A 55,073-nucleotide genomic window follows, 5' to 3' on the forward strand; every position below is an offset into this window, starting at 1 on the left:
TACCCGTTGTACGAGGTGATCGAGGAACTCGGCGTGCCGGCCCTGTTCCACACCGGACAGACCGGCATCGGCGCCGGGTTGCCGGGCGGGGGCGGCATCCGGCTGACCCTGCGGTCGATCCTGCTGTCCGGGCTCGACGGACGCGTCCACTACAACAAGGCCGCCGTCGCGGTGGAGAGTGGCGGCCCGGGCGACGGTGATGGGCGACGCCGTGCACGTCATGCCGCCGTTCGGGGCCCAGGGCGGCAACACCGCGCTCCGCGACGCCGCACTGCTCGCCCGCAGGCTGATCGAGGCGCGGGCGAACGGCACGCCGGTGGAGGAGGCGATCGCCGGCTACCAGGACGAGATGGCGCCCTACGCCTTCCGCGCCGTCGACACCGCCGCCGGGCTGATGCGCCGCCTCACCGGCGGCGCGGCCGCACCGCACTGGGTGCTGACCCGCGTGCTACCTCGGCTGCACCGCGTCACCGTGCCGGAGGGATGATGGCGGCATGTCCCACGAGCCGGCCCGTGCCTCCGCGATCGCCGACCTCATGCGCGCCGGGCGTGAGACCTCGCGGCTGTCCACGGTGTTCCGGTACGCCATCGCGGAGCGCCTGGGCCTCGCCGTGAGCGACCTGGAGTGCCTGGACTTCCCGGCCGACGCCGGGTCCGCCACCGCCGGGCAGGTCGCCGAGCGGACCAACCTCACCACCGGGGCCGTGACCAGCATGCTCCGCCGGCTCCAGCAGGCCGGCTACGTCACCGCCGAACGCGATCCGGCCGACCGGCGGCGGGTGATCGTCACCCTGCGGCCCGAGCGGATCGCCGAGCTGGAGCGACCGTACGAGCGGTTCGCCGAGCGGGCCGAGCGGCTCATCGAGGGGTACACCGTCGAAGAGCTCCTGCTGCTGGTCCGGCACTACGGCCGCATACAGGCGATGTATCTGGCCGAGCTCGACCACCTCCGCGGCGACACCGCGCCGCCGGCTGTGCGGGAGCCGGCGTGAGGTGGGCGGCCCGGGCCGGCGTACGCGACGGCCGTTCGACATGCTTGCTGCTGAACCGCACCCCCGGCTGAACGAGGAGACTGGCGTGTCCGACCGCACGACCCCCGCTGACGTCGTCCCGTTCCGGCAAGCGGTCCGAACCTGGTTCGGCATCTCGTTGCAGACCTTCGGCGGGCCGGCCGGGCAGATCGCCGTCATGCAGCGGCATCTCGTCGACGAACGACGGTGGATCGGGCAGCAGCGGTTCCTGCACGCCCTGAACTACTGCATGCTGCTGCCCGGTCCGGAGGCCCAGCAGCTCGCCATCTACGTCGGCTGGCTGCTCAACGGCCTGCGCGGGGGCCTGGTCGCGGGCACGTTGTTCGTGCTGCCGGGCTTCGTGGCGCTGCTGGCGCTGTCCGCGGTCTACGTCGGGTTCGGCGACACCACAGTGGTCACCGCGCTGTTCGCGGGTCTCGCCCCGGCCGTGGTGGCCGTGGTGGCGCAGGCGGTGTGGCGGGTCGGCCGCCGGGCGCTGACCAGCCCGGCGCTGGTCGGGTTCGCCGTTGCCGCGTTCGCGGCGCTGGCCGTGTTCGGTGTGCCGTTCCCGCTCGTGGTGGCGGCCGCGGCGGTCGCCGGGTGGGCGTCGCACCGGTGGCGGCCCGCGCTCATCACCGCCGGGAGCGGGCACGGCGCCGCCAAGGAGGGTCCGCCGCCGCTGATCGCCGACGATGCTCTGCACCACGACCAGCCGTCCGCACGCCGCGCCGTGGTGATCCTGGCGGCCGGGCTGGTGCTGTGGTTCGCGCCGCTCGCGGTGGTGGCCGCGACGACCGGGGCCGGCAGCGTCTACACCCAGCAGGGGCTTTTCTTCTCCGGTACGGCGGTGGTGACGTTCGGTGGCGCGTACGCGGTACTGGCCTATGTGGCGCAGCGGGCGGTGGAGGACTTCGCCTGGTTGTCGGCCGGTGACATGGTGCGTGGCTTGGCGCTGGCGGAGTCCACGCCCGGGCCGCTGATCATGGTGGTGCAGTTCGTAGCGTTCCTCGGCGCCTACCACCACCCCGGCGTCCTGGACCCCTGGGTGGCCGGGGTGGTGGCGTCGGTGCTGACGTGCTGGGTGACTTTCGTGCCGTGCTTCCTGTTCATCCTGCTCGGCGCCCCGTACGTGGAACGGCTGCGGGGAAATCAGGCGTTGTCGGCGGCGCTGACGGGCATCACCGCCGCGGTGGTCGGGGTGATCGCCAACCTGGGTGTCTATTTCGCCGTGCACACCCTGTTCTCCGGCGGCAGTGTGCGGCCGGTGGCCTGTGTGATCGCGGTGGTCGCGGCGGTTCTGATCTTCGGGTTGAAGTGGTCGGTGCTGCGGGTGCTCGGGGTCAGCGCCGTCCTGGGGCTGATCGCGGGGCTGGCCGGGCTGCCCGTCACGTGACGGAATCCGCCACGGATTGTGCGCCGGCGATAGCATGGCGCGATGGAGCCCAGGCTTCGAAGCGATGAGCCCCACCCCCGGCCGCCCGCGGAAGCACGAACGCCGCCCACTCCGTCAGTCGATCCCGGCAACGCCGCGCTGGCCCGGATCGCCGAGGACCGCTCGGCCGGCAGCCCGCTGTCCGGCCCGGGGCGGGCCGTGCTCGAGCGGCGGTTCGGCGCCGACTTCTCGGCCGTCCGGCTGCACACCGACAACAAGGCCGCCGAGCTGGCCGGCTCGGTGCAGGCGCAGGCGTTCACCACCGGCACCGACATCTACTTCGGCGCGGGCCACTACCAGCCGGGCAGCTCCTCCGGGCAGGAGCTGATCGCTCACGAACTGACGCACGTCGTCCAGCAGAGCAGCGGCACGGTGGGCCCACCGGGTGTCAGCCATCCGGACGACCCGGCCGAGGTCGAGGCGCGGTCCATGGCCCGCCAGGTGATGACCGGCGAAGCCGCGCCCGCGACCCGGGCGGCGCCGGGAACGGCTCTGGTGCGGCAGCTGCAACCGGCCGGCAATCGGGCGATCTCCCGGTTGATCCAGCGCGAGCCGCTGGCCAGCGTCGACACGGCCACGCTGGACGGGCAATATCGGCAGTCGCTGGCGACCGCGCTGCAGACCGGCAACTTCCAGAGCGCCGCCGAGAAGCTCAACGGCTTCAACGAGGCCGACATCCGGGCCCGGCTCGGCGAGCTCACCCGCGAGCAGGTGTCCTACCTCCACCTCGGCGCGGTGAACAACCCCCGGGTCGGCCCGCAGAGCAACGTGGCCCGGCTCACCGACGACGGGTCGGCCCCGGCGCCGGGTGCGGGCGCCGGCAAGGCGATCCCGGACATGACGACCACCGAGAAGCTGGTGGCGGCGTTCGACCGGGCCGACATCGGCGCCGCGGTGAAAGCGAAGCTGCTCAGCATGATCACGCCGCAGGCGCTGGTCATGGCCATCGTCGGCTTCGCCGCGGTCTTCATCGCCTCGCAGTTCACGCCGGTCGGGTGGGCCGCCGACATCGCTCTCGGCCTGACCGCGATCTTCATCGGGACCAGCCTCTTCTCGGCCGCCCAGCACTTGATCAACTTCGCCGACGCGCGGAACGCGACCACGCCGGAGCAGCTCGACTTCGCCGGTCAGGAGTTCGCCCGCGCGGTCGCCGAGATCGGCGTCGACGCTCTGATCCTGCTGATCACCCACACCAAGGGCGGCGGCGGTGGTTCCGGCGGCGGTCCGCCGTACCAGGGACCGCCGCCGCAGGCCATGGTGCTCGGTACGGCCAACGGCCGGCTTGTCGTCGTGGTCGCCGAGACTGTCCCGGTCCAGGTGGCCGCGGGTCTCGCCGCCCCGGCCGGTCCGATGATCATGGCGATGTCCGGCCGGCCCCGCGGGGACAAGCCGGAGCGCGACTTCGAACCGCCGGTTCGTGACCACGGCGGCAAGGCCGGGGGTGAGCTGCCCAAGAACGGCTACGAGCGCAACCTGGCCGTCAGCAGCTGGACGCGCGAGGAGCTGCTGTTCGCCGCCGACGAGCTCGAGCTGAGCGTCCAGGCGCGCCAGGCCGAGCAGGTCCGGCTGGGCGAGACGACGATCGGCGCCGAGGGGCAGCAGGTCGGCAAGGCTCACCGGATCCGGATCGAGGAGGAGCTCGAACTGCTCCGCGCGATCCGGAAGAAACTGGGTGGATCATGACCATGGCGGTCGAGCTGGTCGAGCGGATACTCCACGGCGACGATGACGGACGGGCCGCCAACCACCTGGTCACCGAGCTGCGCGGCGGCGTCTCGGTGCAGGTGCTGCGGCCGCTGCTGTTCAGCCAGGACGACGCGGTGGTCGCGATCGGCACGTGGGTGGCCTCCGAGCTGGGTGATCTGGCCGCGCCGCTGGGCGCGGAACTCGAGGACCTGCTCCGGCACCCCAACCGGGAGGTACGGTTCTTCGCCGTCGAAGCCGTGGCCCGCTTCTCGCCGGCGGCGATCCCGGTGCTCGTCGACGACCCGGATCCAGCGGTGCGCTGGAAGGCCATGACCGCGCTGGCCGCGATGCCGCAGGAGCCGTCGTCCATGGACCCGGCCGCGATCATCGCCGCCCTGGCGAGCCCGGCCGCCCACACCCGGCGCCTCGCCGCCGTCGCCGCCGTCCGCCTCGCGCCCCATGACCCCGGCCCGCTGCGGGCCGCGGCCGAGGCGACCGACCCCGAGATCCGGGAGTTCGCCGGGGGGGCCGCTACTCGTCCCGGCTAGTGCCTCGCCTTGGAACGCGGGCCGGGCGATCCGCGTGCGATGATCGGCCCCGTGGGACTTGAACGCGCCGACGTCGTGGCCCTGTACGAGCGGTACCTCACCCTCTGCAACGAGCACCGCTTCGACCAGCTGGGCGCGTTCGTCGACGAGCGGGTCAGCGGGTCCGGTTCCGTGGACGGACTGGCCGCCTACATCGAGCGGGTGAAGGCGGTAGGCGTCGGCTTCCCTGACTATCACTGGGAGTTACAGGGACTGATCGTCGAGGCGAACACGATCGCCGCCCGACTGATCGGTCGAGGGACGCACACCGGGGTGTTCCACGGCATCGCACCCACCGGCCGGGAGATGAGGATGGCGAAGGCCTGGTCGGGGGTGCAGCGGCGGTCGCCCATCACCACCAAGTATCTGGGGTGGGGTGCGCGATCGCTGTAGGACTCCTGATCTGGGGTCCGGGATCCGCGCCGCTTTCTTGACGCTGGTCTCGCTGACACCCATCGAAGGCGCCGTGCCGCAGGCGCCCAGTCTATCCGTCCTCGCCCTGGTTCACGACGGCGGACGTCGCGCATACATGTCCCGGGCCGGGGTAGTCGGCCGCATCGGAGCGAACGACATGCATGGGGAAGGCGACGACGATATGACCGCGTACCGCAGGATCTCCGTCGCTGTCCTGGCCGTTCTGCTCAGCTCGGTAACCGGGTGCGTGCCGCTACCCGAATCGGCCGGACCGAACACCTCGACCGCGGCCACCGCCTCGCCGAATGACGTGGTGACCCGATCGGTCACGGACGTCGAACGGTTCTGGACGGCCCGATATCCGGAGGTGAGCCGCGGCGCCGCGTTCAAGCCCGTCCAGGGTGGCCTGCACCCGTACACCGAGACCGACCTGCCGCCCGCGTGTGGCGATGAGCAGGGCGTGTACCAGCCGAACGCTTTCTACTGCCCCGCCGGTGACTTCATCGCCTGGGACGCACAGACGCTGATCCCCCAGTTGCAGCAGCAGTTCGGTCCACTGCTGGTGGGGGTGGTCCTCGCCCACGAGTACGGCCACGCCGTGCAGACCCGGCTCGGCGTGAGCGACCAGCCGACCGTCGTGCTCGAGCAGCAGGCCGACTGCTTCGCCGGGGCCTGGATGGCCGACGTGCTGGCCGGACGTTCACAGGCGTTCACCGGCGTCACGCCGGCCCAGCTCGACAACACGGTGGCCGGGTTGCTGCTGCTGCGGGACCAGCCGGGCACGCCGGCGCAGGCCGCGCAGGCGCACGGCAACGCCTTCGATCGCATCCGGGCCCTGCAGGACGGGGTGGAGAAGGGCGTCGCGACCTGCGCTGCCTACCGCGCCAGCAACGTTCCGGTGACCGAGGTGCCGTTCACCAGCCGGGAAGACGCCGCCACCGGTGGTGACCTGCCGTACGCGGAGGCGGTCACCTCGCTGGCCGACGACGCGCAGGGATACTGGTCGCGCGCCTATCCCGAGCTTGCCGGGAAGCCGTGGCCGACCCTGCCGGTCCAGCCGTTCACCGGTACGCCACCCTCGTGCACCGCACCCGACCCGGCCGCCGGGGGCGCCGCGTTCTACTGCAAGGCGGGCGACTTCGTGACCTTCGACAACGGGCGGCTCGGGCCACAGCTCCATCAGAACATCGGTGACAACGCCGTCGGCATGCTGCTCGGCGACCTGTTCGCCCGGGCCGCGCAGGACCGCCGCGGCCGGAGCACCTCCGACCGTACGGGTCAGCTCGCGGTCGACTGCCTGGCCGGCTCGTGGACCAACGACCAGCTGAACCGTCAGCCGGGCCAGGGTCTGACCCTGTCGCCGGGCGACCTGGACGAGGCCGTGGCGGCGTTGCTGGCGTTCGGTCGGGCGGCGGAGGAGTCCGGCCCCAGCGCCTTCGAGCGCATCGCTTCGTACCGCAACGGGGTTCTGCAGGGCTTGGGCGCCTGTACCTGAACCCACCGTTCAGCTACCCGACCGCGGCCGACGAAGTACGGTTTCGGAGGCGGCGAGCCGGGCATCCGTGCGGTCTGCGACCGGCGCCCAGCGTCGGCGAGTCCCGTCAAGAAGCGGCGTGGCCCCCGGACCGGAACCCACCTTGCCGCGTGCGGCGGTGTGTCGGAAGGACAGTTTCATGACCGACCCGCAAGCCATCAAGCCCACCGACGCGTTCGCCGAGCTCGGGCGGATCGACTTCACCGAAACCGACGTCGCGACGGCCTTGACCAAGGTGGCCGACCTGGCCCGGCGCAGCATCCCGGGCGCCGACGACGTGTCGGTCACTCTCCTCGGCGCCGGGGGCGCGCACACCGCCGCGTTCACCGGGCAACGGGCCTTGACGGTCGACGAGTGGCAGTACCAGCAGGGCCACGGTCCGTGCCTGGCCGCGGCCGCCGCGAACATCACCGTGAGCGTGCCGGACATGGCCGGCGAGAGCCGGTGGCCGGACTGGGCGGACCGCGCCCTCGACGCCGGGGTGCACAGCTCGGTGTCGATCGGACTGCCACTGCACGAAAACGTGAGCGGGGCCCTCAACGTGTACGCCCGCAAGCCGCACGCCTTCGACGAGGACGCGGTCACCCTGGCCGAGACCTTCGGTGGGTACGCCGCGGTCGCCATGGCCAACGCTCATCTGTACGACGGGCCTGCCGCCCGTCGCGAACTCGGCGACGTCGCCGCGGGCCGGGCCGACAGCGCCGGCACCCGGCTCGAAGAGCGACGAGGAGGAGACCGAGGATGACGCGAGACGACAGCGAACGGCAGGTACGCACGACCGCGGTCGTGCGTACCGGATGGGGTGCCGTTCTGGTCCTGATGCCCGAGCGGCTGTTACGCGCGGGCGCCGGCGGTCGGTCAGTTCGGCCCGGTCCGCCCGCCGACCGACGTGCCGTCCGGCGATGGCCGTAGCCGCCGGCCCGCCGCCGACGTCGCGTCGGGGTCACCCGGGGCGCCGTCGGCCTCCGCCCGCTCGGTGTTCGTACCGTCCCCGAACTCGGCCTCGGCGCCCGCGTCCGAGCCGGTCAGATCATCGACCTGACCGTCCTGCGAGAACGTCGCCATCGCCTGGTTCAGCTCGGACAACGGCAGTTTCTCCTCGTCGCGCCACACACCTTCGTCACTGTTCGTCATGCCCGTCGGCTACCCACGATCGGCCGCGTCAAGCCGCCGGGTTGGGAAAACGCCGACGCGGACGGGTGCCCGCGTCGGCGTCCATAAGGGATGTCCCGTCACCGGCGGGCGACGGCCCGGCGGGTGGTGAGCAGGCCGAGGGCGATCATGCCGAGCCCGAGGAACAGGTGCAGCCAGTCGTCGGCCGGGTTCAGCGGGACGAAGTTGGCCGAGCTGTCCTGCCCGACGACCAGGCCGTAGAGCCAGAGAACCAGGTAGATGGCTCCGCCGCCGATCAGGTAGGCCCGGGCGCCGGAGACCGTGCGGGCCAGGGCCAGGCCGGCCAGGCCGAACAGCAGGTGGACGATGTTGTGCAGCACGGACACCTGGAACACTCCGAGGAGCTTGGCGTCGGAGTGGTGCCCGGCGAAGGACATGCTGCTGTAGTCGCTGGTGATGCCCGGGATGAAGCCCAGGACCCCGACCAGGAGGAAGACGATCGCGACGACCAGTGCCGCGGTCTGCACCGGCCGGCGGGCCGAGGTGACATTGCTTGTGTGGGCGCTGCTGGCCATTTTTCCACTCGCTTTCCTAGGGGATACTTGCGGCTTCCCAGGTCGGGACCGGACTAACGCATCAAAGGGCAAGTTTCTGGGCGACGTCAGCCGCCGTGCGGCGCGGACCTCCGGGTCATCCGGTCACGGACCAGGGGAACGGTCCACACCGCTATGACGGCGCCGGCCAGCAGGCCGGTCGGCAGGTCGGCACGACCTTGGAACAGCAGCGCGAGCAGGTAGGCCGCGACTACGACGCTACGGGTGAGCAGGGCAGTGGGCACGGCTCGGTCCTTTCTTGCCGGCGGCGCCTCCCGGTCGGACAGGCCATGGCAACGGAGTGCCCGCCGGGGCGTCCCGCGGGGGCCAGGCGGTGGCCCGGCCGGGTCAATGTCGGGGGCGGGCCAGGGTCACCTCGACGGCCAGGCCGTGCGGGGTCAGGCTCCGGGCGCGGATGGTGCCGCCGTGGACGGCCACGAGGTGGCGTACGACCCAGAGCCCGAGGCCTTTCTCCCCGGCCGGCGGGGTGCGCCGGTGCAGTGACCGGGTGAGGTCCGGGGTCAGGGCGCCGCCGTCGGTGACGGTCAGCCGCAGACCGCGCCGATGAGCGCGGGCCGTCAGCTCGATCGACCCGCCGGCCGGGCCGTGCCGGTCGGCGTTGGTGAGCAGGTTGATCAGGATCTGACCGGCGTGCCGCGGGTGCACCAGGCGTTCACCGGTGGCCCGGCCCAGCCGGACGACGAGCCGCCCGGCGGGCACCGCCGCCGACACCACGGGCAGGATCCGGTGCAGCGGGACGGGTGGGTCCGCGGGCCCGGTCATGCCGTACGCCGCCGCGGCGGCCTGCCGCAAAACGGCCTCCGCGTGGGCTACGTGCTCACCGGCCAGGCGTGCCAGCTCACCGCGGGCCGAATCGGACGGCTGCGTCTCCAGCGCGCGTACCAATGAGGTGAGGGTGGAGACCGGCGGGCGCAGTTCATGACAGACACTGCGCAGCAACACCAGGCCGGGATCGGCCGGCTGCGGCCGGCGCCCGCTCCGCCATCGGCGGCTCAGACCGGGCATGTTCGGTCCTTCACCGGGCAAGCGGCGTCCATGCCGAACGCCATCGCAGTTGCCCTCGTCGATGACCACCCGTTGTTCGTCCGCGGGCTCGAGCTGTTGCTGCCCGACGTGAGTGGTGGGCTGGCCACTGTGGTCGCCTCGACCGGGGACGCCTCGGCGGCGGCGAGCCTGGTCCGGCGTACCGTCCCCGATCTGGTCCTGGTGGACCTGCACATGCCGGCGCCGGGCGGGGTCAGGGCGGTGGCCGCCATCCGGTCCACCACACCGTGGGTGCGGATCGTGGCGATGTCCGGTGACGACGATCCGCGGCCGGCCATCGAGGCGCTGCGGGCCGGGGCGGAGGGGTTCCTGCCGAAGAGCAGCGAGGCCGAGGACATGGTGCGGCCGTTGCTGGCGGTGCTGGGCGGGTGGGCGGTCCTGCCGTCGAGTCTGCTCGCCGTGCTGCTGGGATCGGGCCGGGACGCCCGCCCGGCGCCCGTGGACCTCGACGAGGCCGAGCGGAACCTGCTGCAGCTCATCGCGGCCGGGGCCACCACCACGGAGATCGCCTTGAAGCTGCACGTCTCCGAGCGCACGGTCAAGCGGCTGACCGCGACGCTGCTGCGCAAGATGCGGGTGTCGAGCCGGACGGAAGCTGCGGCGCTGGCCGGCAGCGCGGGAATCCTGTGAAGAGCCATGACGGTCCTCCGATACCTGCGGGGTACCGGCGCGACTGCCCGTCCTCCGAACGGTGAAACGTCCTAACCGGCAACCGTGTGGACGACCAGCGCGACGTTGAGCGAGATGATCAGCGCGGCCACGGCGGTGGCGGTTGCCGTCACGGTCCGGCTGTTGGTGTGCTCGCCCATGACGTTGCGGCGCCGGGTCAGCAGGATCAGGGGGATGAGGGCGAACGGCACGCCGAAGGAGAGCACCACCTGTGACCACACCAGGGCCTGGGTGGGGTCGGCGCCGAGCACCAGCACGACCATGGCCGGGGCCATGGTCAGGATCCGGCGCACCGGCAGCGGGATGCTGCGCCTGATGAAGCCCTGCATGACGACCTGCCCGGCATAGGTGCCGACACTCGACGACGCCAGGCCCGAGGCGAGCAGGGCCACGGCGAACGCCAGCGCCGCGTACCGGTCGATGGCGGCGCCGAGCCCGGCGTGGATGCCATCGAGGCGGTCCGTGCCGGCGATCCCGGAACCGAAGAACAGTTGCGCGGCGATCACCAGCATGGCCAGGTTGACCAGTCCCGCCGCCCCGAGCGCGACGAGGGTGTCGACGCGCTGGCACCGCAGCGCGTGCCGGCGTTCGGCCGGATCGGCGGCCCGGGCCGTACGCGTCTTGGTCAGGGCCGAATGCAGATAGATCACGTGCGGCATCACCGTGGCGCCGAGGATGCCGGTGGCGAGCACCAGACTGTCGGTTCCGGACAGCGACGGCACCATTCCGGTGGCCAGCGCGCCGGGATCGACGCCGGCGCGCACCGCGTTGTACAGGAAGCCGAGCAGGATGACGCCCAGCAGTCCGGCGATCACCGTCTCGAACCGGCGTACCCCACGGCGCTGCAGCGTCAGCAGCGCGAAGGCGACGACGCAGGTGATCAGTCCGCCGGCCGGGAGCGGCACCTGGAAGAGCAGGTTCAGCGCCAGCGCACCGCCGATGATCTCGGCCAGGTCGGTGGCCATGGCCACGAGCTCGGCCTGCACCCACAGGGCCCGGGTGAGCGGGCGGGGGAACCGGTCCCGGCAGAGCTGCGGCAGGTCGCGGCCGGTCACCAGGCCGAGCTTGGCCGACAACGACTGGATCAGCATCGCCATCAGGTTGGCGGCGACGATGACCCACACCAACTGGTAGCCGAAGGTCGCGCCGCCGGTGAAGTTGGTGGCGAAGTTGCCCGGATCGGTGTACGCGATCGCGGCCACGAAGGCCGGCCCGAACCACGGCGCCAGCCGGCCGATGCGCCGTCGCAGGGTCGGTGCGCCGACCGGAGGCGCGGGCGTGACGACAGCCATGACGATCTCCCCGGGTGCGACGGCTGGGCGTCTGCCGGATGCCCGCGCCGGTGACCCGGCCGGGCCACCGGTGACCCCGCCGGGCCAGGCCCCGAAGGGCCCGATGCGGGCCCGCCAGGGCCAGGACCGCGGGTAGCCCAGGGTCAGGCCAATCCCTTCCGCATGGAGGTTCTGATGTTCAAGCACGTCGACTACCTGCAGTTCCAGGCCAAGCCGGAGAAGCCGGACGCACTGCTCGCCGCGAAGATGCAGGAGCTGGTCGGTGGCCAGTTCGGTGAGATGACCGTGATGATGCAGTACCTCTGGCAGGGCTGGTCGTGCCGGGTGCCGGGCAAGTACAAGGACATGATCATGGACATCGCGACGGAGGAGATCGGCCACGTCGAGATGCTCACGACCATGCTGGCCCGGCTGCTCGAGGGCGCTCCGGGCGAGGCGACCGAGAAGGCGGCGGCGGCCAACCCGCTGCTGGCCGCGGTGCTCGGTGGGATGAACCCGCAGCACGCGATCGTCACCGGCGGGGGCGCGCTGCCACGTGATGCCGCCGGTGTGCCGTGGAACACCGGTTACATCATCGCCAGCGGCAACCTGCTGTCGGACTTCCGGTCCAACGTGGCCGCCGAGGCGCAGAGCCGGCTGATGACCAGCCGGGTCTACAACATGACCGACGACCGCGGGGTCAAGGACATGCTGCAGTTCAACCTGGCCCGCGACACCTGGCACCAGCAGCAGTGGCTGCTCGGCATCGAGCAGCTAATCGCGGACGGTTTCACCGAGACCGGCATCGAGGACTCGAACGCCGAGGACGAGAACCAGGAGGCCAACCACACGTTCTACAGCTTCGACCCGGCGAGCACGGCCGGGGAGGGCCGGTGGGCGCAGGGTCCGACCCTGAAGGGCGACAAGGAGATCGTGTACGTGCCGGACGCCCAGCCGCTGACCGACGACAAGCCGCTCGGTCCGGCGCCGGACCCGAAGCTGTACGTCACGTACGACGGCGCGATGGGCAAGGGCAAGCCGGGCACCGGCGCCGGGGCGCACGCCCAGGGTGTCGCCAACGTCGTCAACAAGATCAAGGGCGCGTTGGACTGAGCGGGATCGGGTGCGCCGGCCGTCCGGCCGGCGCACCCCGGCCGCCAACCCACCCTCGACCGCGACGCGCTCATCCTTTCGGCTGGCCACGGTTCGCCTTTTCGGCTAGCCTGCTGGAATCGGTCAAGACGGTGCCGAGCCCTGACGTGCCATGACGACGTTGCGGTTCGCCGGCCCCTTCTGCCTCGGGTGTCTCGACGCGACGGCTCGTCTCGCATGTCTCATGCCTACGACGCTCGCGCGCCGCGAGGAGACACCATGCGGACAACAACCTCGGCCCCCACCGGCTCCCACCGGACCGAAGAGGACGAGCGGGCCGACCGGCTCATGCTGGCCTTCTGCGCCCTCCCACCGTCCCACCCGGACCGGCGGTCCCTGCGTGAGCAGGTCATCGAGGCGTGGCTGCCGATGGCCTACCGGCTCGCCCGCCGTTACGCCCGGCAGGGCGACATGGTCGACGACCTGCGCCAGACGGCGACCATCGGCCTGATCAAGGCGGTCGACCGGTTCGACGCCGGCCGTGGCGTCGAGTTCGTCGGGTTCGCCTTCCCGACCATCACCGGCGAGATCAAGCGTTACTTCCGCGACCGGACCTGGTCCGTGCGGGCACCCCGCCGGGTGCAGGAGACGCGGCTGGCGATCGGGCGGGCGCGGGTGGAACTCGGCCAGACCCTGGGCCGGTCGCCCACGGTCGCCGACCTCGCCGGCCACTTGAACACGTCCGAGGAAGAGCTGCTGGAAGGACTCGAGAGTTCCTACGCCTACCGTGCGGTGTCGCTCTCCACGCCGATCCATGACGACTCAGGGTTCGAGCTGGGTGACATCCTGGGCGCCCAGGACCACGGGTACGACCTGGTGGAGCTCAACGTCACCCTGCCCCCGGCCATGGCCCGCCTGACCGACCGGGAGCGGCGCATCATCGCGATGCGCTTCTACGGCAACCAGACGCAGGCGGCCATCGCCGAGCAGATCGGCGTCTCGCAGATGCACATCTCCCGGATCCTCTCCGGCGCCTTGCTCAAGCTGCGCGAGCAACTCGTCGAGACCGAATAATCGCGACGACGAGGGGTAGCCGAGCGGGACCGGTGACATTCCGGTATCTCCCGCGCGGACGGCGGTACTGCTGCAATGGATCAGAACCATCCACACCCGACGCTCGACGCGTTGCCGGCCGGCCGGGTGGTCTGCGCCGACAGCATGGGCCGGGCGCTGCTCGCGATGGCCGTGCCGCCGGCCGAGCGCCGTGGCGGCTTCCTGCAACGGGTTCCCGTGCTGGGCCGCCACGGCGCGTTGCCGGAGCCGGTCCGCCGTGCCGCTCTCACGGCGAAGGCCGTCGACGAAGCCGTGCCGCTGGACCGGATCGACGACATCGACGCGGAGGCCGTGGCGGACTGGATCGTGAGCCGGTATGCGGCGGCCACCTACCCGGCGGTCGTGCTGGGTTCGCCGCACGGCGCGGCCGTGCATCTGGCGGCCGCCTGCGGAGCCGCCTGGCTGCCGACCACCTTCACCGTGACCGCGCCATGGCCCGGTGGGTCGGTCACCGACTGGGCGGCGGCGAAAGCCTGGGGCGCCGGGCTGGCGGAACGCATCCTGGCCCGCAACCCGGGCATCACCGTTCGCCAGGTGCACGATCCGGTCCTGCGCGGCTCGCTGTGCGGCGCCACCGTGTCGATGCAGGTGCGCTGGCGGACGCTGCCCGAGGCGTACCAGATCTTTCTCCGTTCCCGCGTGGCTGCCGGCGGCGCGTCGGTGCTGGTCCGGGATCTGCGCGACTGGCCGGTGTCGGACGGTCCGCCGGGGTACGGCTTCCAGGTCGGCACGCCGACCAGCGGCTGGACGGCGGAGGACTACCGCCCGGACAGCCGGGCCCTGACCAAGCTGTTGCGGAGTCTGGGCGCCGAGGACCCGCCGTCGCGGAACTACGAGAGCTCCCGTCAGTACGCGGAGACCAGCGGTGAGCCCGCGATCGAACCGCAACTACGGCGGATCGCGGCCGAGACCGGCTCAGCCGGCTACCGGGTGCTCTTCCGGGATCCCCACGGTTTCAGCGGTGCGGTGGCGGACCTGTACAAGGTCTGGCTGCGGCCCTCGGCGCAGGCCCGGCGGGCTGTGGTCGCCAGTGGCCGGATGATCGACCCCTGGCCGGTCGCCGACGACCGGAAGGTGCCCTACTGGTGCGAGTCGTCGTCGCGGCAGGCGGCCGAAGCCGCCGAGTGGTGGCTGGCCGGAAGCGAGCCCTTCGACGCCGTCGACGTCCTGCCGGACCCGCCCGGAACCCTGCACGACGACACCGCGACCCTGTGGCACTGGCGCACGATCGCGGCGTTCGGCCGTCGGCCGGGAACGGTGGACGCCCTGCTCGCCGGCCGGTATCCGCTCCTGCCGCCCGCGGCCGGCCGGGCCACCCGACGCCTCCGGGCCGACCCGCCCGGCGAGGGGCAGGCCGGGCCGTTGTCCGTCCACCAGGCGGTGCGGTGGCTGAAGGGCAACGGGCCCGCGCTGGGACTGCTGGTCATCTGACCGGACAGCTCAGGGCTCAGGGTCCGGGTACGCACTCGCGACCAGTGCGGTCGCCACGTCGCGAAGCTTGCGGTTGGTGTCCTGCGAGATCCTGGTGAGGACGGCGAACGCCTCGTCGGCGGTGCAGTGCCGGCTGCCCATGATGATGCCTTTGGCCTGCTCGATGACGGCGCGGCTCTGCATCGCCTCCTGCATCTGGCGGGCCAGGTTCGTCTGGGCGTCGTACAGGTGGGCGTTGGTGAGCGCGACGGCGGCGTAGCCGGCGAACGTCTGACCGAGGATGGCCGCGTCGTGGTCGAAGGCCTCGGCTTCGGTGGCGTAGAAGTTCAGCGCGCCGGTGACCCGCTCGTGCACGGGCAGGCCGATGGACAGGGAACTGTGGGCGCCGGCGTCGAGGGCCCGGGCGGCCCAGTCCGGCCAGCGGTCCTCGGTGGCCATGTCCGGCAGCGACAGGGTGGTGGCCGCGGCTGACGCGTCGAGGCACGGCCCGTACCCCTTGCCGTACTGCAGCTCATCGAGGTCGAGCGCGAGCTGTCCGGTGTAGGCGGCCGTGTATGCCTCCTTGCTGTCGATCAGGGTGACGGAGACCTCCACGGCGCCGGGCACGGTGCGTCTGGCCAGGTGGGCGACCTCGTCCAGGACGCCCTTGAGGTCGGTTTCCGCGAGCTTGATCCGGCCGAGCCGTCCGAAGGCTTCGATGGGGTCCAGGGGCTGCGAGTCGGTCATGTGATGCTCCAAGCGGAGTCAGGAGTGCGGCTGGTTGCCGGCCCGGGTCAGGATCGATTCGGCGGCGGCGGTGAGCGACAACGCGGTCGTCGCGGCTCGCGAGCGCAGAACCGGGTAGGCGTGGTCGGCGCTCGTGCGTTCCGCGGCCATGATCACGCCCAGGGCCATCTGGATCCTGGAGCGCACGGCGAGCGCGCCGGTCAGCCCGTTCACCAGGCTGAGCGCTCCCGGATCGAGGCCGTCCGATCCGGACCAGGCGTCGTTCCCGCCTTCGCGGTAGCCCTCGAACGTGGTCAGCACCGCCGCGCTCAACGGGGCCATGGCCTGGGTGTCGCGGCCATAGAGGTTGAGGGCCGCGATCGTTGTCCCACGGCCGGCGAACAGCGGGATGGACAACGAGGCGCGCAGGCCGAGCCGGTACGCCTCGGCCCGGAAACCCGGCCAGTTCACGGTCGCGTCGATCCGCGGGACGGCGGTCGGCTCGGCCGTCCGTAACGCGTCGAGGCAGGGACCCGCGTCTTCGGCGTACTGGGCTTCGTCGACGGCGAGCGCTATTTCGCTGCTCATGGCGACGGTGACATAACCGTCCTCCTCACGGACGGTGAGCGAGGCATAGTCCACCGGTGGCAGCAGATCGGCTGCGAACTGGGTGATCGACCGCAGCAGGGCCGGCACGTCGGACCCGTCGTCCGGCGTCCCCGCCAGGATGATCAGGTCGTCGGTGAGGCCGCTGCCGGGCCGGCCCGGCCGCGACGGTGACGCCGATGGGATGGCCACCCGTTCCTCCCGAGCCGTAGCAGGTGTGGCCGCATACCCCGCTTTCTCACCGCCATGTCCGATGCCAGCCGAAAAACAGTACGGGCCGTCAACCCCGCACGGTCCACGCGGCCAGCTCGGCCAGGACCGCCCCCGATCTGGCCGCCGGCGCCCAGTCCGAAGCCGGCCCGCCCGAGGGCGGAGCCCGGCCCGGACCGAGGAATCGCACGGCGGCGCCACCTACCCGGAAGATCAGTCAGACACCCGGGTAGACCGGCGGATCTCCCTCACCCGGGTCTAGACACCCCGGAATGGGGAAGCCACCTTGGCATGAGCATGCTGGAGGCTGGTCGTGTCCGGACCGCGTAGTGCCGCCGCCGATGTGGCGGCCGGCCGTAACGTGCTGTCGGGGGTGCTGCTGGGGATCGGTGTGGCCGCGTTCGTCGACGAGACCGTGTTCCATCAGCTGTTGCACTGGCACCACTTCTACGACCGGTCCACCCCGGCCGCCGGCCTGGTCTCCGACGGGATCTTCCATGCCGTGGGCTGGTTCGCCGCCGTCGCCGCCCTGTTCCTCTTCGCCGACCTGCGCCGCCGTGGCGCGTTCCACGGCCGGCGCTGGTGGGGCGGCCTGCTGACCGGCGCCGGAGGCTTCCAGCTCTACGACGGCACCGTTCAGCACAAGCTCATGCGGCTGCACCAGATCCGGTACCACGTGGACCTCGCGCCGTACGACTGGACCTGGAACATCCTGGCCCTGGGCATGGTCATCGGGGGAGTGGCGCTGCTCGTGCGGTCCCACCGGCCCGGGCGCTGAGAAGGCCGCCGTGCACGACATGACCGGCGAGGGCGGCGTCGGACTGTTCTGGCTGGTGTACGCCGCGCCGCTGGCGATCGCGGCCGTCGGCTACCTCGGCGCCGTCCGGATGATCCACCGGCGCGGTGACCCGTGGCCCACTCGACGCACCCTGTCGTGGTGCGCCGGTCTGCTGGCGGCGGCGATCGCGGTGACCGGCGCCGGCCATGGCGACTTCACCGCCCACATGACCGGCCATCTGCTGCTCGGCATGGCCGCCCCGATGCTGCTGGTCCTGGCCGCCCCGATCACGCTCGCCCTCCGGGCGCTGCCGGTGGCCGGGGCCCGGCGCCTGTCCCGCTTCCTCAGGACGCGTCCGCTGCGGATCCTCACCCACCCGGTCACCGCGGCCGCCCTCAACGCCGGCGGCCTGTGGGCCCTCTACACCACCGGCATCTACCCACGGATGGGCGAGCACCCCGGTCTGCACGTCCTGGTGACCGTCCACACCTTCGCGGCCGGCTACCTGTTCACCGCCGCCGTCATCGGCGTCGATCCCGCGCCGCACCGGCCGGGACGACGTACCCGGGCATCGGTCCTGATCGCCTTCCTGGCCGCCCACGACATCCTGGCCAAATTCGTGTACGCCCACCCGCCCGCCGGAGTCGCGGCGGCACAGGCCGAGGCCGGCGCCCAGCTGATGTACTACGGCGGCGACCTGCTCGACCTGCTGCTGATCACGATCTTCCTCCATCAGTGGTACACCGCCGTCGCTCCCGCATCACCGCGGACGCCGCGGCGCGCCTGGCGCCTGCCGGCCGATGTCTGACCGGCCCGCCGTTACTTTCGCCGGCGGCCGGGTACCCGGCCGGTCTCACCATCCGTCAGGAGGACCCATGCGCGCCGGCGCGACCTTCATCGGCAACGCCACCGTGCTGTTGCGAATCGGCGATTTCACCCTGCTGACCGACCCGGCGTTCGGCCCGGCCGGCAGCCGGGTCTCGCTCGGCTACGGGATGTGGACCAAGCGCCTGCGCGACCCGGCGCTGCAGGTGCTCGACGATGTCGATCTGGACGCGGTGCTGCTGTCCCACCTGCACGGCGACCACTTCGACCGTGCCGCCCGGCAGCGCCTGGACCCGGCCTTGCCCATCATCACCACACCCCAGGCCGAACGCCGCCTGGACCGGCGATTCCGCGCCGTCCACGGTCTGCCGACCTGGGAATCGCACGAATGGACCCGCCGGGAGCAGCGGCTGCGGGTCACGGCCGTGCCGGGCCGCCACGGGCCGGGATTCGCCGACGCGCTGTTGCCCGACGTGATGGGCTCGGTCGTGGAGTTCGCGGTCCGGGGAACACCGCGTCTCACCCTCTACATCACCGGGGACACCCTCTTCCGGCCCGGCCTGGCCGAGATCCCACGCCGGTTCGGCGAGATTGACGCCATGCTGATCCACCTCGGCGGCACCCGGGTGCTCGGCCTGCTGGTCACCATGGACGACCGGCAGGGCACCGAACTCACCCACCTGATCAACCCCGGCCGGACGGTCCCGATCCACTTCGACGACTACCGGGTGATGAAGTCCCCCCTCGACCGCTATCTGAACCGTGCGCGCGACGAGGGACTCGCCGGCATCCAGCCGGTGTCGCGGGGCGGAACCGTCGACCTGCCGCTCCGTGTCCCGGACCGGCCGCTCGACGGCGCCGATTCCGCAGGACCCTGAGCAGGACGCCGGTGCGAGCAGGGCCGACAGCGGCGCCTGCAAGCCGCTCACCGCAAGGAAGGCGCGCAGCAGCTCGCCGAGCACTTGCAAGGGCAATCCGCGGTACGTCCTGAGGGCAGCCTGGGGTACGGCGATCCGGGTGTGCTTTCCTGGATCTCGTCGTCCTCAACGACCTGTTCGAGCGCATCCCCTTGGACGCCTCGCGCGGTGAGCGGCGGGAGGATCGGGATGGATCCGTTTCATGGCGGCGGCGGCCGACCGGCTCGGCCACCGGGACGGCTTCTTCCACCCCAACCTGGCGGTGACGTTCGACGACCGCGGTCCGGGCCAGACCAACCGCTTCGGGGTGCCGCAGCGCGGTTGCACGTTCTGTGGGCAGTGCGACATCGGCTGCAACGTGGGCGCGAAGAACACCCTGGACCTGAACTACCTGGCGCTGGCCGAGCGGGCCGGCGCCACGGTCGGGACGCGCACCGAGGCGCTGTGGGTCGGCGTCACCGGCGACGGCGGCTACCGGGTTCGGCTGCGTGAGCACGGGCGGCCCGGCGCCGGTCGCGAGGGCGTGGAGCGCGAGGTCACCGCCCGCTACGTGTTCATCTGCGCCGGCGCGATCGGCACCACCGAGCTGCTGCTCCGCAGCCGTGACCAGTACGGCACGCTGCCCGGCCTGTCCGCCGCGCTCGGCACCCGGTACTCCGGCAACGGCGACTTCCTCAGCTTCGGCCGCAACCTGGACACCGACTTCGCCCCGGCGGTCGGCCCGACCATCACCACCGCGCTGGGCGAGACCCGCGCGTTCGGCGCGCACTTGGACGCCCGGCGTACCGCTGTGCTGCTGGCGATGGGCCGCGACCGCGCCGAGGGCCGGATCGAGCTGCGCGGGCCGAAGCACCGGCTGCGGGTCGTCTGGGACACCACCCGCAACGACCCGCTCTACGCCGACGAGCAGGCGCTCGCCGGTCAGGTGGTCCGGGCGTTCGGCGGCACCCCGTTCGCCACCCCGATGTGGCGGCTGTTCCGGCAGCCGGTGACCGTGCACAACCTGGGCGGCGTGCCGATGGGCGACGGCCCGGACACCGGCGCGGCCTCGCCGGACGGCGAGGTGTTCGGCCATCCCGGGCTCTACGTCCTGGACGGCGCGCTGCTGCCCGGCGCGACCGGTGGCAACCCGTCGCTGACGATCACCGCGGTGGCCGAACGCTGCGCTCGGTCAGCGGTACGGCGGATCACCGGCGACGCGTCCTGGCGGGCGCCCGAGCACGCCGGGGCAACGCGCGGGGCGGTGCCCGAGGACGCCGCGGTGCAGAGCGTACGGCTGATCGGGCCGCGCCGTCCGGTGCCGCCCGGGGTGCGGTTCGCCGAGGCCATGGCCGGTACGGTCGGCCTGCCCGCCGAGGCCGGCCCGGCCACACCGGCCCGGCGCTACGACGCCACCGTGCCGACCGGGCGGGTGCGAGTGGGGGTCGCGGACACGCTACGGATGCTGTCCTCCGTACGCGCCACCGGCGCCCCACCGGGCCGCAGCGGCGCCGGCACGGTGCTGCGCTTCAGTGCGTTCTTCGCCGGTCAGGTGGCGCGGGCCTACCTCGGGCGGCGCTGACTACCGACCGGGGACGGCGTAGAGGGCGACCTGGCCGACCTCGGCGAAGCCCAGCCGGGCGTAGACGGGCCGGCCGAGCGCGCTGGCCTGGAGCGTGCAGACGGACATCCCACGCCGGCTCGCCGCCGACATGGCTGCCGCGGTCAGGGCCGCGCCCAGGCCTTGATTGCGGTGGCCGGCCGCGGTGCCGATCCAGTAGAGCCCCGCCACGCCGTGGCTGAGCACCACGGCGGCGGTCGCGACCGGCTGCCCGTCCAGGTACCCGACCAGGCGGATCAGCGTGCCCAGGTCGGTGCGCAAGGCGACCTCGGCCGCCGTCGCCGCGGCGCGCACCTCGTCCGCGAACCCGAAGGCGCGGGAGTAGGCGTTCACATAGTCCGTGATGCCCCGGCGATCGGTCGCCTCCTCGATGATCAGGCCCGGGGGAGGCGACGGGCGGGGAACGGTCGTCAGGTCCGCCGCCATCACCGGCATCGCCCCGCGGTGGGTGTAGCCCCGGCTCTGCAGAACCTCGGCCACACCCGGATCGCTGTCCGGGCCGATCCACCAGTTCCACGGCACCCCGGACAGCGCCGCTTCGGCCTCGGCGGCGGCCTCGCCGGGGTCGCGGCCGTGCACCCGCAGAACGCCGTTGAACAGGCCATGCTGGATGCCGCTGCGATAGAGCGAAAGGTCGGCGTCGACCTCCCTCGAGCCATCACCCCAGGCGAGCCAGTGTGCGCGCAGGTTGGCCAGCTGTGGGGGCAGGTCGTGGGGCGACGTGACGAGCGGATGGTTCATGACCATCATGACGAGGAGCGGCCGGTCCGGTTCGCCGCCCGGTCGAGATCTGTCCGTACGGGAAAATACCGGAGATCGTGTGACCTGATCGGTGGTCCATCCAGTCTTACCGAGCGAGACCGGAACGGACCAGAGGAGACAGCTGTGCATCCCGACCTGCAGGACCAGTTTCGGCTGGCGGTCAGCGACGACCCCGGAGCAGACCTGGGTGAGCTGGCGCGGAACGCCATGACCGAGGGTGGCCGGATCCGCCGGCGCCGGCGTCGCGTGGGCGTGGCCGGCGTGGCCGCCGGTGTGGTGGTGGCGATGGCGGTGGCCGGTGCGGTGAGCTACGCGTCCGGGCCGGCGGAGGTGGCCGCTCCGGTCGCGGCCGAGCCGGTACGGATGACGCTGGTGGCGTCGGCCGACTGCGAGCCTCAGGTGGTCACGCGTGATGCCACCGATGCCGTCATCGTGGTGGGCCCCGAGACCGCGCCTCCGCCGGAGCCCGGCCGTCTCGCCGAGGCCGAGAAGATGGCGCCGAAGGTCCAATCGGCGTTGGAAGGTGACGCCCGGGTGCAGAAGATGCGCCTCGAGACCCGCGAGGAGACGTTCGAGAAGCTCAAGCAGGAGGCCGCGAAGTTCCCGGACCTCGGCCCGCTGAGTATTGACTCGGTGCTGCCGATGCTGCGGGTGCGGCTGGCCGACGCCGCCGAGTACGCGGACTTCCGCGCGGAGTACATGGCGAGGAACGACGTCCTGGATGTCACCGGCTTCATCTGCAAGCCGAGCGCTCCGATCGGAGGAGCCCTGTGACCGATATCGAGACGGCCCCCAGACAGGAGGAGAACGCGCCCGGCCGGGCCAGGTTCGGATGGGGCGCGGGCCGCCGGCGGGCGAAGGCGGCCCGTGACGCGGAGTTCACCGCCTTCGTGGAGTCGTTCGCCGACCGGCTGCGGCGCAGCGCCTTCCTCATGTCCCGGGACTGGCACCTGGCCCAGGACCTGACCCAGCAGACCTTCGCCAAGATGTACGCCGCCTGGGACCGCATCCGCGCCGGCGCCAACCTGGAGGCGTACAGCCGCCGGGTCCTGATGAACCTGCTCTTCGACCACCACAAGCGGCGCAGCGGTTCCGAAGTCGTCCTGGGCGAGTTGCCGGACCGGCCGGATCGGTCCTCGTCCGGGACACCGGAGCTGCGCCTGGCCCTGGTGGACGCCCTGGCCCAGCTCACCGTCGAGGACCGGGCGGTTCTGGTGCTCCGGCACGGGGAGGACCTCGCCGTCGAGGCCGTGGCCGGAATCCTCGGCGTCTCCTCGTCGGTCGTCAAGATGCGCAACGCCCGGGCGCTGGCCCGGTTGCGTACGTTGCTCGGCACCGACTTCCTCGACGACTGAGGCGAAGCGGGCGGAAGAGTGGCCCGCGTCACATCGCGGATTGAACCCTCAGCCGCGGCGCGGTCGTCAAGCCGGATGTGAAACGAAGCCTCCAGGCCGCCGACGAGGACGAGCTCGTGCGCCGCGCCGCCGCCGGTGACCGGCCGGCCTTCGACGAGCTGTACCGGCGGACGTCGCCGTGGCTGCTCGCCCGGCTGCGGCGGCGGTGCCTCGACGACGACGTGGTCGACGACGTCATGCAGGAGACCTACCTGGCGGTGTGGCGGGCCGCGGGCAGTTTCGCCCGGTCCGCCACGCCGGGCAACGCGGCCGGCTGGCTGTGGACCATCGCCGCCAACCGCCTCATCGACGCCTTCCGCCGCCGGGCCCGGCAGAGCCAGTTGCCGCCGCTGCCGCCGGCCGAGCTGGTCGCCCCCGCCGCCGAGGACGAGGTGATGCTCGGCCAGGTCGGCCACGAGCTGGAGCATGCCCTCCTCACGCTTCCGCCGGACGCGCGCCAGGTGCTGCGCGCGATGGTGCTCGACGGCTTCTCGGTGCGCGAGACCTCGCTGCTGCTGGGGGTGCCGGAGAACACGGTGAAATCCCGGGCCCGGCGGGCCCGGATCGCTCTTCGGGAGGCGCTCTCATGACCACACATCCGAGCCCCGCGGTGATCGCCCGCTACGCCGACCGGGAGGCAGACCTCGACGAGGTCACGATGTGGTCGGTCGAGGTGCATCTCGAGTCGTGCCCGCCGTGCCGGGCCCTGATGGCCGGTGTCGCGACCGACGACACCCGGGCGCGTCTCGACCGGATCGCCGCCCGGGTGGGCCAGGGCATCGCGGCCGGACCGGCGCCGGTGCGCCGGCCGCGGCCGGCGGCGGTGCTGCACCGCTGGGCGGTCTGGCGCCTGGCGCCCTGGCTCGGCATGACGGCGGCGGTGCTGGGCTGCGCGGTCCTGCTCGCGGTGACGGCGCCCGCCATGCCGTCGCTGGTGATGCTGCTGGCCCCGGTGGCGCCGCTGCCCGGGGTGGCGGTCGCCTGGAGCCGGCGGCACGATCCGGCCTGGGAGTTGATCGCCGCCACGCCCGCGGCCGGGCTGACCGTGCTGCTGCGGCGTACCGCGGCGGTCCTGGTCGTGATCGTGCCGGTGCTGGCCCTGGCCAGCAGCGGCACCGGGGTGTCGGTGGCCCTGACGCTGCTGCCCTGCCTGGCCTTCACCTCGGCGACCATCGCGCTCGGCGCCTTCGTCGGTGTCCGCCACGCCGCCATCGGGCTCGGCGCCGCGTGGGCCGTGGCCGTCGTGGTGCCCGCCGTCTACACCTTCCAGCTTCCCGCCATGTTGCAACCGGGATCGGCGCGCGGGTGGGCGCTGCTCACCGTCGTGCTGGCCGGGTTCGCCGCGAGCCGGGCGGGCGCGTTCCGCCGGCTGTCCGGCCTCAACTGACAAATCGGAGGATCAGACGATGCGTACGGTGAGCATGGCCGAGACGGCCGCCACCACCCACCCCTGGGCGGTGCACGCCGAGGGTTTGCGGGTGCGCGCCGGCCGGCACCTGGCCGTCGACGAGCTCGACCTCGCCCTCGGCACCGGCGTGCACGGGCTGCTGGGTCCCAACGGCGCCGGCAAGACCACGCTGATGCGGGCCCTGGCCACCGTGATCAAGCCGGCCGGCGGCCGGTTGACCCTGCTGGGGCATGAGGTCCACGGTCGCGCCGATCTGCGGGCGGTCCGTCGCGGGCTGGGCTACCTGCCCCAGCAGTTCGGCTTCTACCCGCGGTTCACCGTCCGGGAGTTCGTCGAGTACATGGCCTGGCTCAAGGAGATGCCGAAGACCGAGGTGCCCGGCGCGGTGCAGCGGGCGATCGACCGGGTCGGCCTGACGGCCAAGGCCGAAGCCCGGATGAAGACGCTGTCCGGCGGCATGGTGCGCCGGGCCGGCATCGCTCAGGCGATCGTCAACGACCCGCGGATCCTGCTGCTCGACGAGCCCACCGTCGGTCTCGACCCCGAGCAGCGTCTCGACTTCCGCGAGCTGATCCGCGACCTCGGCGTCGACAGCAGCGTCCTGGTCTCCACCCACCTGGTCGAGGACGTGGTGGCCTCCTGCACCGACGTCGTCATGATCAACGAGGGCCGGCTCGTCTACCAGGGCACGCCCGGCGATCTGGTCACCCGGGGCGGGCATGGTGACGCCGGTGACAGCCCGGCCGAGCGGGGCTACTCGGCGCTGCTGCGCCGCCACCGGACCGAGGCGGGCCGATGAGCCGGGTCTTCGGTATCGAGCTGCGCCGGTCCGCGGCGCGGGGGACGGCCCTGGTCGTGCTGCTGCTCGGCCTGGTGCTGATCTTCTTCGCCGGCGGGATCCTGTTCGCCGACGGCTGGATGCAACTGGCCATGACCCAACGGTGGTACCTGGCCCTGCTGTGGCCGCTGGCGCTGGCCGCCGGCGGGTGGCAGGCGCGCCGGGAGCACCGGTCGAGAGTGGCGGAGCTGTTCGCCAGCACACCGCGGCCGAGAGCGCTGCGCATCGTGCCCACGCTGGGCGCGATGGCGGTCGCGGTGGTGGCCGGCTACCTCGCGATGGGTCTTCTGGCCGGCCTGTGGATCGCCGGCACCGCCGAGTACCTGCCGGCCGCGGCCTTCGGTGTCGCGGCCGTCGGGTGTCTGGCCCTGATCGCGGCGACCTGGCTCGGCCTGGCCGTCGGGCGCCTGCTGCCGTCGCCGGTGACCGCTCCGATGCTGGCCATCGCCGGCCTGGCCGCGGTGCTGTTCACGCCGTGGGCGACCCGTCCACGGGGCTGGCTGTCCCTGGTGTTCTCGCCGATCGATCAGATGAACATGCCGGACGCCTACACGACCGTCCCGGGCCGGGTCAGCGTCGCCCAGGCGTGCTGGATGGCCGGCCTCGCGATCACCGCCGTGCTTCTCCTGGCGTCCGGGGGCCGGCGCCTCCGGGTCGCCGCGGTGCTGCCGGTGCTGGCGGGCGCGGCGCTGGCGATCACCGTCATGCCCCACCACAACCGGACCGTCCTCGACGCGGTGGATCCGGTGGCCCGAGAGCTGATGTGCACCGAGGACGCGCCCCGGGTGTGTGTCAGCCGGGTCCATTCCGGGCTGCTGGCCGAGTTCACGCCGCGGGCCCGGGCCGGTCTCGCCGCGCTGGCCAAGCTGCCGGACGCTCCGGCGGAGGTGCACGAGGACACCACCGTCTATCCCGATGACGGTCGGCCGGCGTGGCGCGCGGACGTCGTGCTCCTCGACGTTGTGGCCGCCCCGAACGGCCACCTCGGCAACGAGAGCAGCGCGGCCGAGGTGGTCGTCCGCGCGTTCCGCGGCCGGGCGACCTGCGAGAACCCGAGCGATCCGGCCGACGACCTGGCCGCCGCCTCCTGGCTGACGGGACAGGCGCCGGTGTCGCCGACGCCTTCGACGCTGCTCTCGGCCGGGACCTACGACCCGGAGACCGTGGCGCAGGCCACGCAGCGCTGGCAGGGACTGCGGAAGCTGCCCGAGGACAAGGCGCTCGCCCGCGTCGTGGCCCTGCGCCAGGCTGCGGTGACGTGCTCGGCCCGCGACGGAATCATCACCGGGGGTACGCCGTGAGGTGGCTGACGCTCTACCTGCGCTCCCGGCGTGTGCCGATGGCGCTGGCCGGCGCCGGTGGCTGCGTGGTGGTGATCTGGTCGTTGTGGTCGGTGTCCTCCGACAGCCGCACCGTCGGCCTGGCCACGGTCATCCTGACGGTCCTGCTGCTGGTGGCCGCCCTGACCGCGACGCTCGGCGGCCCCGACGACGCGCTGGAGCTGACGGCCGCCCTGCCGTGGCCGTCGCGCCGGGTGGCGCACCTGCTGGGCGCCTTCCTGGTCGTCGTGGTGCCCCTGACCGTCACGCTGGCCACCGGGGCCCGCTTCGGCCCGGCCGCGATCGTGGTGCGTGACACCGCCGGGCTGCTCGGGCTGACCGCCCTGGGTGCCGCGACGATCGGCACCCCGCGGTCCTGGTTCCTGCCGCTGGGCTGGACGCTGGCCTCAGTCCTGTTCCCCGGCGAGACGCCCCTTGCGGCGGAGATCCTGACCTGGCCGGCGCAACCGTCGTCCAGCCAGGCCGCGGCGGTGACGGCCGGGCTGCTCACGCTCGGCGGGCTGATCGCGTACGCGGTGGCCGGTCCCCGGCGGCGGGCGCCCGCCGAGGCCGCCCAGTCCTGACGTCCCGGCGGAGCCGAGGTGTGTGGACGATCCTGACCCTGTTCTGACAAGCGTGCCGAAGGATGGGCCCGTGCGAATCAGAACCCTGTGTGCCGTGGCCGCAGCGACGCTGCTCATCCCTCTGCTCGCCGGTTGCGGTGAGCCGGCCGGGAACGAGACGCCCGCCGTCGCGACCCTGCGATCGGCGCCCGCGGCGTCGGCCTCCGCGCCGGCGGCCCAGCGGGAGCGACCGGTGCTCGGCCCGGACGACGGCAAGGCGGAGTACGACCGGTACATGGTGGCCCACCGCAAGTGCCTGACCGATCTGGGCGTCACGGTCCCCGACGACCACGAGAAGCCGCGGATCGGACCCGAGGTCCGGGCGGCCGCGGAGAAGTGTGACCTGCTCGTCCCGGAGACCTGGCAGGACCGGGAACGTCGCATCGACCCGCGGTACGAGGATCGGTTGCGGGAGACGGCCCAGTGCCTGCGGGCCAAGGGCCACAACGTGACCGTGGGCGGCGATCCGGTGTCCATCCTGTACGGCGACGGCACCGGCGCCAACCAGGCCTACGACGATCTGCAGGCTTGCGAGAAGCAGGTGTTCAAGGAAAGCCTCAAGAAATACCGGGGCGCCGGCAACGCGAAGACGTCCTAGCTCTCCAGCAGTTCCGCCTCGCGCTCGGGGTCTAGGCCGGCGCTCAGGGGCGGCTCACCGCGGTCGCGGTCCCAGGCCAGGACGGCGGCCGCGGTCCGCGCCGGGGCTCGTCGCGTCATCGGAGCAACGGGTCGGCGCCCCACTCCTCGGCGGGCCAGCGTCGTTGGTCCACATTCCCGATGACGTCGGCATAGCCGGCCACGTGGGCCGTGAACTCCGACCGGGTGGGCAGTTCCCGCTTCGCGCCCAGGCGCGCGATGTCCAGTCGTTGCCGCAGCTGGTCCTCGGCCCAGGACGCGGTGTAGCCGTGCATCGCCGACCGGTGGACGGCTTCGCTGGTCACCATGGTCAACAGGGTCCAGCACGCCAGCTCGCCGATGACCGCCGCGTGGATGTGCTGGGCCGCGCCGTCATCGGGGCGGTGGGCGCCGATCTCCACGACCCGGTCGACCTGCCGGAGCACCTCCGCGGTCGGGTGAACCTGCTTCACCAGGTCGGTGAACTCGTCGGGGTGGCTGACCAGCATGGTCCCGAGGTAGACCGTGATCGCCTCGGTGGAGCCCTCGAAGATCCGGAACAACCGGTAGTCCCGGAAGTGCTGACCGACGGTGTTGGTGTCGAGGAAGCCGCGGGCGCCCAAGATCTGCAGAGCCGTGTCGATGGCGCGCCAGCCCAGCTCACATCCCAGGATCTTGGCGCAGAAATACCAGGCGTCGGGTACGTGCCGGCCGGCGTCCAGCCAGGCCGCGATCCGGGTGATCAGTGTTTCCACCGCCTGGACGGCCGCTCCCGCCTCGGCCAGCAATTCACGGATGCGCCCGTTCTCGGCCAGGGAGCCGGTGGCGACCTCACGGCCCGACGTGAATCTCTGGGCCAGCTCGAGAGATCGCATCGCCGCTCCCGATGCCATCGCCGCGAGCATGATCCGGCCACCCATGAATGCCGCTTTGGCCGTGCTGAGGCCGTCTCCTTCGACGCCCAGCAGGGCGGAGGGAGGCACCCAGAGATTGCGGAAGCTGAGATCGTATTGGGGCACCGCACGCAGACCCAGGGTCAGCATTTCCGGACCGATCTCGAAACCGGGTGTACGACTGTCCACCAGGAAGCCGGTAATGCCCCGGGCCGGGCCGTCGTCATCATGGAGTCCGGCGAAGATGTTGACGTATCGAGCATCCCCGCCCAGCGAGATCCATTTCTTGAGGCCATTGATCGTGTAGGAGCCGTCCGAGTGGCGGGTCGCGCTGGTCGTCATGCCCCGAAGGTGGGAGCCCATGCCCGGTTCGCTGATCGCGCTGGTGGCCAATGCTTGTCCCGTGGCCAGGCGGGGCAGCACGTGGCGCCGGACCTCCTCGGTGGCGGAGAGCTGGATCGGCGCTGTTCCGAGAGTGTTGTGCACCGCGCAGAAAACGGCGAGGTTGGCGTCGATGGCCCCGAGTTGGGTGAACACCCGGTTCATGTCGTTGTGGGACAGATCCTGTCCGCCGTATTCGTGGGGAATCTGCAGGCCGAGCAGACCGACGTCGGCGAAATCCGAGATCAGTGCCGGTGGAAGAGAGCGGCGCTCGTCCATCAGCCGGGAGTTGAGAAAATCCCGGGAGTACGCACGCAGGAATTCCAACATCCTTTTCGCCGATGTCGGCTCCGGCCGGTCGTCCGTCGCTGTGCAGAGAACAGCGTCGTGATCGAGGGCTTCGGCTTCCATCATTGGCTCCCGAAAGGATACTTGATATTAAAACAAGCTCACGGCCGTCTATTTCGACGAACTCTACAACCGGCCCCTCGGTTTCTCAACGGAGTCAATTCGTTACGTACGGTGATGGGCGAGAAGTCCCATCCGGCCGACCTTGGCCGGACAGAGCGAAGGCCGGACAGCCTTCCTCGGAAGTGCTGCCCGACCTGGGTGACCGTCCGGCCGCGCCTACGTTCCCTCGCGGGCATGGATCTGCGCGACCATCTCGGAGGCGAGCGCCTTGATGGTTCCCAGGCCGGGCCGGCCCCACGGGCGTGGTTCGACGTCGACCACGCAGACCGTGCCGAGCGCGACGCCGGTCCGGTCGATCAACGGAGCGCCCAGGTACGAGCGGATGCCGATCTCGTCCACCACCGGGTTGCCGGCGAACCGGGGATAGTCGCAGACATCATCGAGCACCAGTGCCTTCCGGCGGACGACCACGTGCGGGCAGTACCCGTGCTCACGCGTGAAGGTGCGGCCGGCCAGGGCGGTCCGGAGAGCCTCCGGAACGGTGGGGCCGGCGTACAGGCCACCCAGGTACTGACGGTCGTCCCGGACGAAGTTGACCATGGCCAGCGGCGCCTTCGTGACCTCGCCGACCCGCCGGGCGAACTCGTCGAGCTCCGGATCCGGCTCGTCACCCAGGCCAAGCTCGTGCAGCCGGCGCATGCGAGCGGGCAATTCCGGATCCACCGGGGTGAGGGGATGGTGTCCGGAGAGGTCGTAGATCATGCGGGGACTCCGTTCGATCATGGACAGGTCGGGAGGCGAGGAGATGGTGGATCAAACCGATCAGCACGCCGGTGGCGGATCGCTGATCACGGGCGTCGCAGTGCACGATCGGAACGTCCGGCTTCAGGTCGAGCGCGCCGCGTAGGTCGTCCAGCTCGTACCGGCACGCGCCGTCGAACTCGTTGACCGCGACCACGAAGCCGATGCCCCGTGACTCGAAGAAGTCGACGGCCGGGAAGCAGTCCTCCAGCCGCCGGGTGTCGGCCAGCACGACCGCGCCGATGGCGCCGCTGGACAACTCTTCCCACATGAACCAGAAGCGTTCCTGCCCAGGGGTGCCGAACAGGTAGAGCACGTGATCGGGGCTGATCGTGATGCGGCCGAAATCCATCGCGACCGTGGTCGTCGTCTTGCGTTCGACGCCGGTCAGCCGGTCGGTGCCCACGCTCGCGGTGGTGAGCAGTTCCTCGGTGTGCAGCGGCTCGATCTCGCTGACCGAACCGACGAAGGTGGTCTTGCCGACGCCGAAACCGCCCGCGATCAGCAGCTTGAGCGCGGACGGGAAGCCGTCAGAGCCGTCGTTGAAGGGCATTGAGGATGGTCTCCAAAACCGCCGGATTCGAGGAATCAGCTATCGGATCGGGGGATCGGGCATCGACCACGCCCCAGTCGACCAGGTCGGAAAGCAGGATCTTGGTGACCACAGCGGGAAGCCTCAGCCGCGCCGCGATCTCGGCGACCGTGCTGAAGCTGCGACAGAGCCCGAGCGCCTGGGCGTGGTCCGGTCCGAGCTGACCCTGCGGCTGGCGGCCGGTGGCGATCACCATCGACAGCAGGTCCATCCGGATGGTCGGTTCGGTCCGGCCGTCGCTCACCGTGTACGGCCGGATGAGCCGTCCCGCGGCGTCGTCGAACCAGTGCTCGTCGGCCTCGAGGACGCTCACCGTCCGCGCACGTCCACGACGTCGGACGCCGGCCGGGCCGGCGTGGCCAGGTACGGCCGGACGCTCTTGACCATCTGAGCCATCTCGTAGCCCAGCACCCCGGGGTCGGCCGTCTTCCCGGCGACCACCGCGAGCACCGCCCCGGAGCCGGCCGCCGAGACGAACAGCAGTGAATCGTCCAGCTCGCACACCACCTGGCGGACCCCCTCGCTGCCGCCGAACCGGGTTCCGGCGCTGCGGGCCAGCGAGAACAGCCCGGAGGCGATCGCGGCCAGGTGATCCGCCCCGTCGTCGTCCAGCCCGTGAGCGGCTTTGCGCAGCCCGTCCGACGACAGCAGCAGGGCACTCCTGGTGTCCGGGACGCGATCGACCAATCCGGACAACAGCCAGACGAGGTCCCGGGACGTGCGTACGGGATCGGTGAGCGACATGTGAGCTGGGCCTTTCCGAGATACGCGGTCGTCAGTCATGGTTTCCGGCCTCGGGTACGCCTGCTTCGCCCTGCGCGACGCCGTTCATGAACGACGCCATCAGGCCCGGATGGTGTTCGCCGATCGGCTCCGTCGCCGGGCGCGGCCGGCCGAGTTGCAGCTGCGGGGCCAGGTGGGTCTGACTGCGGCGGCGTGGCAGCGGGGGTCGTGACGGCGTGGCTTCCACCTGTTGCTGGGCAAGGGTTGCGGTGGTGTCCGGCCGGGGCCCGGCCGGGCCGCGAGCCGCGCCGGCCAGGACGACGGCGTCCCCAGGCACCTGACGTTGTGCCGCGTGAGCGGGCTTGACCTCCGGCCAGGCCGGTGGCCGAGTGATCTCGGTGGTGTCCTGGCCGCGGCTCGGCGACTGCCCCCGTACCTGAGGTGTTGGTCGTGTTGAAACCCGCTTCTGGAGCGGAACTCGTCGCTCGAGCGGAGGCCGCGGCTGAGCCTGAAGCGGCTCGTCCGCCTGGGTCAGGGGCACCTTCCCCTGAGTCAGCGGCGCCTCCGCCACGGCCTGAGGGGCCGACAAGCCGATCAGCAGCGGCGGCAGGATGACCACGGCCTGGGTGCCGCCGAAGATGTTCGCCTGCAGTTGCACGGTGATCCCGTGCTGCCGGGCGATGGTCGAGACCACGTAGAGCCCGATCCGGCCGTCCCGCAGCAGGTCGTCGAGGTTGGTGTCGTCGGGGTTGACCAGCAACTGGTTGACCCGGTCCAGGTCGGCGCGCTGCATGCCGAGCCCGCGATCCTCGACCTCGACCGCCATCCCGGCCGCGACCTGCTGTGCGCGGAGCAGCACCTGCGTGTGTGGTGGCGCGAACATCGTCGCGTTCTCGATCAGCTCGGCGATCAGGTGGATGACGCTGGCGACGGCGTGCCCCGGCAGAGTGCCGTCGATCGGGGGCACCAGCTTGACCCGCGAGTAGTGCTCGACCTCGGCGATCGCGGACCGCAGCACCTCGGTCAGCGCGACCGGCCGGCTCCACTGCCGGCGCGACACCGACCCGCCGAGCACCGCCAGATTCTCCGCGTGCCGCCGGATCCGGGTCGCCAGGTGGTCGACCTGGAAGAGGCCCTTCAACAGATCAGGATCCTCGACCTCGTTCTCCAGCCCGTCGAGCAGCTTGATCTCGCGGTGCACCAGCGACTGCAGCCGCCGGGACAGGTTCACGAAGACCTCCACGTGCCGGCCGTCGGCGTGGGCGACCGGCACTGTGGCGGTCGGGGTCACCCGGGCCTGCGCCTGCCGGAGCCGCTCGGTGAGCTGGTCGACCTCGGCGCGAGCCGCGACCAGCTCCGACCGGGTCTCGGCGAGGGCCGACCGCGATGCGGCGGGCGAGATCCGCCGCCCGCCCGACCGGACGCCGGAACGCAGGGCCGTCCGGACAGCGAAGCCGACCGCGGCCAGGACGACGGCGCCGGCGATCAAGAAAGGAGTGTCGGGCATGAGCATCCTCAATCGTGGTGATGCGGCAATTCCCGGTGGAAGGCCATTCACTGTAGGTGGGTGGCGGATGCATCACCACAAGCAGAAATCGCCTCGTCATCGATCCGGTGAATCGGCTGGCCTCGATGCTGATTCACGTCATCTGAATGGGTGAACCGGTCATGCCTGCCGACCTGAGCCGACATTATGGTTCAGCGGCTCAGTGCGCTTCCGATCAGTTGCCGACAAGAAAAGCGAGACGACGTGACGTCGTCTCGCTTTTCTTGTGCCCGGCCGGTTGTGGTCAGGCGCTGGTGCAGGAGGAGCCGTTCAGCGCGTACGCGGTCGGAGCGCCGTTGTTGCCGTTGTGGGTGGCCTGGAAGCCGACGGTGACCGACGCGCCCGGGGCCAGGCCCGCGTTGTAGCCGGCGTCGGTGGCGGTGACCCGTCCCGAGGCGGGGGAGTAGGTGGCGTTCCAGCCGTTGGTGATGCTCTGTCCGGCCGGCAGGGTGAAGGCCAGGTTCCAGCCGTTGATGGCCGATCCGCCGGTGTTGGTGACGGTGAGGTTGACGGTCAGGCCGGTGCTCCAGGCGTTGACCGCGCTGGTGACCCGGCAGGCCGCGTCACCGGGCGGCGGAGTCTCCGAGGCCGGCGGCGACGGCGGCGTGGTGGCGCCGAACTGGGCGAAGAACTGCCAGACCTCGCCGGAGACCCACGACGAAGCGGCGTTGCGGTCGACCGGGAGGGGGACGTGGTCGCCGTCGAAGGCGGCCCACCGGACCGGATAGCCGTCCCGGCATCCCGCGTAGTTGGTGGTGATGTGGGTGCCGCTGCCCTGGGCCGGCTCCGGCGGGTTCTGCGCCGTGCAGCCGTTCGCGCGGACGAAGCTGTCCCGCAGCGCCCGGCCCTGGGAGATGTTCAGGACGCTGTCGCGAATCCCGTGGATGCCGAAGTAGGCGACCGGCTGGGAGGTCGACGAGCATCCGCTGAGATTGGCGCCGGCGATCGGCGCGACCGCCCGGAAAACCGTGGGCCGGGCGCAGGCCAGGGCGTAGCTCATCGCGGCGCCGTAGCTGAAGCCCAGCGCGAACCGCTGGGTCGTGTCGACACACAGGTCGTTCTCGACCACCCGCAGAATGTCGTCGACCAGCGTGACGTCCCGGCCGCCGGTGTTGGCCCAGCCGGCGTCGAGGCCCTGCGGCGCGACGAAGATGGCGCTGTCGCCGGCCCGTTGCTGCAGGCCGTAGAAGCCGTTGCCGACCACGTCGTTCGCGCTGCCGTTGAGCCAGTGCAGCCCGATCACGAGCCGGTAGGACCGGCTGCTGGTGTAGGAGCCGGGCAGCCGCAGGATGTACGTGCGGGCTCGCCCGCCGCTCTGGATCGTGTAGGTCCCGTCGCGCAGGGACGGGGTCTTCCCGCATCCCGCGGTGGCCGCCAGGGTGCTGTTCGGGACGGCCGACGCGGTCGTGCCGGTCACCACCGCGACGCCCGCCGTCAGCACGAGGGCCGCCGCGGCGATCGCCGCGCTCAGCACCCTGCGTCTCGGATCTGCGTGCTCTGCCATCGAACCTTCTCCTCCTTGTCAGGGTGCCGGGCTCACCAGGTGTGGAAGCGCTCCCATCGAAGGTGGCCAATGTTGCCAGTCCGGTCGGGCCGGCTCAAGCGCCGCTTCCGGCAGCGTCCGGGGCGATCGCCGGGCGGCCCGACCGGGCTCGGGTCGGCGGGGCGGCTGGCCAGGACTTTTACCGTCCGCGACCCGCGTCGTGGTCCCCGCGTAACGATTATTCGAGGCCGAACCTGGTAATGACCGTTCGCGTAATGACGAGCTTCAGGTTCGTGGCGCCTGCGGCAGCTCGGCGACGAGGCTGGCGCCGCTTGTGGTGCCGGCCGCGTACAGGCTGCCGCCGTGCCGGACGGCGATGTCCCGGGCGATCGCCAGGCCCAGACCGGCGCCGCCGTGCCGGCGATCGCGGGCCTGGTCGACCCGCGCGAACCGTTCGAAGACCTGTTCCCGGTCGGCTTCCGGGATACCCGGGCCGTCGTCGCGGACCTCCACCCGGACGACGCCGGGCTCGGCTTGCGCGACGGTCACGGTGATGCGGTCGCGGGCGTACCGGGAGGCGTTGTCCAGCAGGTTCCTGAGCATTCGGCCCAGTTCTTCTTCGCGCCCGATCACCTCCGCGGGCCCAGCGGCCACCAGGACGAACCGCTCGTCCGGCGGCACACGGTAGCGGCGCTCACCGACCAGTTCCTCCGCGACCGCGGCGACGTCGACCGGCTCTCCCCGAGCCGGCGCCGTCCGTTCCAGACGGGCGAGCAGCAGCAGGTCGTCGATGAGCCGCTGCAACCGCTCGGTGCCGGTGCGCAGCACCTCCGGGTCGACCACGCCGCCGTGCGTGGCGGTGACCTCGGCGGTGGTGCGCAGGCCGGCGAGAGGGCTACGCAGCTCGTGCGCCGCGTCGGCCACGAACCGGCGCTGCCGTTCGGCCCCGTCGGCGATCCGGTCGAGGGTTTCGTTCATGGTGACGGCCAGCCGGGCGATCTCGTCGCCGGTGCGCGGCTGGGGCACCCGGCCGCTGAGGTCCGCGGCGGTGATGCGGGCCAGCTCGGCGCGCATCCCCTCGACCGGGCGCAGCGCGCGTCCGGCCGCCCACCAGGCCACCGCGGCGACGAACAGGACGGCGGCGGGGAGACCACGTCGGAGCCAATCGTCGACCGGGGCCACGGCGGCCTCCGCGTCGAGCGGCGAGACCAGGACGTAGACGGTCGCGCCCGACGGGCTGACGTTGTAGGTCACCAGGGTGACCTGGCGACCGTCGAGCTGCCCCGGTGGGCCGCTGCGGGCGGCTGGCAGGTGAACGTCGAGGCGGCCGAAGAAGTCCTCGTCGAACCGCGGTGGGACCGCCGGGAAGTTCAGACCGCTCAGCTGGTTCTGGGTCAGCAGCACCTTGCCGTGGTTGTCGACCACCGCGAAGCTGATCTCCATGCCGAAATAGGGAAACTCGTACCATTTGTCGTAGGGGCAACCCGCGGCATCACAGTCCACCGCCAGGGCGCCCCCGTCCGCGTTCATTCTCGCCGCGGGCGTTTCGTAGGTCGAGGCGATGGCGCGGGCCTGTGACCGCGCGGTCGCGACGGACCCCGCCACACTGTTCGCGTGGATCACGTGGCGCAGCCAGAGCGCCCCGCCCCCGAGGCACAGGGCGGCCGCCAGCGCCGCCGCGGCCGCCGCCCGAACCCGTACCGGCAGCTGCGGCCTAGGCACGCGCGCCGAGGATCGTCGGGCCGCGACCCCAGGGTTCGACCGGTTCACGCTCGTCCACCATCAGGAGCCGCATCGGACCATCCTGCCAGCCCGCGGCCGCACGGTCCGGAAACACCTTTCAGCTTGCCGGAGTGGCGCGGACGAAGAGCACGACCCCACCATCGGAGGTCACCTTCCGATAGCCGGGCACCGCGTCCCGGGGTTCGAGGACGGCCACCCACTGAGGCTGGACCACGGCGTTCGGGTAGAAGGGGAACAGGTAGACCTCGCAGCGGGCGGTGAGCTGCGGCGCCAGCCGCTGGTCGGCCGCCACGACGGCGTCGTCGGGGATCCGGGTCAGCGCCGACCGGATCGCCGCGGCCGCCGGGTCACGCCGCCAGGTGGCCGGGTCGGCCAGGGCGTGGAGCGGCAGCACCGCCGACGCGGACACCGCGAGGGCCAGGGCGGCGGCCGGCAACGACCGGCGGCACCGGTCGAGCAGGGCCGGCGGGGCGTCCAGCATCGCCACGAAGACGATCGGCATCAGCACCGCGCTGTAGTGGTACCGCGGCCCCCAGTAGTGCGGGTTGTCCGCCCAGAACCGCCAGGCCAGCGTGGGCAGGGCCAGGAGCACCAGCGGTGAGCGTACGGCGAGGAAGCCGGTCGGAAGCAGCAGCAGGACCACCGTCAGCAGTTTGACCGGCACCCCGGTCAGCAGGGCGCTGCCGGAGGCATAGGTGTACGCGCCGGCCTGGTTGAACGCCGGGATCAGGATCAGGACGATGAGCAGGCCGGCGGCGACCGCGCCGCCGATGGTCGCGAGGCCGAGGCGCCACCGGCCGCGCAGGACGAGGTAGCCGCCGATCGCCGCGACGGTGAGCGGCAGGTCCTCCTTGACCAGCAGCAGCGGCGCCGCCCAGGCCACCGCCACGCCCCACCGCCGCCGCGCCAGGCCCTCGAGGCTGAACGCCAGCAGCGGGACGGCGAAGCAGATCTCGTGGAAGTCGAAGCCGGCCGCCTGCTGGATGCCCCAGGACAGCCCGTAGGCGGCGCCGATCGCCAGGCCACCACGGGTCCCGAACCGCGCGACGGCCAGCCGGGTCACCGGCACCGCGGACAGGGCCAGCAGCGCGGCCTGCACGATCAGCAGGGTGATCGGGCTCGGAAACACCCGGTAGATCGGCGCGAGCAGGATCAGGATCGGATGGAAGTGGTCGCCGAGCAGGTGCACGCCAGGCCCCTTCAGCGGCGCCAGCGGAGCGCCCAGACCGGCGTACCCGCGCACCCCCTGCTCGAAAATGCCCAGGTCAAAAGCATTGGTGCGCACTCTGAGGTGCTTGGTCACGGCGACCATGGCGTACGCCGAGAAGAGCGCGACCACCAGCGAACCGACTCGTTTCGACACGCGGCGATGATCGACAACGCCACCTGAACCGGCCCTGAAGCAGGCTGAAAACCACTTCAGGTCGCGGTCGCCGATGTCCTTAAGGGATTCATAACATCTGTCGCCACGAATATCGCCTAGCGTTTCCCATCAGCGGCAGTCGATGGTTTCGGCGCCGGAATGACGACGTCCGACCACGGAGGAGAACAACTGTGCGTAGGTACGCGGCGGAATTCGTGGGAACGTTCTTTCTCGTTCTGACGGTCGGCATAGCGGTAACCAGCATGAACATGTTGGCGCCGGTGGCGATCGGCGGAGTTCTCATGGTGATGGTCTATGCCGGCGGCCATGTCTCCGGTGCGCATTTCAATCCGGCCGTCACCCTGGCCGTGCTGATCCGGGGCCGGATCAGCGGTTCCGCCGCCGGCGCTTACGTCATCAGTCAGATCGCCGGCGGGCTGCTGGCCGCGCTGACCGCGAGGCTGATCGTCGCCGGGCCGAAGCCGGCCACGCTGTCGTTCACCGGCCGGGAGATCCCGATGGCGTTCGCCGTCGAGGCGTTGTTCACCTTCGCGCTGGCCTACGTGGTGCTGAACGTCGCCACGAGTCGTGACCACCCGGAGAACTCCTTCTACGGCTTGGCGATCGGGGGAACCGTGATGGCCGGCGCGTTCACCGTGGGAGCGATTTCCGGTGGCGCTTTCAATCCGGCGGTCGCCGTCGGTGGCGCGGCCATGGGTCTGTTCTCCTGGTCCGCGATCTGGGTCCATCTGGTCGCCGAGGTCGCCGGCGGAGCGCTCGCGGCGGCCGCCTTCCTGGCCATCAACCGAGAGGATCGCGACCCGGTCCGGTCCGTCCCGGCCGCCGAAGTCGCGACTCAGTCCTAGCTCACCGCCGGCCCAGCTCACCGCCGGCCCAGCTCACCGCCGGTCTTCGACGCTCGCTGAAGGGAAATGATGTCCGACCATCACGACGGCACCACGTCCGTGCCGTCCGAGCAGCACCAGGCCATCGATCATGACGCGGAGGCCGGCGCCGCTCCGACGTGCCCGGTGGCGCACGGCCGTGCGGCTCATCCGACCCAGGGCGGCGGCAACCGCGGATGGTGGCCGAACCGGCTCAACCTGCGAATCCTGGCCAAGAACCCGGCGGAGGCCAATCCGCTGGGCGCGGCGTTCGACTACGCGGCCGCGTTCCAGGCCCTCGATCTGGCCGCCGTCAAGCGGGACATCGCCGCGATCCTGACCACGTCACGCGACTGGTGGCCGGCCGACTACGGGCACTACGGCCCGTTCCTCATCCGGATGGCGTGGCACAGCGCGGGAACCTACCGGATCAGCGACGGCCGCGGTGGGGCCGGCGCCGGTCAGCAGCGGTTCGCGCCGCTCAACAGCTGGCCGGACAACGCGAACCTGGACAAGGCGCGCCGGCTGCTGTGGCCGGTCAAGAAGGCGTACGGCCGAAGTCTGTCGTGGGCCGATCTGATGGTCCTGGCCGGCAACGTCGCACTGGAGTCGATGGGCTTCACGACCTTCGGGTACGCCGGCGGCCGGCCCGACGTGTGGGAGCCCGACGAGGACGTCTACTGGGGCCCGGAGACCACCTGGCTCGCCGACGAGCGGTACACCGGCGACCGTGACCTGGAGGAGCCGCTGGCCGCGGTCCAGATGGGCCTGATCTACGTCAATCCGGAAGGCCCGGGCGGCAACCCGGACCCGATGGCGTCGGCCCGCGACATCCGCGAGACGTTCGGCCGGATGGCGATGAACGACGAGGAGACCGTGGCCCTGATCGCCGGTGGGCACACCTTCGGCAAGACGCACGGCGCCGGACCGGCCGACCACGTCGGCGCCGAGCCCGAGGCCGCCCCGATCGAGGAGCAGGGCCTGGGCTGGCGCAGCACCTTCGGCACCGGCTCGGGCCCGGACGCGATCACCAGCGGGCTGGAGGTCACCTGGACCACGACGCCGACTCGGTGGAGCAACAGCTTCTTCGAGATCCTGTTCGGCCACGAGTGGGAGTTGTCGAAGAGCCCGGCCGGGGCGCACCAGTGGGTGGCCCGGGACACGCCGGGGATCATCCCCGATCCGTTCGACCCCTCGGTCCGTCGGGTGCCGACGATGCTGACCACGGACCTGGCCCTGCGGGTCGATCCCGCATACGAACAGATCTCACGGCGCTTCCTGGCCGACCCCGGCGCCTTCGCCGACGCGTTCGCCCGGGCCTGGTTCAAGCTGACCCACCGCGACATGGGGCCGATCCAGCGCTACCTCGGGCCCGAGGTGCCCGCGGAACGGCTGATCTGGCAGGACCCGGTGCCGGCGGTCGACCACGAGCTGGTCGACGCCGCCGGCGTCGCGACGCTCAAGGAGCGGGTGCTGGCGGCCGGCCTGAGCGTGCCGGAGCTGGTCGCGACGGCGTGGGCGTCGGCGTCCACCTTCCGCGGCGGCGACAAACGCGGCGGCGCCAACGGCGCCCGGATCAGGCTCGCGCCGCAGAACTCGTGGGAGGTCAACGAGCCGGAACGCCTGGACCGGGTGCTGACTGTCCTCGGTGACCTCCGGGAGACCTTCAACACCGAACAGACCGGTGGCCGGAAGATCTCGCTGGCCGACCTGATCGTGCTGGCCGGCTCGGCGGCGGTCGAGCGGGCCGCGGCGGCCGGCGGACATCCGATCGAGGTGCCGTTCACCCCCGGCCGTACGGACGCCACCGCGGAGCAGACGGACGCCGAGTCGTTCGCCGCGCTCGAGCCGGCCGCCGACGGATTCCGCAACTACCAGGGCAAGGGACACCGTCTTCCGGCCGAGTTCCTGCTCGTGGACCGGGCCAACCTGCTGACGCTGACCGCGCCCGAGATGACCGTCCTGATCGGCGGCCTGCGCGTGCTCGGCGCCACCTACCAGGAGTCCCCGGTGGGCGTCCTCACCAGGACGCCGGGCGTGCTGACCAACGACTTCTTCGTCAACCTGCTCGACCTGGACACCACCTGGCGGCCGGTCACCGACGACCCGGAGACGTTCGAGGCCCGCGACCCGGACGGCTCGGTCAGGTGGCGGGGCAGCCGGGTGGATCTGATCTTCGGATCGAACTCGGAGCTGCGCGCCGTGGCCGAGGTGTACGCCGGCGACGACGCGCGCGCCACGTTCGCCGAGGACTTCGTCGCCGCCTGGGTCAAGGTGATGAACCTCGATCGGTATCCCTCGCAGGAGCTACCGCGAACGTCCACTTCTTGGTGATTCGCCGGCGTGGTGTCGTCCGTAGCCTGCCAACGTGCCGTCGGACCGGGCGGCCGTGGGGGCAGGGAGAGTGACTGGTGAGCACGTTGCCGGGGGAACAGCTGGATGAGCGGGCCGGGCGGGCCGGCCGCATCATGCGGTTCCCGATCGTCTGGATGTCGGTGGGACTGGTCGGTGTCGGCGCGGCGTCGGCGTTGTCGCTGGGCGGGCCGGTGGCCGGGCTGGTGGGTGCGGTCGTCGCGGTCGTCGTCTACGCGGTGGTGATGCGCCATGTCGCGCGGCGGGAGACGCCGGAGATCGCCCGGCGGCACGCCGTGCCGCACCTGCTCGTCGGCGTGGCGATCGGGGTGGTGTTCATCGGTGTGTCGATCCTGGCGGTGGTCACCGAGTTCTCGTTCAGCCGGGCGCCGGGCAGCGCTCTGTCGATCGTGGCGAGCATGGCGGCGGTGTCCTTCGGCGCGGCGGTGACGGAGGAACTGCTGTTCCGGGGCCTGGCGTTGCAGGCGCTGGAACGGTTGTTCGGCAGCTGGGTCGCGCTGGCGGTCACCGCCCTGCTGTTCGGCTTCCTGCATCTGGCCAACCCGGGCGCGACGGTGTGGAGTTCGGTGGCCATCGCGGTGGAGGCGGGTGTCCTGCTCGGCGCCGCGTTCCTGTGGCGGCGCAACATCTGGCTGGTCGTGGGTCTGCACTTCGCCTGGAACACCGCGGTGGGGCTGCTGGGCATCCCGGTGTCGGGCCACGCCGCGGACGGTCTGCTGGTGGCCCGGCCGACCGGGCCCGAGCTGCTGACCGGCGGCCAGTTCGGCCTGGAGGCGTCGATCATCCCGGTCGTCGTGAGCCTGCTGCTCGCGGTGCCGATGCTGATCGCCGCGCGGCGCGGCGGCAAGCTGGTTCCCCGGCCACGCCGCCGTCGTTAGACTCGCCGCGATGGCGATCGCCGAGGTCCCCCGCCGATGGCGCAATCTCCCGGCGTCCGCAAAGGATGCATTGTGGACCGCCCTGGTCGCTGTGCTGGCGTTCACGCCGACCGTGTCGCACCTGGGGCCGGAGATCGGCGATCTGCCCCGCTATCCGGTCGCCGCCGCCGCCCTGGTCGACGCGGCGCTGACGCTGGGCATGTGCCTGCCGCTGCTGATGCGCAGCCGCCGGCCCGCCGGCTGTCTCGTGGCCGCCGGCGGGGTGTGGGCGGTGGGCCAGGTGCTGGGCCGCCCCGACACCTTCGCGAAGGTGTCGCTGCTGCTGGCGGTGTACGCCGCCGGCGCTCACCTGGTGACGGGCCGGCGGTGGTTCGCCGTGGCGGTGACGGCGGGTTACGCGGTGCTGGCGGTGGTGCTGCACGATCGTGGCTCACCGCAGGACGTCCTGGACTTCCTGGCGTTCTATCTGGTGCTGGTGGCGATCTGGCTGACCGGCGCCGGTGCGCGCCGGTGGCGGACGGAGGAGGCCGAGCACCGGCGGCTGGCCGCCGAGGTCGCCACGTCCGCCGAGCGGGCCCGGATCGCACGTGACCTGCACGATGTGGTCACCCACCACGTGACCGCGATGGTGGTCCAGGCCGATGCGACGCAGTTCCTGCTCACCAGCGGGCCGGACCGCGTCGCGGACGGGCTGACCGCCATCGGTGCGACCGGGCGCCGGGCGCTGACCGAGTTGCGGGCGATGCTGGACGCGCTGGAGGCGACCGGCGAGCCCACCACCGGTGATCGGGCGCCCACCATGGGCCGGATAGCCGATCTGGTCGAGCAGGCCCGGCTGGCCGGGCAACCGGTCACCTGGACCGAACCCGGCCGGCCCAGGTCGTTACCGGTCGACGTGGAGCTCGCCGCCTACCGCGTCGTGCAGGAGGCGCTGACCAACGCGATCAAGTACGCCACCGGGCGGCCGACCACGGTCGCGGTGCGGCACCGGGACGACGCCCTCGAGATCGAGGTGACCACCATCGGCCCGTCGGCCACCACTCCGGTCCTGCCCTCGGGTGGGCGCGGGCTGGCCGGCATGCGTGAGCGGGTGCGCCTTCTCGACGGCGACCTCGTCTCCGGGATCCGGCCCGACGGCGGCTTCCGGGTGTGGGCCGTGATCCCCTTGAGGAGTACCGAGTGACCGACCCGATCCGGGTGCTGATCTGTGAGGATCAGGCGCTGGTCCGTACGGGCTACGCCACGATCTTCTCCGCCCAGCCCGACCTGGAGGTCGTCGGCGAGGCCGCGGACGGTCGCGAGGCGGTGCGGCTGGGGCAGCTGTTGCGCCCGGACGTGGCCGTGATGGACATCCGGATGCCCATCCTGGACGGCATCGAGGCGACCCGGTGCCTGGCCGGTCCCGGCGTCGACCAGCCGGTGCGGGTGCTGGTGGTGACCACGTTCAACGTCGACGCCTACGTGTACGAGGCGCTCCGGGCCGGCGCCAGCGGGTTCCTCCTCAAGGACGCGCCCCATGTGCAGATCGTCGAGGGTATCCGCACCGTTGCCCGTGGCGAGTCCCTGCTGGCCCCCGCGGTCACCCGCCGGCTGATCGGGCACTTCGCCGAACGCCTCCGGCCCACCGGCGCCGCCGGTCCGGCCCGGGACAACGTCGACCGGTTGCTGACCACCCGGGAGATGGAGGTGCTGCGGCAGATCGCGGCCGGCCGCTCCAACGCCGAGATCGCCGTCGAGCTGACCATCTCGCTGGAGACGGTCAAGACGTACGTGTCGCGGATCCTCTCCAAGCTCGGCCTGCGTGACCGCGTCCAGGCGGTCATTCTGGCGTACCGGATCGGTCTGGGCCCGGATCCGCACTGACGCCGGCCCATCCCTCGGAGGAGCTACCGCGTTCGTCCTCTGAGGAGGGATGGCAGGGGAGATGTCGCGCTCTAGGGTCAGGCGCGTCAAATACCTCACACGCTGACATTTCGAGAGGCCTCAACCATGCGCGATTCCGTTCACGACGCCGGACTCTCCCCGGCGCGGCGCCGGCTGCGGAGTTTCCGGGTCCCCGTGCTGGTGGTGGCGCTGCTGGTGGTCCTGGCGGCGACCCGCGGCCTCAACGTGCTCGCCGGGGGCAATGTGTTCGTCGCCCTGCTCGTCGGCCTGGGCACCGCGGTCGCGGCGCTGGCCTGCTACCGATGGTTGTCCCGCGCCGTCGAAGCGCGCGAGACCATCACCGAGCTGTCGCCGCAAGGACGGTGGCCGGGTCTGGTCAAGGGTGGTGTTCTCGGGTTCTCCCTGTTCACCGTCATGATCCTGGTCATCGGGGCGCTGGGCGGCTGGGCGGATGTGGCGTGGGGGTCACCGGGTGGGCTGCTCGCCGCGGTCGGCGCCGTGGCCAGCATCGCCGTCAACGAGGAACTGCTCTTCCGCGGCGTCGTCTTCCGGATCCTGGAGGAGCGTACGGGCAGCCTGATCGCCTTGCCGGTGTCGTCGCTGATCTTCGGGTTCACGCACCTGGTGAACAGCAACGCCACGCTGTGGGGAACTCTCGCGCTCGGTCTCGAGGGCGGGCTGCTGACCGGCGCCTGCTACGTCCTCTCGCGATCGCTGTGGCTCCCGATCGGCCTCCACTTCGCCTGGGACTTCACCCACATCGGCATCTTCGGCCTGCCGACCTCCAGCAGCGTCCGGGGCGCCGAGAGCGGACTGCTGCACACCACCCTGGCCGGCCCGGAGCTGCTGACCGGCGGCGCCTTCGGCCCCGAAGCCAGCCTGATCGCCCTGCTGCTCTGCCTGACGGCCATGGTCGTCGTCCTGCGCCGGGCCGGCCGCACCGGCGGGCTCTGGCCACGCCCGTCCCGTGCGGACGAACCGGGTCTTGCCTCATACTAAGATCATCTAGATATTGCCGGTGTGAACCATATGCGGAGCCCACCTTCTGGATCCTCACGTCGCTCGCCTCGGCGCCGCGGCACGGCTACGCCCGGCCCGAGGCGTGCGGAACTGCTCGACACCCTGATCGAGGGCGCCCACGCCGGCGGACGGCGGCGACCGTCGGTGCGGGCGGCCGAGAGGTTTCATCTGAGTCAGTCGTCGATGAGCCGGACGCTGCAGCGGCTGCGGGTGTTGTTCGGCGACGAACTCCTGGTGCGCGCCGGGAGTGACTACGAACTGACCTTACCCGCCCGAGAGGTGCAGAACGAGCTCTCGCTGCTCCTGCCGCACCTGGAGAACCTGCTCAAGGGTCAGACCTTCGACCCGGCCACGGCCACCGGCTGCCGGCCGCGCTCGTCGTCGCGGGAATCGCCGCCGCACGAACAGCTCACCGCGGAAAGCGCCGTCGCACGAGAAATGACCGCCACCGGTGACGGACGACCTCGGCCCGGCTGAGCCGGTACCGCGGTTTGAGGTGGGCCCGACCGGGGCACGCGTCGTGGGATCCCGACGTCGAGGAGGTCATCATGCCGGCGAAGGACGACATGCCGAGCACGCTGAAGCGGTCGCCGAAGAAGGCGCAGGAAACGTACGCCAAGACCCATGATCACGCGGTCGAGGAGTACGGCGAGGGCGAACGGGCGCACCGCACCGCGTTCGCCTCTCTGAAGCACTCGTTCGAGAAGACGGGGGACCACTGGGAGCCCAAGGAGCAGAAGGGCCCGAGCGACGCCAAGGCCGCCGGCGGCCGCGACACGAAGGCGAAGACCGCCGGTGGGGTGGACGCGAACGCCAGCAAGAAGCACCTGCTGGAGCAGGCGAAGAAGCTCGACATCACCGGCCGCAGCCGGATGACCAAGGACGAGCTGGTCGAGGCGATCCAGAAGGCCAACGCGAGAAGCAGCCGCAAAGCCCGCGGCAAGTGACGGCCGGCGCGAGAACGCGCGTTTGTCAGCGGGCGGAGAGCAGGTGGCTGACGTCCGGTGGGCCGTCGGCGAGCGCCCGGGCCCGTTCCTCGGCCTCCTGATCGGCGCCGGTCAGCCGGCCGGCGTGCTGCCGCCAGTGCTCGTCCCAGCTCGGCACGAGGTACACCTCGACGAAACGGCTCGGTTCCTCGCCGTCGCGGAACAGCCCCCAGCGCACCGCGCCGGTCCGGAGCCGGCTGCGGCGCACCGCTTCCATCGCCTCCACGAACTCCTCCTCGCGGGCCGGGCCGACCGCGTACGAGGCGGTGACCAGCACCGGGCCGTCGTGATCGTCGGGGTCCAGCTCGAGATGGGGCTCGGGCCAGTAGCTGGCCGGCTCGCGGTTGAGCCCGGTGGTGTCCCGCAGCGGCCACCAGCGCAGCGTCAGCACCCCGGCCGCCATCACCACGGCGGCGGCCAGATGGGCCGCGACCAGCCCGTACGCGTCGGAGAGGGCGCCCCAGACGAGCGCTCCGGCGGCCTGCGCCCCGGCGAAGATCATCTGGTAGACGGCCAGGCCGCGGGCGCGTACCCAGTTCGGCAGGAAGAGCTGCATGGCGGCGTTCACGCTGGACAGCACCATGACCCAGCCCACCCCGGCCGGCAGCAGCGCCGCCACGACGGCGACCTCCGAACGGGCCAGGGCGAGCACGGCGAGAACCACGGCGAACACGACGCCGGCGACCAGCAGCAGCCGGTTCACCGACCAGCGGGCACGAAGGCGGGGCAGCAGCAGCGCCCCGGCCACGGCGCCGACGCCGACGGCGCCGAGCAGGACGCCGTACCCGCCCGAACCCAGACCGAGCCGGCGGCTGGCCACCAGCGGCAGCAGGGCCCACAGCGCGCTCCCCGGCACCAGGAACAACGCCGCGCGCAGCAGGATGCGCCGCACCACCGGCGAGTGCCGCACGTACCGGCCGCCGGCCCGGACCGCGGCGGCGAAGCGTTCGGGCGCCTGGGCGGTGCCGGCGACGGGCGGCCGCCAGCGCCACAGCACGAGAGTGAAGGCCGCGAACGTCAGCGCGTTGAGCCCGAACACGACACCGGCTCCGGTCCGCGCGATCAGCACCCCGGCCACCGCCGGACCGACGGCCCGGGCCAGGTTCATGCTGATCGCGCCGAGCGCGGACGCGGAGGCGAGCTGGGAGCGCGGCACCAGCTCGGGAATGATCGCCTGCCAGGCCGGAGCGGTCAGCGCCTGGCCCGCGCCCAGCGCGAAGGTCAGCGTCAGCAGCAGCGTCGCCGGCATCTGCCCGGCGAGCGTCAGGACGGTGAGCAGCACCCCGACACCGAACAGGAAACTCTGTACGGCGATCAGCAGCCGCCGCCGGTCGAGGGTGTCGGCCAGTGCCCCGGAGGCCAGGGCGAACAGCACGATCGGCAGCGTGCTGGCGGTCTGCACCACGGCCACCAGCGTGTCGCTCCCGGACTGCTCGACCAGCAGCCACTGAGCGCCGACGGTCTGCATCCAGGTGCCGATGTTGCTGGCCAGCAGCGCCAGCCACAGGCTGCGGAAGGCCACGACGCGCAACGGCGCCCAGGCCGACGGCGTGGCGGTCAGGGCGGTGGAATGCTCGGCGCTCACCGTATCGGTCTACCCCACCTGGAGCGGATCCAGCGTCGGCGGGCGCTCAGGCTCGCCGGCGACCGTGACGCCCTCGGGCTGGATCACAGCGCCCGGAGCGCCTCCACGGGTGACAGGCGTGCGGCCCGGGCGGCCGGGTAGAGGCCGGCGAGCGCGCCGATCAGCAGCGCCGCGATGAGGCCGGCGGCCAGCCCCTGCGCCGGTACGACGACCGGATTGCCGCCGAGCCGGGCGGCGACGGCGGTCGCCGCCACCCCGAGTCCCGTGCCGAGCAGTCCGCCGATCGCCGCCAGCAACGTCGACTCGAGCAGGAACTGGGCGGCGACGTGCCGGCGGCGGGCGCCGAGCGCACGGCGGAGCCCGATCTCTGCGCGCCGTTCCAGGACCGAGATCACCATGATGTTGGCGATGCCGACCCCGGCGATCAGCAACGCGATCGCGCCCAGCCCGAGGAACAGCCCGACGAACGTGTTCTTGGCCGCGATCCGGGCCACCAGCAGGTCGGACGGCCGGCGTACCTGGACGTCCTCCTGCCCCTGCGGCACCGTCGTGGCGGTGAGCACGGAGGCGACCGCGGCCACCTGGTCCGGGTCGGCGCGCAGGTAGATCCGGCTCGGTCCGCCGGTCCGCCCGAAGAGCTGTTCCGCCTGCGGGAAGCTGATCAGCGCGGCGACGTCGATCTCCGGCGCCACGGTGACCGGCGCGAGCACTCCGGCGACAGTGAAGTAGCGGTCGCCGACCAGGACCTGTGTCGAGGCGTCGAGGGAGCCGATGCCGAGAATCCTCGCGGCTTCGTAGCCGAGAACGGTCACCGGGTAGTCGTCCGCGGTCGCGTCGAGGTAGTGGCCGAGCAGCATCCGCGCCGACACCGTCTCCGGCAGCGAGACCTGTGCGGCGAGCACGTTCATGCCGCCGGTCTGCACGGCCGGGACGGCAGTGCTGCGGCGTACGCCGACATCGGCGAGAGTGGCCACGGCCGTGACCGTCCGCACCGGCGGGATCCGCCTGATCATGGGTTCGGCGGTGATCGGTAGCGGCACCTCACGACCGTTGATCGACTGTGCGGACGCGACGGTCAGCAGATTGCCCTCCTCGCCGAGCCGGCTGACGAGGTCGGCCTTGGCCGACTCGGCGATGCCGAGCACGGCGACCACGGCCGCGACGGCGATGGCGACGCCCAGCGCGGACAGCGCCGTGCGGACGCGGCGGGCCCGGAGACCGCTGGTGGCCAGGGTGATCGCGTCGGGCAGACGCAGCCGCGAGGTCACGCCGGTGTCCCGGTGTCGCTGACGATCCGGCCGTCACGCAGCCGCACCTGCCGCCGCATGGCCGCGGCGACGCCGGCATCGTGGGTGATCAGGACGACCGTGGTGTCCTGGCCGGCCAGCGTGGCGAGCAGCTCGACGATGCCGGCGCCGGTGGCCGAGTCCAGGCTGCCGGTCGGCTCGTCGGCCAGCAGCACCGCCGGCCGGCCGACGGTCGCCCGGGCCACGGCGACCCGCTGCCGTTCGCCGCCCGAGAGCTGCCCGGCCCGGTGCCCGATCCGACCGGCCAGTCCGACTCCGCGCAGCGCCTCGGCGGCGTGTTCGCGGCGGACCCGGGCCGGCAGGCCCCGGTAGAGCAGGCCGGTCGCCACGTTGTCGAGCACGCTGAGGTGATCGAGGAGGAAGAACTGCTGGAAGACGAAGCCGAGGCGGCCGGCCCGGACGGCGGACAGCTTCGCGTCCGGGAGAGCCGCCACATCGGTCCCGGCGATCCGCACCGCGCCGCTGGTGGGTCGTTCGAGTGTGCCCAGGATCCCGAGCAGGGTGGACTTGCCGGCGCCGGACGCGCCGGTGATGGCGACCGCCTCGCCGGTCCGGATGACCAGGTCGATGCCGTCGAGCGCGATGACCGGGGTCGGACCCGGATACACCTTGCGCACGGCGGACAGTTCCAGAGCCGGCGTGGTCATGACACCGGCACCTCCACCGTCATGCCCTCGGCCAGGCCGTCCCCGGTGACCTCGACGAGCGTGTCGGAGAACAGGCCGGGGGTGACGCCGATCAGCCGCCGCGCGGGCGCGTCGAGCAGGTACACGCCGTACCCGCCGCCGGCCAGCGCGACCAGCGCGGTGATCGGCACGGCCAGGACCCCGTCGGCCGAGCCGGTGGTCACGTGGACCTCGACCGGCGCCTGGTCGAGGGCGGCGCCGGCCGCCTGCCGGCCGAGGGTGACCGTGGCCGCGACGGACGGGAGCTGATCGCCCCGGCCGGGCTCGTTGGCACCGGGGGCCGATGCCACCGTCGACAGCTCGGTGACCCGTCCCGGCAGGGTGTCGCCGCCGGGCAGGGTGACCGTGACGGCGTCCTGCAGATGGACGAGGTGGCTCTCGGTGACCGGCACGGCGAGCGCCACCCCGACGACCGGCGAGGTGCCGGACAGCAACGGGCCGCCGGCGTCGCCGATCGCCGGCCCACCCACCGTCGCGCCCAGGGTGGTGACGCGCAACGGGCCAGGCTGGAACGTGACGGCGCCCAGCTCGAGCCGCCCGGTGACCGGCTGGTGGGTCGCCCGCTGCCAGCGGCGCAGGGCCGCGGCGGTCGCCCCGGTGAACCGGCCGTCGACGGTCAGGCCGGCCCGGGTGGCGTGCCCGAGCGCGACCAGGTTCCGCTCCAGCGCGTGGACGTCCGGTCCGGTGGTGACGCCCAGGGCCAGTGATCGCCACGCGGGCCGGTCGCCGTAGAGCAGCCGGACCGGCCGGTTGTCGACGGCGAGGACCGGCCGGCCCCGGACGATCACCTGACCCGGCCGTGGCAGCCAGGTGACGGTGCCGCCGCCCGGCCGGTGCACCGAGTACGTACCGACGTATCCCAGCGTGCCGGGCACCGCGGTCGTGGTCGTCAGGTCGGTGCGGGTCACGGTCGCGGAGCCCGTCGGCACCCCGCCCGCCGATCGAGCCGGCGTGTCCCGCAGCCACCAGCCGGCGCCGGAGGCCCCGGCCGCCGCGAGGACGACCGCCCCGAGGGCCACCCGCCTACGCATGGCCGAGGTTCCCCAGGCTGGACACCTGTGCCTCCTCGTCCAGGACCGCCCGGCACGCGGTCAGCGCCCGCATCACGACCGGGTTCTGCTTCCCGCCGGCCGGAATCGAGTCCGGATCGAGCCCGAACCCCTTGCCCGGCGAGAAGTGCCGGTCGGCGGTGGGGTCCTTGACGCCGGGCAGGCCGTTGGCGCGCAGGCACTGGGCCGACTTCACCCCGGCCCGGATCAGGTTCGGCGGCGGTGGGCCCTGGTCGCGCATCGAGAACGCCGCCGCCCGGATGAGGTCGCGGCAGGCCGTCTGGATGGCGTCCAGCTCCGGCCCGTCCAGGTCGCGCAGGGCGACGTCGTCGGTGTAGACGAAACCGTCGGCGGTCAGCAGCGGGTCCTGGTAGCGCGGCGCCCCGTGCTTCCGGACGCAGTCCCCGGCGGCGTGCAGCCGGGCCCGGCGCTCGGCGCTGCCGTCCCCGCCGACGGCGTTGGGATTTCCGGCGCCGCCGCTGCCCTCGCCGGTGCCGCCGCTGCGGCCGGCCAGCTGCGGCACCGTCGGCGCGGGCGGAACGTCGGAGCACCCGCCGAGGACGATCAGAGCGGCAGCGGCCGCCGTGGCGGCCAGGAAACGTTTCATCACGAACCCCCGATGGCGATTTCGCACTGGACGCCGACAGGTCTATCGGGAAGGCGATGACATCAGCGCTACGTGCCGTGTTGGACGGATGTCATGTCCGGCGGGGCACAATGTCGGCATGCGCGTGCTGGTGGCCGAGGACCACATCACGTTGGCCGCCCGGATCGGCGAGGGGCTGACGGACGCCGGCATGGCGGTCGACGTCGTCCATGACGGCGCCGCGGCGCTGGCCGGTGCGTCGGATACCGCGTACGACGTGATCGTTCTCGACCGGGACCTGCCGCTCGTACATGGGGATCAGGTCTGCCGATCCCTGGCCGGTGTCGCCGCGCGGATCCTGCTGCTGACCGCCGCGGCCTCGGTGGACGACCGGGTCGACGGCCTCGAGCTGGGCGCCGACGACTACCTGGGCAAGCCGTTCGCCTTCCCGGAGCTGGTCGCCCGGGTCCGCGCCCTGGCCCGCCGTGCCCCCTCGGCGCCGCCGCTGGTCCGGCGGGGCGACCTGACCGTCGATCGCGCCCGCCACCGGGCCACCCGCGCCGGGCGGGCCCTGTCGCTGACCCGCAAGGAGTTCGGGGTGCTCGAGATGCTGGCCGCCGCGGACGGCACTGTGGTCAGCGCCGAGGAGCTGCTGGAGCACGTGTGGGACGTCAACGCCGACCCGTTCAGCAACGTCGTGTCGGTGACGCTGACCCGGTTGCGGCGCAAGCTCGGCCCGCCGCCACTGATCGAGACCGTGGTCGGCCGGGGCTACCGGCTGTGAACCGCGGCCGGTTCGCGATCCGTCCCCGGCTGACCGTCCGGGTCCGGCTGACTCTGCTGTACAGCGGGCTGTTCGCGCTCTGCGGGGTGATCCTGGTGGTGATCACCTATGGCCTGCTCGCGGCGAACCTGCCCGCTCCGGCGCCCGGGAAGGACAGCGCCGAGGCGAAGCAGACCGCCCCGGCCGACTTCGCCGCGACCTGCGCGAAGGCGTCCGGCAACCCGGACGCCGATCCGGACCTGGTGTACAAGTGCAAGGCGGCCTACCAGGAGGGCGTCCTCGAAGGCGCCACGACCCAACGCGAGGCGACCCTCGAACAGTTGCTGCGGTATTCGCTGGGCACGCTCGCCGTGGTCACGCTCCTGGCCTCGGCCGCCGGCTGGATCGTCGCCGGGCGGGTGCTGCGGCCGGTGCACCGGATCACCGAGGCGGCCCGCAACGCCTCCGACGAACACCTCACGGCGCGAGTGGCGTTGACCGGCCCGCACGACGAACTACGCGAACTGGCCGACACGTTCGACGACATGCTCGACCGCCTCCAGTCGGCGTTCGAGGGCCAGCGCCGGTTCATCGCCAACGCCGGCCACGAGTTGCGGACGCCGCTGACCGTCATGCGTACCGCCGTCGACGTGGTGCTGGCCAAGCCCGAACCCACCCGCGGCGAACTGCTGGACATGGGCCGCGACGTCCGCGACGCCGTGTGCCACGCCCAGGCGCTGATCGAGGCGCTGCTCACCCTGGCCCGCACGGACCGCGGTCAGGTCGACCGGACGACGGTCGACCTCGCCACCGTCATCGAGGACGCGATCGACGCCGCCCCATCGGCCCCGGACACCGCGCGGCTGCACACCTCGTTGACGCCGGCGCCGACGCGAGGCGACCCCATCCTGCTGGAACGCCTCGCGGCCAACCTGCTCGACAACGCGGTCCGCTACAACGTCCCGGGCGGCGCCGTCTGGATCAGCACGAGCACCGACGGCGCCCGCGTGTCGCTCACGGTGGACAACACCGGCCCGCAGGTCGCCGCCGGCCGGGTCGGCGAGCTGTTCGAACCGTTCCGGCGGCTGGACGAACGCACCGGCGACGGCGGCTTCGGGCTCGGCCTGGCCATCGTCGCCTCGATCGCCGTGGCGCACGACGGTCAGGCCGTGGCGAGCGTTCGCCCCGGCGGCGGGCTGAGCGTGACGGTCAGCCTCCCGGCCCGCACCGCGTGAAGGCCGTCAACGTCGGATTCACTCGTCGCCGGGGTCGGCCGCCGGTCCGCGAACGGCCGTGATCATGGTGAGCGGGAGGTCGCCGGCCACGTCGGTGCGCCGGACGCCGGTGAACCCGGCCGCGGTCAGCCACTCGCGATGGTCGTCGTAGGTGTGCAGCTGTCCGGCCGACGTGCGGGCGTAGAGCGTGAGCGCGTAGAGGGCGACTGCTCGCCGGTGCCGGCCGGCGGCGTCGGGCAGGATGTCGATCACCGCGACCGTTCCCCCGGCCCGGGTGAGCCGTGCGGCCGAGCGGAGCAGACGCCGATTGACCGCCGCGGGGAACAGGTGGCACAGGTTCGCCGCGAAGACGAGGTCGTAGGTCTCCTGCGGGAGCGGGTCGGCGAACAGGTCGCCGGCGTGAAAGGCGTACCGGCCGGCGAGCCCGGCGGCGGTGACCGCGGCCCGCGTCATCGCCAGGGTGCCCGGCAGGTCCAGTGCGGTGACCCGGCAGGCCGGCAGACGCCGGGCCACGGCGAGGCTCCACGGGGCGGCGCCCGCGCCGAGGTCGAGCACGTCCCGGTACGCGGGCCGGTGCTGGGCGAGAAGGGCCGCGGCCCGGCCGGCCGGGCCGGTCATGGCCTGACCGAGCGGCCCGACCACGGCGGGGTAGTAGCGCTCGGCGTCCTGCCGGCGGTCGACGGATAGGCCCCGCCGGCCGGTGCAGAGCACCTCGGTCAGCGACCGGGACATGTCGAGCAGCACACCGGCCGCCGCGGCGAGCCCAGGTTCGCCGGCCCGGTACCTGCCGTCCCCGTCCTGAGTGGTCAGTCCCAGCCCGTGCAGGGCCGCCAGCAGCAGCGGCGCGCTCCGCTGGTCGAGGCCACCGTCGGCCACGAGGGCCGCCGGATCGACCGGGCTCCGGTCGAGGTGGTCGAGGACCCGCAGCCGGTCCGCGGCCGCGAGGACGGCGGCGATCATGAGGGACTCGCCGACCTCGCCGAGCAGCGAATCCGGCTCGGGTCCGATGGCTGTGCTCATGACGCCACCACCGCCACCGTCCCGGCGTCACCGTCGACGGTGATCAACTGGCCGTCGCGCAGGGTCCGGGTGGCACAGCCGGTGCCGACGACGGCCGGAATCCGGTATTCCCGGGCGATGATCGCCGGGTGGGACAGGGTGCCACCGGTGTCGGTCACCAGGGCGCCGATGCTGGGGAACAGCACCGACCACACCGGCGCGGTCGTCGGGCAGACCAGGACGTCCCCGGGACGGATCAGGTGGAAGTCGTCCTCGCCGGCGATCACCCGGGCCGGCCCGGTGTAGCGGCCGGGGCCGGCCGCCAGCCCGCAGACAAGGCCCGGACGGCCGGGCACCGGCGCCGCACCCAGGATGCGGTCGAGGTACCAGAGCAGGGCCGTGTTCGCGGCGGCGACCTCGCGGGGCCAGCGGTCCATCGACGGCGGTGGACCGGGGTCGGGGCCGTAGGAGGGTGGTCCCGGGTGCGCCAGGACCCAGGCGCGCTCGGCTTTGCGGCGGGCGACCCGCTGATGCTGGTCGGTCCCCGCACGGACAGCGTCGCCGGCCTCCGGCGGTTCGAGGAAGAACACGTCGCCGGGCGCGGCGATCTGGCCGGCCGCGGCGAGCCGGCGTCCCACCGCCAGGGCGGCCCGCCGGACCACGGCGAGGGGACCGCTGTAGGTGAAGAACTCCTTGTCCTCGCGCGCCGGGTAGGCCCGCCGGGCGCGCGACAGGGCCCGGTCGAACCGCTCCCGGTCGTCCGTGCTCCGGGTGGCCAGCAGATCGCGGGCAGCTTGTTCGGCCGAGGTCCGGACGGCGTCGAGGTCGGCGGCCTCGGCCTGCGGGTCGTACCCCTGGGTGAGCTGGTCGCGGATCAGTTTGAGGGTGAGCCACGGTAGCTCGTCCAGGTTCGGGTCGGCGGCCTCGTACCGCAGCGCGCGGCGACCGAAAGTCCTTTGATAGTCGGCGAATCCGGCCGCGAACTCCTCGTCGACGGCGGCGGTCGGCGCCGGCCCGCCGGGCCCGGCGCCCGCCACGAACGCGCGGACGGCCGGGCGCTCCCGGGCCAGCGCGGCCAGCACGGCGAGGCGGTGCGCCGGTTCGGTGGATCGGGCCGACAGGCCGGACAACAGCCGCAGCGTCTGCCCATCGTCCCAGCCGAGGAGATCTCGGCAGGCCTCGGCGAGCTCGCTGAGCATCAGCGCGATCGCCCCGTGCACCCGGAAGTGCGCCATGATGCCCGCGGCGAACAGGGCCACGGCATCGTCGAGGTGCTGGGCGAGCTGATCGGG

General features: G+C 72.1%; 59 protein-coding genes and 1 pseudogene (1 of these 60 running past the window's edge). 35 read left to right on the top strand and 25 right to left on the bottom strand.

Features of this window, described 5'->3' with window-relative positions:
- From AB0O15_RS28640 to AB0O15_RS28680, 9 genes and pseudogenes are all read left to right on the top strand, one after another.
- A pseudogene (locus AB0O15_RS28640) lies at positions 1-105 on the top strand (4-hydroxyphenyl-beta-ketoacyl-CoA hydrolase); the annotation flags it as partial.
- A 73-nt stretch (positions 106-178) separates the two neighbouring features.
- Positions 179-487: an FAD-dependent monooxygenase gene (locus tag AB0O15_RS28645; protein ID WP_364324246.1), complete on the top strand. Its 309-nt coding sequence runs from the start codon at positions 179-181 to the stop codon at positions 485-487.
- 7 nt (positions 488-494) lie between these two features.
- Complete coding sequence (locus AB0O15_RS28650; RefSeq protein ID WP_364324248.1) at positions 495-992, top strand: MarR family transcriptional regulator; 498 nt, start codon at positions 495-497, stop codon at positions 990-992.
- Between the two features lie 85 nt (positions 993-1,077).
- Positions 1,078-2,403 carry a chromate efflux transporter gene (gene chrA, locus AB0O15_RS28655; RefSeq protein ID WP_364324251.1) on the top strand — a complete coding sequence of 442 codons (1,326 nt, stop codon included), beginning with the start codon at positions 1,078-1,080 and terminating at the stop codon, positions 2,401-2,403.
- A 42-nt stretch (positions 2,404-2,445) separates the two neighbouring features.
- Entirely contained in the window at positions 2,446-4,125 is a 1,680-nt protein-coding gene (locus AB0O15_RS28660) for a DUF4157 domain-containing protein (RefSeq protein ID WP_364324254.1), read from the top strand.
- Positions 4,122-4,676 (top strand): HEAT repeat domain-containing protein, encoded by a 555-nt coding sequence (locus tag AB0O15_RS28665; RefSeq protein ID WP_364324257.1) that lies wholly within the window; start codon positions 4,122-4,124, stop codon positions 4,674-4,676. Before AB0O15_RS28660 ends, AB0O15_RS28665 begins: the two co-directional genes overlap by 4 nt.
- Before the next feature lie 51 nt (positions 4,677-4,727).
- A complete protein-coding gene (locus tag AB0O15_RS28670; protein WP_364324260.1) occupies positions 4,728-5,108 on the top strand; it encodes an ester cyclase in 381 nt (126 codons plus the stop codon).
- 202 nt (positions 5,109-5,310) lie between these two features.
- The gene (locus AB0O15_RS28675; RefSeq protein ID WP_364324263.1) at positions 5,311-6,624 is read left to right on the top strand and encodes a neutral zinc metallopeptidase; all 1,314 of its coding nucleotides are present in this window, start codon (positions 5,311-5,313) and stop codon (positions 6,622-6,624) included.
- Positions 6,625-6,802: 178 nt separating this feature from the next.
- Positions 6,803-7,408 (top strand): GAF domain-containing protein, encoded by a 606-nt coding sequence (locus AB0O15_RS28680; protein WP_364324266.1) that lies wholly within the window; start codon positions 6,803-6,805, stop codon positions 7,406-7,408.
- A 113-nt stretch (positions 7,409-7,521) separates the two neighbouring features.
- Here AB0O15_RS28680 and AB0O15_RS28685 read toward each other — a convergent pair whose 3' ends face one another.
- The 4 genes from AB0O15_RS28685 to AB0O15_RS28700 form a co-directional block, all read right to left on the bottom strand.
- Positions 7,522-7,797, bottom strand: coding sequence for a hypothetical protein (locus AB0O15_RS28685; protein ID WP_364324269.1), 276 nt, complete (start codon positions 7,795-7,797; stop codon positions 7,522-7,524).
- A 98-nt stretch (positions 7,798-7,895) separates the two neighbouring features.
- Complete coding sequence (locus AB0O15_RS28690; protein ID WP_364324272.1) at positions 7,896-8,351, bottom strand: DUF4383 domain-containing protein; 456 nt, start codon at positions 8,349-8,351, stop codon at positions 7,896-7,898.
- A gap of 86 nt (positions 8,352-8,437) precedes the next feature.
- Complete coding sequence (locus AB0O15_RS28695; RefSeq protein WP_364324275.1) at positions 8,438-8,614, bottom strand: hypothetical protein; 177 nt, start codon at positions 8,612-8,614, stop codon at positions 8,438-8,440.
- Between the two features lie 103 nt (positions 8,615-8,717).
- Positions 8,718-9,395, bottom strand: coding sequence for a sensor histidine kinase (locus AB0O15_RS28700; protein WP_364324278.1), 678 nt, complete (start codon positions 9,393-9,395; stop codon positions 8,718-8,720).
- 30 nt (positions 9,396-9,425) lie between these two features.
- Here AB0O15_RS28700 and AB0O15_RS28705 point away from each other — a divergent pair, with 30 nt between their 5' ends.
- Complete coding sequence (locus tag AB0O15_RS28705; RefSeq protein WP_364324281.1) at positions 9,426-10,064, top strand: response regulator transcription factor; 639 nt, start codon at positions 9,426-9,428, stop codon at positions 10,062-10,064.
- Positions 10,065-10,135: 71 nt separating this feature from the next.
- On the opposite strand, the gene AB0O15_RS28710 is transcribed toward AB0O15_RS28705, so the two are convergent.
- Positions 10,136-11,395 carry an Nramp family divalent metal transporter gene (locus tag AB0O15_RS28710; protein ID WP_364324284.1) on the bottom strand — a complete coding sequence of 420 codons (1,260 nt, stop codon included), beginning with the start codon at positions 11,393-11,395 and terminating at the stop codon, positions 10,136-10,138.
- Between the two features lie 174 nt (positions 11,396-11,569).
- Here AB0O15_RS28710 and AB0O15_RS28715 point away from each other — a divergent pair, with 174 nt between their 5' ends.
- The 3 genes from AB0O15_RS28715 (at position 11,570) to AB0O15_RS28725 (ending at position 15,010) form a co-directional block, all read left to right on the top strand.
- Positions 11,570-12,487 (top strand): manganese catalase family protein, encoded by a 918-nt coding sequence (locus tag AB0O15_RS28715; protein ID WP_364324287.1) that lies wholly within the window; start codon positions 11,570-11,572, stop codon positions 12,485-12,487.
- A gap of 258 nt (positions 12,488-12,745) precedes the next feature.
- A complete protein-coding gene (locus AB0O15_RS28720; RefSeq protein ID WP_364324290.1) occupies positions 12,746-13,540 on the top strand; it encodes a SigB/SigF/SigG family RNA polymerase sigma factor in 795 nt (264 codons plus the stop codon).
- A 75-nt stretch (positions 13,541-13,615) separates the two neighbouring features.
- Entirely contained in the window at positions 13,616-15,010 is a 1,395-nt protein-coding gene (locus tag AB0O15_RS28725) for a hypothetical protein (RefSeq protein WP_364324293.1), read from the top strand.
- Between the two features lie 9 nt (positions 15,011-15,019).
- Here AB0O15_RS28725 and AB0O15_RS28730 read toward each other — a convergent pair whose 3' ends face one another.
- Complete coding sequence (locus AB0O15_RS28730) at positions 15,020-15,736, bottom strand: GAF and ANTAR domain-containing protein (RefSeq protein ID WP_364324296.1); 717 nt, start codon at positions 15,734-15,736, stop codon at positions 15,020-15,022.
- Between the two features lie 18 nt (positions 15,737-15,754).
- Positions 15,755-16,513 (bottom strand): GAF and ANTAR domain-containing protein, encoded by a 759-nt coding sequence (locus AB0O15_RS28735; RefSeq protein WP_364324299.1) that lies wholly within the window; start codon positions 16,511-16,513, stop codon positions 15,755-15,757.
- 331 nt (positions 16,514-16,844) lie between these two features.
- Here AB0O15_RS28735 and AB0O15_RS28740 point away from each other — a divergent pair, with 331 nt between their 5' ends.
- The 4 genes from AB0O15_RS28740 to AB0O15_RS28755 all read left to right on the top strand — a co-directional run bounded on the left by AB0O15_RS28740 (position 16,845) and on the right by AB0O15_RS28755 (position 20,612).
- Positions 16,845-17,309, top strand: a complete 465-nt coding sequence (locus AB0O15_RS28740) for a DUF2243 domain-containing protein (protein WP_364324302.1) — start codon at positions 16,845-16,847, stop codon at positions 17,307-17,309.
- A gap of 19 nt (positions 17,310-17,328) precedes the next feature.
- Positions 17,329-18,117: a cytochrome c oxidase assembly protein gene (locus tag AB0O15_RS28745; protein ID WP_364324906.1), complete on the top strand. Its 789-nt coding sequence runs from the start codon at positions 17,329-17,331 to the stop codon at positions 18,115-18,117.
- A gap of 67 nt (positions 18,118-18,184) precedes the next feature.
- Positions 18,185-19,012, top strand: a complete 828-nt coding sequence (locus AB0O15_RS28750; RefSeq protein ID WP_364324305.1) for an MBL fold metallo-hydrolase — start codon at positions 18,185-18,187, stop codon at positions 19,010-19,012.
- 241 nt (positions 19,013-19,253) lie between these two features.
- Positions 19,254-20,612: a GMC oxidoreductase gene (locus tag AB0O15_RS28755; protein WP_364324308.1), complete on the top strand. Its 1,359-nt coding sequence runs from the start codon at positions 19,254-19,256 to the stop codon at positions 20,610-20,612.
- Here AB0O15_RS28755 and AB0O15_RS28760 read toward each other — a convergent pair whose 3' ends face one another.
- Positions 20,613-21,392, bottom strand: coding sequence for a GNAT family N-acetyltransferase (locus AB0O15_RS28760; protein WP_364324311.1), 780 nt, complete (start codon positions 21,390-21,392; stop codon positions 20,613-20,615). It lies immediately after the preceding gene.
- Positions 21,393-21,536: 144 nt separating this feature from the next.
- Between AB0O15_RS28760 and AB0O15_RS28765 the strand changes: the two genes are divergently transcribed.
- The 8 genes from AB0O15_RS28765 to AB0O15_RS28800 all read left to right on the top strand — a co-directional run bounded on the left by AB0O15_RS28765 (position 21,537) and on the right by AB0O15_RS28800 (position 27,593).
- Positions 21,537-22,187, top strand: a complete 651-nt coding sequence (locus AB0O15_RS28765; RefSeq protein WP_364324314.1) for a hypothetical protein — start codon at positions 21,537-21,539, stop codon at positions 22,185-22,187.
- Entirely contained in the window at positions 22,184-22,768 is a 585-nt protein-coding gene (locus AB0O15_RS28770) for a SigE family RNA polymerase sigma factor (RefSeq protein WP_364324317.1), read from the top strand. The genes AB0O15_RS28765 and AB0O15_RS28770 overlap by 4 nt, the downstream gene beginning before the upstream one ends.
- Before the next feature lie 77 nt (positions 22,769-22,845).
- Positions 22,846-23,397, top strand: coding sequence for an RNA polymerase sigma factor (locus AB0O15_RS28775; RefSeq protein ID WP_364324320.1), 552 nt, complete (start codon positions 22,846-22,848; stop codon positions 23,395-23,397).
- The gene (locus AB0O15_RS28780) at positions 23,394-24,194 is read left to right on the top strand and encodes a hypothetical protein (protein WP_364324323.1); all 801 of its coding nucleotides are present in this window, start codon (positions 23,394-23,396) and stop codon (positions 24,192-24,194) included. The genes AB0O15_RS28775 and AB0O15_RS28780 overlap by 4 nt, the downstream gene beginning before the upstream one ends.
- Positions 24,195-24,213: 19 nt before the next feature.
- Positions 24,214-25,014 (top strand): ABC transporter ATP-binding protein, encoded by an 801-nt coding sequence (locus AB0O15_RS28785; protein WP_364324327.1) that lies wholly within the window; start codon positions 24,214-24,216, stop codon positions 25,012-25,014.
- Positions 25,011-26,354, top strand: coding sequence for a hypothetical protein (locus tag AB0O15_RS28790; RefSeq protein WP_364324330.1), 1,344 nt, complete (start codon positions 25,011-25,013; stop codon positions 26,352-26,354). Before AB0O15_RS28785 ends, AB0O15_RS28790 begins: the two co-directional genes overlap by 4 nt.
- A complete protein-coding gene (locus AB0O15_RS28795) occupies positions 26,351-26,956 on the top strand; it encodes a hypothetical protein (protein ID WP_364324333.1) in 606 nt (201 codons plus the stop codon). The genes AB0O15_RS28790 and AB0O15_RS28795 overlap by 4 nt, the downstream gene beginning before the upstream one ends.
- Before the next feature lie 70 nt (positions 26,957-27,026).
- Positions 27,027-27,593 (top strand): hypothetical protein, encoded by a 567-nt coding sequence (locus AB0O15_RS28800; protein WP_364324336.1) that lies wholly within the window; start codon positions 27,027-27,029, stop codon positions 27,591-27,593.
- Here AB0O15_RS28800 and AB0O15_RS28805 read toward each other — a convergent pair.
- The 10 genes from AB0O15_RS28805 to AB0O15_RS28850 form a co-directional block, all read right to left on the bottom strand.
- Positions 27,590-27,712, bottom strand: a complete 123-nt coding sequence (locus AB0O15_RS28805; RefSeq protein ID WP_364324339.1) for a hypothetical protein — start codon at positions 27,710-27,712, stop codon at positions 27,590-27,592. The genes AB0O15_RS28800 and AB0O15_RS28805 overlap by 4 nt on opposite strands.
- Positions 27,709-29,214: an acyl-CoA dehydrogenase family protein gene (locus AB0O15_RS28810; RefSeq protein ID WP_364324342.1), complete on the bottom strand. Its 1,506-nt coding sequence runs from the start codon at positions 29,212-29,214 to the stop codon at positions 27,709-27,711. Before AB0O15_RS28810 ends, AB0O15_RS28805 begins: the two co-directional genes overlap by 4 nt.
- A 297-nt stretch (positions 29,215-29,511) precedes the next feature.
- A complete protein-coding gene (locus AB0O15_RS28815; RefSeq protein ID WP_364324345.1) occupies positions 29,512-29,994 on the bottom strand; it encodes a GAF domain-containing protein in 483 nt (160 codons plus the stop codon).
- Positions 29,963-30,649 carry an ATP/GTP-binding protein gene (locus AB0O15_RS28820; protein ID WP_364324348.1) on the bottom strand — a complete coding sequence of 229 codons (687 nt, stop codon included), beginning with the start codon at positions 30,647-30,649 and terminating at the stop codon, positions 29,963-29,965. Before AB0O15_RS28820 ends, AB0O15_RS28815 begins: the two co-directional genes overlap by 32 nt.
- On the bottom strand, positions 30,627-31,001 hold the full coding sequence (locus tag AB0O15_RS28825) for a DUF742 domain-containing protein (protein ID WP_364324351.1): 375 nt from the start codon (positions 30,999-31,001) through the stop codon (positions 30,627-30,629). Before AB0O15_RS28825 ends, AB0O15_RS28820 begins: the two co-directional genes overlap by 23 nt.
- Positions 30,998-31,432, bottom strand: a complete 435-nt coding sequence (locus AB0O15_RS28830) for a roadblock/LC7 domain-containing protein (RefSeq protein WP_364324353.1) — start codon at positions 31,430-31,432, stop codon at positions 30,998-31,000. Before AB0O15_RS28830 ends, AB0O15_RS28825 begins: the two co-directional genes overlap by 4 nt.
- Before the next feature lie 31 nt (positions 31,433-31,463).
- The gene (locus tag AB0O15_RS28835) at positions 31,464-32,918 is read right to left on the bottom strand and encodes an ATP-binding protein (RefSeq protein WP_364324356.1); all 1,455 of its coding nucleotides are present in this window, start codon (positions 32,916-32,918) and stop codon (positions 31,464-31,466) included.
- Between the two features lie 283 nt (positions 32,919-33,201).
- Positions 33,202-34,461, bottom strand: coding sequence for a cellulose binding domain-containing protein (locus tag AB0O15_RS28840; protein WP_364324359.1), 1,260 nt, complete (start codon positions 34,459-34,461; stop codon positions 33,202-33,204).
- A 264-nt stretch (positions 34,462-34,725) separates the two neighbouring features.
- On the bottom strand, positions 34,726-36,162 hold the full coding sequence (locus AB0O15_RS28845) for a HAMP domain-containing sensor histidine kinase (protein ID WP_364324362.1): 1,437 nt from the start codon (positions 36,160-36,162) through the stop codon (positions 34,726-34,728).
- A gap of 118 nt (positions 36,163-36,280) precedes the next feature.
- Positions 36,281-37,546, bottom strand: a complete 1,266-nt coding sequence (locus AB0O15_RS28850; protein WP_364324365.1) for a DUF2079 domain-containing protein — start codon at positions 37,544-37,546, stop codon at positions 36,281-36,283.
- A gap of 191 nt (positions 37,547-37,737) precedes the next feature.
- Here AB0O15_RS28850 and AB0O15_RS28855 point away from each other — a divergent pair, with 191 nt between their 5' ends.
- The 8 genes from AB0O15_RS28855 to AB0O15_RS28890 all read left to right on the top strand — a co-directional run bounded on the left by AB0O15_RS28855 (position 37,738) and on the right by AB0O15_RS28890 (position 45,532).
- Positions 37,738-38,412, top strand: coding sequence for an aquaporin (locus tag AB0O15_RS28855; RefSeq protein ID WP_364324368.1), 675 nt, complete (start codon positions 37,738-37,740; stop codon positions 38,410-38,412).
- 69 nt (positions 38,413-38,481) lie between these two features.
- Complete coding sequence (katG, locus tag AB0O15_RS28860; RefSeq protein WP_364324371.1) at positions 38,482-40,764, top strand: catalase/peroxidase HPI; 2,283 nt, start codon at positions 38,482-38,484, stop codon at positions 40,762-40,764.
- A 77-nt stretch (positions 40,765-40,841) separates the two neighbouring features.
- The gene (locus AB0O15_RS28865) at positions 40,842-41,681 is read left to right on the top strand and encodes a CPBP family intramembrane glutamic endopeptidase (protein ID WP_364324374.1); all 840 of its coding nucleotides are present in this window, start codon (positions 40,842-40,844) and stop codon (positions 41,679-41,681) included.
- 10 nt (positions 41,682-41,691) lie between these two features.
- The gene (locus AB0O15_RS28870; RefSeq protein WP_364324378.1) at positions 41,692-42,864 is read left to right on the top strand and encodes a histidine kinase; all 1,173 of its coding nucleotides are present in this window, start codon (positions 41,692-41,694) and stop codon (positions 42,862-42,864) included.
- A complete protein-coding gene (locus tag AB0O15_RS28875) occupies positions 42,861-43,544 on the top strand; it encodes a response regulator transcription factor (protein WP_364324381.1) in 684 nt (227 codons plus the stop codon). The genes AB0O15_RS28870 and AB0O15_RS28875 overlap by 4 nt, the downstream gene beginning before the upstream one ends.
- 126 nt (positions 43,545-43,670) lie before the next feature.
- Positions 43,671-44,564, top strand: coding sequence for a CPBP family intramembrane glutamic endopeptidase (locus tag AB0O15_RS28880; protein ID WP_364324384.1), 894 nt, complete (start codon positions 43,671-43,673; stop codon positions 44,562-44,564).
- 30 nt (positions 44,565-44,594) lie between these two features.
- Entirely contained in the window at positions 44,595-45,062 is a 468-nt protein-coding gene (locus tag AB0O15_RS28885) for a LysR family transcriptional regulator (protein ID WP_364324909.1), read from the top strand.
- A gap of 71 nt (positions 45,063-45,133) precedes the next feature.
- Positions 45,134-45,532 carry a ChaB family protein gene (locus tag AB0O15_RS28890; RefSeq protein WP_364324387.1) on the top strand — a complete coding sequence of 133 codons (399 nt, stop codon included), beginning with the start codon at positions 45,134-45,136 and terminating at the stop codon, positions 45,530-45,532.
- 25 nt (positions 45,533-45,557) lie between these two features.
- On the opposite strand, the gene AB0O15_RS28895 is transcribed toward AB0O15_RS28890, so the two are convergent.
- The 5 genes from AB0O15_RS28895 to AB0O15_RS28915 form a co-directional block, all read right to left on the bottom strand.
- Positions 45,558-47,156: an MFS transporter gene (locus AB0O15_RS28895; protein ID WP_364324390.1), complete on the bottom strand. Its 1,599-nt coding sequence runs from the start codon at positions 47,154-47,156 to the stop codon at positions 45,558-45,560.
- A gap of 83 nt (positions 47,157-47,239) precedes the next feature.
- Positions 47,240-48,424 (bottom strand): FtsX-like permease family protein, encoded by a 1,185-nt coding sequence (locus tag AB0O15_RS28900; RefSeq protein WP_364324393.1) that lies wholly within the window; start codon positions 48,422-48,424, stop codon positions 47,240-47,242.
- Positions 48,421-49,110: an ABC transporter ATP-binding protein gene (locus tag AB0O15_RS28905; RefSeq protein ID WP_364324396.1), complete on the bottom strand. Its 690-nt coding sequence runs from the start codon at positions 49,108-49,110 to the stop codon at positions 48,421-48,423. The genes AB0O15_RS28900 and AB0O15_RS28905 overlap by 4 nt, the downstream gene beginning before the upstream one ends.
- Positions 49,107-50,180: a peptidoglycan-binding domain-containing protein gene (locus AB0O15_RS28910; protein WP_364324399.1), complete on the bottom strand. Its 1,074-nt coding sequence runs from the start codon at positions 50,178-50,180 to the stop codon at positions 49,107-49,109. Before AB0O15_RS28910 ends, AB0O15_RS28905 begins: the two co-directional genes overlap by 4 nt.
- On the bottom strand, positions 50,173-50,805 hold the full coding sequence (locus tag AB0O15_RS28915) for a hypothetical protein (protein ID WP_364324402.1): 633 nt from the start codon (positions 50,803-50,805) through the stop codon (positions 50,173-50,175). Before AB0O15_RS28915 ends, AB0O15_RS28910 begins: the two co-directional genes overlap by 8 nt.
- A gap of 118 nt (positions 50,806-50,923) precedes the next feature.
- On the opposite strand from AB0O15_RS28915, the gene AB0O15_RS28920 reads away from it, so the two are divergent.
- Both AB0O15_RS28920 and AB0O15_RS28925 read left to right on the top strand, forming a co-directional pair.
- On the top strand, positions 50,924-51,568 hold the full coding sequence (locus AB0O15_RS28920; RefSeq protein ID WP_364324405.1) for a response regulator transcription factor: 645 nt from the start codon (positions 50,924-50,926) through the stop codon (positions 51,566-51,568).
- The gene (locus AB0O15_RS28925) at positions 51,565-52,782 is read left to right on the top strand and encodes a HAMP domain-containing sensor histidine kinase (RefSeq protein ID WP_364324408.1); all 1,218 of its coding nucleotides are present in this window, start codon (positions 51,565-51,567) and stop codon (positions 52,780-52,782) included. Before AB0O15_RS28920 ends, AB0O15_RS28925 begins: the two co-directional genes overlap by 4 nt.
- Before the next feature lie 18 nt (positions 52,783-52,800).
- Here the strand turns inward: AB0O15_RS28925 and AB0O15_RS28930 are convergent, their stop codons facing one another.
- Both AB0O15_RS28930 and AB0O15_RS28935 read right to left on the bottom strand, forming a co-directional pair.
- Positions 52,801-53,802, bottom strand: coding sequence for a class I SAM-dependent methyltransferase (locus AB0O15_RS28930; RefSeq protein ID WP_364324411.1), 1,002 nt, complete (start codon positions 53,800-53,802; stop codon positions 52,801-52,803).
- A protein-coding gene (locus AB0O15_RS28935) for a PEP/pyruvate-binding domain-containing protein (RefSeq protein ID WP_364324414.1) crosses the window boundary here: on the bottom strand, positions 53,799-55,073 show its 3' portion. Its footprint extends 1,245 nt past the window's final position; the window shows 1,275 of its 2,520 coding nt (coding positions 1,246-2,520); the start codon falls outside the window, past its right edge — the gene reads right to left on this strand; the stop codon is at positions 53,799-53,801. The genes AB0O15_RS28930 and AB0O15_RS28935 overlap by 4 nt, the downstream gene beginning before the upstream one ends.

Origin of the sequence: Actinoplanes sp. NPDC089786, from assembly GCF_040684855.1 — a bacterium.
Lineage (GTDB): Bacteria > Actinomycetota > Actinomycetes > Mycobacteriales > Micromonosporaceae > Actinoplanes.

Excerpts from the sequence above, each read along its gene's own strand:
- AB0O15_RS28870 (WP_364324378.1), top strand. The coding sequence starts at position 41,692 with ATGGCGATCGCCGAGGTCCCCCGCCGATGGCGCAATCTCCCGGCGTCC.
- AB0O15_RS28830 (WP_364324353.1), bottom strand. The coding sequence starts at position 31,432 with ATGTCGCTCACCGATCCCGTACGCACGTCCCGGGACCTCGTCTGGCTG.
- AB0O15_RS28710 (WP_364324284.1), bottom strand. The coding sequence starts at position 11,395 with ATGGCTGTCGTCACGCCCGCGCCTCCGGTCGGCGCACCGACCCTGCGA.
- AB0O15_RS28840 (WP_364324359.1), bottom strand. The coding sequence starts at position 34,461 with ATGGCAGAGCACGCAGATCCGAGACGCAGGGTGCTGAGCGCGGCGATC.
- AB0O15_RS28915 (WP_364324402.1), bottom strand. The coding sequence starts at position 50,805 with ATGAAACGTTTCCTGGCCGCCACGGCGGCCGCTGCCGCTCTGATCGTC.
- AB0O15_RS28750 (WP_364324305.1), top strand. The coding sequence starts at position 18,185 with ATGCGCGCCGGCGCGACCTTCATCGGCAACGCCACCGTGCTGTTGCGA.
- AB0O15_RS28650 (WP_364324248.1), top strand. The coding sequence starts at position 495 with ATGTCCCACGAGCCGGCCCGTGCCTCCGCGATCGCCGACCTCATGCGC.
- AB0O15_RS28690 (WP_364324272.1), bottom strand. The coding sequence starts at position 8,351 with ATGGCCAGCAGCGCCCACACAAGCAATGTCACCTCGGCCCGCCGGCCG.
- AB0O15_RS28910 (WP_364324399.1), bottom strand. The coding sequence starts at position 50,180 with ATGCGTAGGCGGGTGGCCCTCGGGGCGGTCGTCCTCGCGGCGGCCGGG.
- AB0O15_RS28705 (WP_364324281.1), top strand. The coding sequence starts at position 9,426 with ATGCCGAACGCCATCGCAGTTGCCCTCGTCGATGACCACCCGTTGTTC.
- AB0O15_RS28675 (WP_364324263.1), top strand. The coding sequence starts at position 5,311 with ATGACCGCGTACCGCAGGATCTCCGTCGCTGTCCTGGCCGTTCTGCTC.
- AB0O15_RS28815 (WP_364324345.1), bottom strand. The coding sequence starts at position 29,994 with ATGCGCCGGCTGCACGAGCTTGGCCTGGGTGACGAGCCGGATCCGGAG.
- AB0O15_RS28665 (WP_364324257.1), top strand. The coding sequence starts at position 4,122 with ATGACCATGGCGGTCGAGCTGGTCGAGCGGATACTCCACGGCGACGAT.
- AB0O15_RS28720 (WP_364324290.1), top strand. The coding sequence starts at position 12,746 with ATGCGGACAACAACCTCGGCCCCCACCGGCTCCCACCGGACCGAAGAG.
- AB0O15_RS28885 (WP_364324909.1), top strand. The coding sequence starts at position 44,595 with ATGCGGAGCCCACCTTCTGGATCCTCACGTCGCTCGCCTCGGCGCCGC.
- AB0O15_RS28810 (WP_364324342.1), bottom strand. The coding sequence starts at position 29,214 with ATGTTGGAATTCCTGCGTGCGTACTCCCGGGATTTTCTCAACTCCCGG.
- AB0O15_RS28905 (WP_364324396.1), bottom strand. The coding sequence starts at position 49,110 with ATGACCACGCCGGCTCTGGAACTGTCCGCCGTGCGCAAGGTGTATCCG.
- AB0O15_RS28725 (WP_364324293.1), top strand. The coding sequence starts at position 13,616 with ATGGATCAGAACCATCCACACCCGACGCTCGACGCGTTGCCGGCCGGC.
- AB0O15_RS28785 (WP_364324327.1), top strand. The coding sequence starts at position 24,214 with ATGCGTACGGTGAGCATGGCCGAGACGGCCGCCACCACCCACCCCTGG.
- AB0O15_RS28835 (WP_364324356.1), bottom strand. The coding sequence starts at position 32,918 with ATGCCCGACACTCCTTTCTTGATCGCCGGCGCCGTCGTCCTGGCCGCG.
- AB0O15_RS28760 (WP_364324311.1), bottom strand. The coding sequence starts at position 21,392 with ATGAACCATCCGCTCGTCACGTCGCCCCACGACCTGCCCCCACAGCTG.
- AB0O15_RS28660 (WP_364324254.1), top strand. The coding sequence starts at position 2,446 with ATGGAGCCCAGGCTTCGAAGCGATGAGCCCCACCCCCGGCCGCCCGCG.
- AB0O15_RS28820 (WP_364324348.1), bottom strand. The coding sequence starts at position 30,649 with ATGCCCTTCAACGACGGCTCTGACGGCTTCCCGTCCGCGCTCAAGCTG.
- AB0O15_RS28890 (WP_364324387.1), top strand. The coding sequence starts at position 45,134 with ATGCCGGCGAAGGACGACATGCCGAGCACGCTGAAGCGGTCGCCGAAG.
- AB0O15_RS28920 (WP_364324405.1), top strand. The coding sequence starts at position 50,924 with ATGCGCGTGCTGGTGGCCGAGGACCACATCACGTTGGCCGCCCGGATC.
- AB0O15_RS28745 (WP_364324906.1), top strand. The coding sequence starts at position 17,329 with ATGACCGGCGAGGGCGGCGTCGGACTGTTCTGGCTGGTGTACGCCGCG.
- AB0O15_RS28715 (WP_364324287.1), top strand. The coding sequence starts at position 11,570 with ATGTTCAAGCACGTCGACTACCTGCAGTTCCAGGCCAAGCCGGAGAAG.
- AB0O15_RS28680 (WP_364324266.1), top strand. The coding sequence starts at position 6,803 with ATGACCGACCCGCAAGCCATCAAGCCCACCGACGCGTTCGCCGAGCTC.
- AB0O15_RS28700 (WP_364324278.1), bottom strand. The coding sequence starts at position 9,395 with ATGCCCGGTCTGAGCCGCCGATGGCGGAGCGGGCGCCGGCCGCAGCCG.
- AB0O15_RS28880 (WP_364324384.1), top strand. The coding sequence starts at position 43,671 with ATGCGCGATTCCGTTCACGACGCCGGACTCTCCCCGGCGCGGCGCCGG.
- AB0O15_RS28790 (WP_364324330.1), top strand. The coding sequence starts at position 25,011 with ATGAGCCGGGTCTTCGGTATCGAGCTGCGCCGGTCCGCGGCGCGGGGG.
- AB0O15_RS28805 (WP_364324339.1), bottom strand. The coding sequence starts at position 27,712 with ATGACGCGACGAGCCCCGGCGCGGACCGCGGCCGCCGTCCTGGCCTGG.
- katG (WP_364324371.1), top strand. The coding sequence starts at position 38,482 with ATGTCCGACCATCACGACGGCACCACGTCCGTGCCGTCCGAGCAGCAC.
- AB0O15_RS28755 (WP_364324308.1), top strand. The coding sequence starts at position 19,254 with ATGGCGGCGGCGGCCGACCGGCTCGGCCACCGGGACGGCTTCTTCCAC.
- AB0O15_RS28685 (WP_364324269.1), bottom strand. The coding sequence starts at position 7,797 with ATGACGAACAGTGACGAAGGTGTGTGGCGCGACGAGGAGAAACTGCCG.
- AB0O15_RS28780 (WP_364324323.1), top strand. The coding sequence starts at position 23,394 with ATGACCACACATCCGAGCCCCGCGGTGATCGCCCGCTACGCCGACCGG.
- AB0O15_RS28730 (WP_364324296.1), bottom strand. The coding sequence starts at position 15,736 with ATGACCGACTCGCAGCCCCTGGACCCCATCGAAGCCTTCGGACGGCTC.
- AB0O15_RS28930 (WP_364324411.1), bottom strand. The coding sequence starts at position 53,802 with ATGAGCACAGCCATCGGACCCGAGCCGGATTCGCTGCTCGGCGAGGTC.